Raw genomic sequence first — 56968 nt, 5'->3', positions numbered from 1 at the left:
CCGAACGGCTGATGCGCCGCGACCGCGATGCCGACGCCTCGCGCCGCTTCGATGCCGTCCTGCGGCTGGATGCCAAGGGCGAGCGGCTGCTGCTGGCGCCGGGCGCCGACCCCGATGTCGATGCGGTGGCGCGGCTGGTCAACGACGCCCGCGAGGCGCGAGTGCTGGCGGCGGGCAGGCTCGACGGGCGGCTGGCTCAGGCGCGCGAAGTACGGCGGCCGCTGACGGTGGAGGCGGCGCCGGCCGGCCTGGCGCACGGCGACCGCGATTCGCGGGCGGCGATCGGCCAGGCGGGCGCCGTCATCATCTTCATGCTGATCGGCCTGCTCGCGGGCGTGCTGCTGTCCAACATGGTCGAGGAGAAGGCGAACAAAGTCATCGAGGTGCTGGTGGCGAGCGTGCCGGTGCCGGCGATCTTCGCGGGCAAGCTCTTGGCGATGCTCGCGGTGTCGGCAATCGGCGTGCTGCTGTGGGGGTCGATCGCCGGGATGGGTGCGGCGTGGATCGTCACGCAGGTGCCGGCGGCGCTGGTGCCGACGCCGGCGGTCGGCTGGCCGATCTATCTGGCGCTGTGCGTGGCATACCTCGTTACCGCCTATCTGCTCTACGGCGCCATCTATCTCGGCATCGGTTCGCTCTGCTCGTCGATCCGCGAAGTGCAGTCGCTGTCGATGCCGGTGACGATCGTTCAGATGGTGGTGCTGATCGGCGTGATCTCGGGCGCCGACAATCTCGACGGCGGCTGGGCGAGCGTGATGGCGTGGTTCCCGCCGTCGTCGCCCTACATGATGGCGGTGCGCGCCGCGGCCGAGCCGGGGCTCGGCGTGCATGCGCTGGCGATCCTGTGGCAGTTGCTGGCGGCGGGGGTGGTGATCTGGTTCGCGGCGCGGCTGTTCCGCAGCGGCGTGCTCAACTCAGGGCCGGCGCCGACCCCGCTCGAACTCTGGCGGCGTCAGAAGTCCAGCTTGTCGTAGTGCGCCGGCGGCGCGAGGCCCTCCATCCGCTCGGCGAGCAGCGGGCGGAAGGTCGGCCGCGACTTGATCGCCGAATACCATTGCTTGGCCTCGGCATGGCCGGTCCAGTCGACGCCGTTCAGATAGTCCGCGACCGAGATATGCGCGGCGGCGCAGATGTCGGCGAGCCCGAAGGTCGGGCCACCGAGCCAGCGGCGATGATCGAGCAGATATTCGATATAGTCGAGATGGACCTCGACGTTGCGGCCAGCCTGCCGCAGCAGGGTAGCATCGGGCGAAGCGCGGTGGACCAGCCGCTTGTACATGCGCTCCTGCAGCAGCAGCACGCCGACCTCGGCATAGAATTTCTGGTCGAACCACGAGACGAGCCGCCGCGTCTCGGCGCGGTCGATCGGCCCGGCGCCCAACAGCGGCGTGCGCTCGACCGTCTCCTCGAAATATTCGCAGATCGCCGAGGAGTCGATCAGCACCGTGGTGTTGTTCGGCGCGGCCAGCACGGGCGTCTGCCCGGCCGGGTTCATGTCGGTGAACTCGTCGCGCCGGTCCCACGGCAGCTCGCGCAGCAGCTCGTGCGGGATCGCCTTCTCGGCGAGCGCGAAGCGCACTTTCCGCGAGAAGGGACAGAGCGTGTATTGATAAAGCTGCCACATGATCGAGCGCACCATAGCGCGCGCGAGTCACGGGGCAATGGTCGCTAACTGCTCGGAAGCGTTGCAACCAGTTTCTTTGGCGCCACCGTGCGGTAGCTCTCGTCGAGCCAGCCGAGAAGCAGGTCGGGATCGACCTCGGTCTTCGCGTCCAGTTTGCAGGTGATCCAGCCGCTCTTGCCGAGGCCGTAGCCGGTCGGCGCGGTGAAGTCCCAGATCAGCGCGAACTCGCGGCTGGCGGGCAGCTTCATCGAGAAACTGATGCCCTCGTCGTTCCTGAACAGGAACAGGAAGACCTTGCCGCGCACCTTGAACGCGCTCTCGCCCCACGGATGATCCTCATGGGTCTCCGGGTAGGCGAGCGCGGCGGCGCGCAGGCGGGTTTCGAGGGCGGCGAGCGACATGGGGAGAGAGGATACTCGCCTCACCCTCCATCGTCATCCCCGCGAAGGCGGGGATCCAGCCCAAGCAAAATGCGCCAGCGAAGCTGGCACGTTCTCGTTGTGGACTGGGTCCCCGCCTTCGCGGGGATGACGGGCGGTGGCTACTCCGCCGCCACCGCCACCGGATCGACTAGCGGCTCCTTCAGCCGGGTCAGCATTTCCTTCGGGCAGACCTGCCAGAAATGGTCACGGGTGCGATCCCAGTCGGACAGGATTTCGGCCGCCCATTTCGAATCGGTCTCGCCGACGTGGCGGGCGATGAGGCCGCGGAGCTTGTCCTCCCAATGCGCCGCGCCCAGCCGCTGCCAAGTGACGCTGTCGGGGTTCACCCGCCGCTCGAAGTCGCCGGCAGCATCGTAGATGAACGCCATGCCGCCGGTCATGCCCGCGCCGAAATTGTCGCCGACGCTGCCCAGGATGACCGCGGTGCCGTTGGTCATATATTCGCAGCCGTTGGCGCCGCAGCCCTCGATCACCGCCGTCGCGCCCGAGTTGCGCACCGCGAAGCGCTCGCCGGCCTGGCCCGCGGCGAACAGCTCGCCGGAGGTCGCGCCGTAGAGCACGGTGTTGCCGATGATGGTGTTCTCCTGGCTCGCCTCGCGCAGCGGCGACGAGACGAGCGGGCGAACGACGATGGTCGCGCCGGACAGACCCTTGCCGACATAGTCGTTCGAATCGCCGAACACCTGGAGCTTGAGCCCCTGCACCGCGAAGGCGCCGAGTGACTGGCCGGCCGAGCCGCGCAGCCGTACCTCGACATGGCCTGGGGCGAGCCCCTTCATCCCGTACTTGCGGGTGATTTCCGACGACAGGCGGGTGCCGACGGCGCGGTGGGTGTTCCGCACCGTGTAGGCGAGCTGCATCTTCTCGCCGCGCTCGAACACCGGCTGCGCGTCGCGCAGCATCTCGGCGTCGAGGCTGTCGGGCACCTCGTTGCGATGGGTATCGATCGCGAAGCGCCGCATGTGATCGGGCGCGTCGACCTTGGCGAGGATCGGGTTGAGGTCGAGGTCGTCGAGATGCTCGGCGCCGCGGCTGACCTGACGCAGCAGCTCGGTGCGGCCGATCACCTCGTCAAGGCTTTTCACGCCGAGCTTGGCGAGGATGTCGCGCACCTCCTCGGCGATGAAGCTCATCAGGTTAATGACCTTCTCGGGCGTGCCGGTGAACTTCTCGCGCAGCGCATCGTCCTGCGTGCAGACGCCGACCGGGCAGGTGTTCGAATGGCATTGCCGCACCATGATGCAGCCCATCGCGACGAGGCTCAGCGTGCCGATGCCGAACTCCTCGGCGCCGAGGATGGCGGCGACGACGATGTCACGGCCGGTCTTGAGGCCGCCATCAGTGCGCAGCTTCACCCGATGCCGAAGCCCGTTGAGCGTCAGCACCTGGTTGACCTCGGTCAGCCCCATCTCCCACGGCGTGCCGGCATATTTGATCGAGGTCTGCGGCGAGGCGCCGGTGCCGCCGACATGGCCGGCGACGAGGATGACGTCGGCGTGGGCCTTGGCGACGCCCGCCGCGACGGTGCCGATGCCCGCCGAGGAGACCAGCTTCACGCAGACGCGGGCGCGCGGGTTGATCTGCTTCAGATCGTAGATGAGCTGCGCCAGATCCTCGATCGAATAGATGTCGTGGTGCGGCGGCGGTGAGATCAGCGTCACGCCCGGCGTCGAATGCCGCAGCCGCGCGATCATCTCGGTGACCTTGAAGCCGGGCAATTGCCCGCCCTCGCCGGGCTTGGCGCCCTGCGCCACCTTGATCTCGACCTCCTCGCAGGCGTTCAGATATTCGGCGGTGACGCCGAAGCGCCCGCTCGCGATCTGCTTGATCGTCGAATTGGCGTTGTCGCCGTTGGCGTAGGGCGAGAAGCGCACCGAATCCTCGCCGCCCTCGCCCGACACCGCCTTCGCGCCGATGCGGTTCATCGCGATGGCGAGCGTCTCATGCGCCTCGGGGCTGAGCGCGCCCAAGGACATGCCCGGCGTGACGAAGCGCTTGCGGATTTCGGAGATCGATTCGACCTCCTCGGCCGGGATCGGCTTGTCGGGGTAGTTCAGCTCAAGCAGGTCGCGCAGATAGACCGGCGGCAGGTCGCGGGTGCCGCGGCTGAACTGCAGGTACTGCGAATAGCTGTCGTTGGCGACGGCGGTCTGGAGCAGGTGGATGAGGTTCGCCTGATAGGCGTGCGTCTCGCTGCCCGCGCGGTAGCGGTAGAGGCCGCCGATCGGCAGCGCCAGCGCGGCGGTGTCGAACGCCTTTTCGTGGCGCATCATCGCGTTCAGATGCAGCGACGCGAAGCCCTCGCCGGAAATCTTCGCGGGCATGCCGGGGAAGAAGTCGGCGACCAGCGCGCGGCTGAGGCCCACCGCCTCGAAATTATAGCCGCCGCGGTAGGAGGAGATCACCGCGATGCCCATCTTCGACATGATCTTGAGCAGGCCGTCGTCGACCGCCTTGCGGTAGCGCGCGACGCAGGCGTCGATCGAGAGATCGCCGAACAGGCCGCGCGCGTGGCGGTCGGCGATCGCCTCCTGCGTCAGATAGGCGTTCACCGTTGTCGCGCCGACGCCGATCAGCACCGCGAAATAATGGGTGTCGAGGCATTCGGATGAGCGGATGTTGATGCTGGCGAAGCTGCGCAGCCCCTTGCGCACCAGGTGGGTGTGCACGCCCGCGGCGGCGAGGATCATGGTGATGCCGGCGCGGTCGGCGCTGACCCGCTCGTCGGTCAGAAACAGCTGGCCCTGACCCGACCGCACCGCATGTTCCGCCTCGGTGCGGATGCGGGTGATGGCCTCGCGCAGCGCCTCGGGGCCGCCGGCGATGTCGAAGGTGCAGTCGATGACCGCCGCCTGCGGGCCGAACTGGTCGAGCAGCCGCTGCCAGTCGCGGTTGGTCAGCACCGGCGAATCGAGCACCATCACGCCCTGTTGCCGCGCGTCGCGGTCGAGGATGTTGGCGAAATTGCCGAAGCGGGTCTTGAGGCTCATCACCCGCGTTTCGCGCAAGCTGTCGATCGGCGGATTGGTGACCTGGCTGAAATTCTGCCGGAAGAAATGGCTGAGGCAGCGGGCGTTGTCGGAGATGACGGCCAGCGGCGCGTCGTCGCCCATCGATCCGATCGCCTCCTTGGCGTCCTCGACCATCGGCGCCAGCAGCAGCTCCATGTCCTCCATGGTCAGGCCGGCGGCGACCTGGCGGCGGCGCAGCTCGTCGCGCGTGTAGGCGCTCGCCGGCTCGGGCGCATCATGGCCGGGGATGTCGGCGAAGGTCCGGAAGCCTTCGACCCAGTCGGCATAGGGCTGCTCGGCGGCGATACGGTCCTTCACCGCGCGGTCGTCGTAGAAACGGCCGGCGTCGAGATCGACGGCGATCATCTGCCCCGGCCCGAGGCGGCCCTTCTTCGTCACCGTCCCCTCGGGCACCACCACCATGCCGGCTTCCGAGCCGACGATGAGCAGATTGTCGTTGGTCAGCGTGTAGCGCATCGGGCGCAGCGCGTTGCGGTCGAGCCCGGCGACCGCCCAGCGGCCGTCGGTCATCGCGAGCGCGGCGGGGCCGTCCCACGGCTCCATCACGCTGGCGAAGAAGGCGTACATCGCGCGGTGCGCGTCGGGCATGCTGGTGTCGTGGTTCCACGCCTCGGGGACGAGCATCAGCTTCGCCGTCGGCGCGTCGCGGCCCGAGCGCACGATCGCTTCGAATACTGCATCGAGCGCGGCGGTGTCCGACGCGCCGGCGGGGATCAGCGGCTTGATGTCTTCGCTGTGCTCGCCGAACGACAGCGCCGCCATCTTGATCTCGTGGCTCTTCATCCAGTTGGTGTTGCCGCGGATCGTGTTGATCTCGCCGTTGTGCGCGAGGCAGCGGAACGGCTGCGCCAGCCACCATTGCGGGAAGGTGTTTGTCGAATAGCGTTGATGGTAGATGGCGACGCGCGAGATGAAGCGCTCGTCGTTGAGGTCCGGGTAGAAGACCGCGAGGCTCTCGGCGAGGAACAGCCCCTTGTAGATGACCGAGCGGCTCGACAGCGAGCAGATGTAGAAGCCGTTGATTTGTGCGGCGATCACTGCCTTTTCGATGCGGCGGCGGATGAGGAACAGTTCCTTTTCGAACTTGTCCTGCGCCGCGCCGCCGTCGGGCAGCGGCCCGGCGATCATGATCTGCTCGATCTCGGGGCGCGTCAGCATCGCCTTCTCGCCGATCACCGAGGTGTCGACGGGGACCTGCCGCCAGCCGTAGATCGAATAGCCGAAGCCGATGATCTCGCTCTCGACGATGCTGCGGCAGGCCTCCTGCGCGGCGAGGTCGGTGCGCGGCAGGAACACCTGGCCGACGGCGAGCAGGTTGGGCTTCGGCTTGTGGCCGGCGCGGTCGATATGTTCGTGGAAGAAGCCGACAGGGATGTCGACGTGCAGGCCGGCGCCATCGCCGGTCTTGCCGTCGGCATCGACCGCGCCGCGGTGCCACACCGCCTTCAGCGCGTCGATCGCCGCCGACACGACCCGGCGCGACGCCTTGCCGTCGGTCGCGGCGACGAGGCCGACGCCGCAGGCATCGCCCTCATATTCCGGCCGGTACATGCCCTCGCGGGCCAGCCGCTCGCGCTCGAATTCGGTGTTGATCATCGGCAGGGACCTACTTCGCCAGCAGCGGCTTCAGCTCGCGCTCGATCTCGGGCGCGAGCGCTTCCATCATCGACTTCATCCGGCGCGGCATTTCGGTCTGCATGAGCGCCATCGAATCAGCCATCACCGCCGGCACCTTCTCCAGCACCAGCTTGCCGAGCGGCGAGCGGTGGAAGGCGATGAGCTGACGGAGCTCATCGACACTGAAATGCTTCGCATAGGTCTCGACCGATCGCTCCTCGATCAGCGGGACCAGCTCGGTCATGAGGATCTCGAGCTGCGTCGCCTGCTTGCCCCCCAACCGCGCCAGCGCGGCATCCCAGGCGGCGGGATTGCGCGACCGCTGCAACCGCATCTGCGGGTTCTGGTCGATATAGGCGCCGAGCGCCTTGCCCGACCGCATGTCGGCGAAGGTTTGCTGCATGCCTTGCTGCAACTGGCTGCGCGTGTCGCTGAGCGCGACCAGTTCGCGGGCCGCGGCGAGCGCCTCGGCACTGGGCGCCGCGATAGCCGGCGCCGCGACCAGCAGCAGCGTGGCAACAATGGCGCGGTGAAGGCCGGCGATCCGCATCAGGCCGCCTCCGCCCGCGGCTTCGCCGGGGCCTTTACCTTCAGATATTGGTGCATCGCCTCGGCGACGTCGCGACCGTCGCGGATCGCCCAGACGACGAGGCTGGCGCCGCGGACGACGTCGCCGGCGGCGAACACCCCGTCGACGCTGGTCTGCATCGTCTTGTGGTCGACGCGCAGCGTGCCCCAGCGGGTGACGCCGAGCTCGGGCGCGCCGAACATTGCCGGCAGCTCCTCGGGATCGAAACCGAGCGCCATGATCGCGAGGTCGGCCTCGATGCGGAAGCTCGAGCCCGGCTCCGCCTCCGGCGCGCGGCGGCCGCTCGCGTCGGGGCTGCCGAGGCGCATGCGGTGCGCGCGGACGGCGGTGACGCTAGCGTCGCCGTCGAAGGCCTCGGGTGCCGATAGCCATTCGAAGGTGACGCCTTCCTCCTCGGCGTGGCGGACCTCGGTGCGCGATCCCGGCATGTTGGCGCGGTCGCGGCGGTAGAGGCAGGTGACCTCGCGGGCGCCCTGGCGGACGGCGGTGCGGACGCAGTCCATCGCGGTGTCGCCGCCGCCGATTACTACCACGCGCTTGCCCTCGGCGTTGAGCGTGCCGTCGTCATAAGCGGGGACGGCGTCGCCGAAGCCCTTGCGGTTCGACGCGGTCAGATAGGCGAGCGCGGGGACGATGCCCTTGAGGCCGACGCCCGGCGCGCCGATGTCGCGCGCCTTGTAGACGCCGGTCGCGACCAGCAAAGCGTCGTGGCGCTGGCGAAGCTCGGCGAGCGTCGCGTCGCGGCCGACCTCGAAGTCGGCGTGTAAATGGATGCCGCCCTCTGCGAGCCGCTCGACGCGACGGCCGACGACTTCCTTTTCGAGCTTGAAGCCGGGGATGCCGTAGGTTAGCAGGCCGCCGGCGCGATCGTGCCGGTCGTAGATATGGACCTCATAGCCCTTTACGCGCAGCAGCTCGGCGGCGGTGAGGCCAGCGGGGCCGGCGCCGATGATGCCGACCGACTGGCCGCCGCGGTCGGCGAGCACCTCGATCGGCCGCACCCAGCCTTCGGCCCAGGCGGTATCGGTGATGAACTTTTCGACCGAGCCGATGGTGACGGCGCCGTGGCCCGACTGCTCGATGACGCAATTGCCTTCGCAGAGGCGATCCTGCGGGCAGATGCGGCCGCAGATCTCGGGCATCGTCGAGGTGCTGTTGGAGAGTTCGTACGCCTCCTGCAGTCGCCCCTCGGCGGTCAGGCGAAGCCAGTCCGGAATGTGGTTATGGAGCGGGCAGTGGACCTGGCAGAAGGGCACGCCGCATTGCGAGCAGCGCGAGGCCTGTTCTTCGGCTTTCGCCAGAATGTAGGGGCGCGCGATTTCGAGGAAGTCGCTGGCGCGCGCCTCCGCTTCCCGCTTGGGCGGGTAGGCCTGATCGACCTTCGTAAAGCGCAACATTGTGTCGTTTGCCATGGCACAATCCCGTAAAGATTGCGCAGGCATATAAGCGGCGGTGTCGGTGAGTCACGCGAAAACCGACATGAAATGACCGGCCTGGTACTATATCTCGACGGAAACGCTAGTTGCGAAACGTTCTCAGCGTTTGAGACCAGATATTATGTTCCGATTTGGTACTATGTGGGCGATGCGAAGTGTAACCGGCAGGGCAACAACCCCTCACCGCGGTCAGCAACTCACCGGCAGAGTCAGTAGAGCTGCGGGTCCTGCGTGGCGTTCTGGCCGGGATTGAAGCGGCCTTGCTTGCGGTAGCGCACCAGATAGGCCGGTGCGATCGCCTCGAGCGGCGCCGGACGGATGCCGAACGCCTCTAGCCCCGCCGCGCCCTCGGCGACGACATTGTCGTGCTGAAGCATCTTCCACTGGTCGCTGGTCAGCGGCGCGCCCGGCAGCCAGCCGGTGAACGCGGCGAGCTTTGCCGCTATGCCGTCGGGCACATCGACCAGCGGCTTCTCATAATAGGTTTGCGCGGAAATCCAGGTCAGCAGCTCGCGCATCGACCAGCTCTTGGGCCCACCGAGTTCGAAGATCTTGCCGCCGAAGCTTTCCGGCGCCTCGACCGAAGCGACGATGGCGCGCGCCACGTCGAGCACATGCACCGGCTGAAAGCGGGTGTTGGGCGCGACGACCGGCATCGCGAACGGCAGCCCGCGGATCAGCGCGGCGAAGCGGTTGATGAACTGGTCCTCGGGGCCGAACAGAATCGACGGGCGCAGGATGGTCGCCTGCGGGAAGGCGGCGCGCACCGCGGCCTCGCCCTCGCCCTTGCTGCGCGCGTAGTCGCTTTCCGATTCGGCGTTGGCGCCGATCGCCGAGACATGGACCAGCGCGCGGGCGCCGGCGGCCTTCGCGGCTTCCGCGACGTTGCGCGCGCCCATGACATGGATGTCGTCGAAGCTGGCGGCGCCCTCGGTCAGGATCCCGACGAGGTTGATGACGCCGTCGGCCTCGTGGCAGGCGGCGTGCATCATCGCCTTGTCGCGGATGTCGCCGGCGAACAGCGCCACCTGGCCGACGCCGCCGAGCGGCTTCAGATAGGACGCTTGGTGAACGTCGGACACGACGACGCGCAGCCGGATGCCGCGCTTCGCCAGCTCCTGCACCACATAGCGACCGATGAAGCCGGCGCCGCCGACGATGGTGATCAACTTGGCCATGCTATCTGCAACCCTTGGGGAAATCGTGCGGCTCTCATGGCGCTATTGCACGCCGTTGACAACCACGCGCGAGGGCCTTACGTCGCGGCCTCCCCTGCCCCATCCGGGCAGGCCGACCCCGTGCCCAGGTGGCGGAATTGGTAGACGCGCTAGCTTCAGGTGCTAGTGCCGGTAACGGCGTGAAGGTTCGAGTCCTTTCCTGGGCACCATTCCTGCTTCGCTATCGGTCGCGAAGCCGAATAGAGCGTGGTGGCATTTCCGGCGTCATTTATGGATGACGTCCTTCCGGCATTATCTGCTCGCTTTTGCGATGTAGTGTCGACGCCGGCCAGCGTTATGGGCGTGAAAGCGGTATTTGGGCCGCTCAGCTCTCACATGATTTGCTTTGGCGGGCGCGGCGAGCGCGGGAGTTCCGCTTACTATGCTGTCGCAAAAGGGGCGGCCAAGAAGGCGGCAGAAAAGCCCTATGCCATATTCATTGGCGGTGGTTCCGGCGTGCGCGGCGATCTGGGCGGGCGGGTACTGAACTTCGCTCGCGTTTCCGCGCTCTTTGGTGATACGGCCACCTTTGTTAGCGATGCCGAGGCCGCACGGCTTGCACAATGGCCAGTCGCAGTGGCGCTCCATGACGTCTGGTCCTTTGAGGGCGCGCCGCACCTGATTTCCGATTTGGGCTTCTCCGATCGCAAGATTCTCGCAGGCGCCCAAGACGGTATCATTCGGCCCGAAGGTAAGGTCGAAGCTCTTTGGGAGGCTCATGGGTGCCGACCGCGAGGATGATCCCCCTGGTGCTGGCCCGCTCGGCTTCCGAAGAAGCCGCGGCCAATATCACGTTGTTGAGGTCGACGGCCGCTACCGCTTTCCCTGCTGTCATTGCCCTACCCTGCAACGCCTGAACTCAGGCCCATCAGACCGGGCCGGCGCGACAATGACAAGTTGGACGTTACCAAGCGGTTGCGCCCGAGGGTTACGCGGCGTCGCCGGCGCGGCGCGCCTCCAGCGCGTCGCTCGCCAGCAAGGTGCGGTCGCGGCCGGCGCGTTTCGCCGCGTAGAGCGCGCGGTCGGCGCGGTCGAGCAGCGACGGGATGCTCTCGTCGGGCGCCCGCCATTCGGCGACGCCGGCGCTGGCGGTGATGGCGATGCGCCGGCCGTCGAGTTCGGTCGGCACGCCGATGGCGCGGCGCAGGGTGTCGGCGGCGCGCAGGGCGCCGTCGGCGTCGGTTTCGGGGAGCAGCACCACCAGCTCCTCGCCGCCGAAGCGCGCGACGAGGTCGCTCGACCGGCAGGCGCGCACCGCTTCCTCGGCAGCGCGGCGCAGCACGGTATCGCCGACGCCGTGACCGTAGGTGTCGTTGACCGATTTGAAATGATCGAGGTCGACGATGATCAGGCTGACCGGGTGGCCGAGGTGGCGCGCTCGCTCGAATTCGGCGGCGGCGGTTTCGAGGAAGCGGCGGCGGTTGGCGATGCCGGTCAGGGGATCGGTGCCGGCGAGCGCTTCCAGCCGATCGTTGGCGTCACGCAGCGCCTGCGTCCGCTCGCCGACCAGCGCCTCGAGCCGGGCGGCGCGGTGCTGGAGCATGCGGGTGCGCAGCAGCACGATCGCGGCGATGGCGGCCATGGCCAGCAGCAGCGCCGCGATGCGCGCCCAGGCGGTTTCGTACCAGCGCGGCTCGACCGCAATCGCGGCCGTCGTCTCGATCGCGCGCGGAAACAGCCCACCGACCTCGGCGCGCAGGCGGAGCGTGTAACGGCCGGCCGGCAGGTTGGTGTAGGCAGCGGCGGGCGGCGTGCCGAAGGGGACGCGCACCCAATCGTCGTCGAACCCGTCGAGGCGGTAGGAATAGCGGGTGGCCGCCGGCGCGCGATAATCGAGCAGCGCGAAATCGGCGCGGAAGCCCTTGCGCGTGGCCGCCAGCTCGAGATCGTCGCCGGGACGGGGCAGGCCGGCGAAGGGCTGCTCGACGCCGTCGACGACGAGGTTGGTGATGGCGATGACCGGCTTGTCGGTCGGCGGCTTCGCAGCGGCGGGATCGATGACGGTCAGCCCGCCGAGGCCGCCGAACATCAGCGCGCCGTCAGGGGCGCGGGCGGCGGAGCGGTGGATGTAGCTGTCGATGCGCAGGCCTTCGCGCGGGCCGAGGTTGCGGACCTGCAAGGTGTTGCCGTCGACCAGCGCCACGCCGTCCGAGGTGCTCGCCCACACCCGCTCGCCCTCGGTCAGGACGGCGTTGACCTTTTCGCTGGCGAGCCCCGCGACGACGCGGCGGAAGCGGTAGGGCGCCGACAGGCTGTCGAGCCGGCCGAGCCCGCCGAAGGTGCCGAACCACCAGCGGCCCTTGGCATCGCGCACAATCGACCCCGAATAATCCTGCGGCAGGCTGCGCGCGTCGGCGGGGTCGTTGCGCAGATTGGTGAAGCCCGCCTGCCCGGGGCGCGCGATGCTGATGCCGGTAATCGTCGAGAACCAAGTTTCGCCGCCGGGCATCGAGGTGATCAGGCGCACCTGATTGCCGGCGAGGCTGCGCTTGTCGGCGGGGTCGTTCACATATTGCTGCAGTTGGCGGCTGCCGGTCGAATAGCGGAACAGCCCGTCATAGGTGCCGATCAGCATGTCGGCGCCATCCGCGGCCATCGACAGGACCAGCTTTGAATCGAGCTCGGGGATCAGCGAGCCGGTGACGGCGAAGCTGTCCGGATCGATGCGCGCCACCCCCTGCGAGCCGGCCCACACCTTGCCGTCGGGGCCGATGGCGAAGGCCTGCACGTCGCGCTCCGCCTGCTCGCCGGTCAGTCGCACGCGGCGGATGGTGCCGGCCTTCTGGTCGAGGATGTCGACGCGGCCCATGCCGAGGCCGAGCCAGATGCGCCGGCGCGGGTCGATCCACACCGCGTGGACATTGGGATCGGACAAGGTCGCGGGGTTAAGCGGCGACGATAGCAAGGACATCACCACGCGCCCGCCGGGATTGTAGCGCGCCGCGCCGACCTCGGTGGCGATCCAGATATTGCCCGACCGGTCCTGCAGCAGCGCGCGGGTGATGTCGCCGGGCAGCGACGCCTGCATCGCCGGGTCATGGGTGATCCGCCCGGCCTCGCCGGTCGCCGGGTTCCAGGTGACGACGCCGCCGCCGTCGGTCGCCGCCCAGATCTCGCCGCTGGCGGTTTCGAGGAAGTCGCGCACGGTGCGTCGCCGCGCCAGCCCCTCGGTGCCCGACAACTGCGGCACGAGCTGCGGCCGCAACTGCGCGTCGAGATAGAGCAGCCCCGACTGGCCCGAGCCGACCCACAGGCGCCCGGTGCTGTCCTGGCGCAGCGCCCAGATCTTGTCGGCGAGGATCGCGCCGGCGGTGCCGGGGGCGGTGACCTTCTCGAAGCGGGCCGACCCGGCGCGGCGCAGCAGCAGCCCCGCGTTGGTGCCGAGCCAGAGGTGGCCGCGATTGTCCTCGAGCACCGAGAAGCTGCGCGGGTCGAAGCTTTTGTCGGCGCCTGGTGCGCCGGCGACCGGTGCGATACGGCGGGTCTTCAAGTCGATGCGGTCGAGCCCGCCTTCGGTGGCGATCCAATAGGCGGCGCCGCCCTTCGCGGGCGCGAGCGCGAAGATCTTGGCGTGGGCGCTGCCATGGTCGCCGACCGGCAGCCGGTCGAAGCGCATCGTCGCGGGGTCGAAGATCACCACGCCGCCGGCGTTGGTGCCGATCAGCAGCTTGCCGTCGGGCAGCGGCGCGATGGCGCGGACGTAGCTGTCGGGGAGCTGCTTCGGATCGAGCGCGGCCTGCCGGTACACCTGCATGCGGTAGCCGTCATAGCGGACCAAGCCGCCGAAGGTGCCCATCCAGACGACGCCGCGCCGGTCCTGAACGATCGAAGTGACGGTGCCGTGCGGCAGGCCGTCGCGCACCAGCACATGTTCGAATTGCGGAATGTCGAAGGCGCGCCACGGGTCGGTGGCAGCAAGCGCCGGCGCAGCGAACGCCAGCAGCGCCGCCTGCACCCCCATCACCAGCACTCTCAACCAATCACGCATGGACGGCCGGTCACCTGCTTCGATCCCGCCCCGCGCTCCGTATAGGAAGCGCCTCACCAAGGTGTAAACCCGCTGCGCCGTCGCAGTGTCAGCGCGGGCGGCCTCCGACCAGCGGCACCACCTTGTCGACCGGCAGCGCCTCGATGGTGCCGCGATGCCCCTCGGTGCGGGTGGCGGCGAACATCGAGTTGAGCACCGCTTCCTCCGCCGCCTCGGTCACCGCCTGGAAGAGCGGCGACATCAGGTCGTTGGGCAGTTCGGTCGCGGCGGCCGGCGCCGATCGCTTCGCCGGGGTGCGGCGCACGTCGGGGTGTGTCGAGAAAGCGACGGCATAGTCGCCCGACCCGTTGCTGATCGGCGAGCCGGTGCGGCCAATGCCGATGAACGAGCGGTCGGCGAGCCGGGCGAGGTTGCGGTCGGACAGCGGCGCGTCGGTGGCGATGACGAGGATCACCGAGCCGTCCGCCGAAGTGCGCGTCGTCTCGGAGAAGGATTCGCGGCCCAGCGCCTTGTCGACGGGCACGCCGGCAATGGTCAGCGATCCGCCATAGTTGCTCTGCACCAGCACGCCGACGGTGTAGCCGCCATATTGCGGGGTGAGCTTGCGCGAGGCGGTGCCGATGCCGCCCTTGAAGCCGAACGCCACCGTGCCGGTGCCGGCGCCGACCGCGCCTTCGGGTACCGCGCCGCCCTTGGCTGTGGCGATGGCGGCCTTGGCATGATCCTTGGCGACGCGGCGCGCGCGGATGTCGTTGAGGAACCCGTCGTTGGTCTCGCCGACCACCGCGTTGACCGATCGCACTTCCTCGTTGCCCGGCTGCGCCAGCGTCCACTCCACCGCGCCGGCCGCGGCCTCGGGCACCGACAGGGTGTTGGTCATCATCACCGGCGTCTCCAGCTCGCCGAGCTCGATGACCTGCGTGCTGCCCATGAACTTCCCGAACCCGTTCGCCACCGCGAACCCCGCCGGCACCTTGTCCTGAAACAAGTTTCCGCCGTGCGGCAGCACCGCGGTGATGCCGGTATTGAGCGCGCGGCCTCTCCTCAGCGTGACATGGCCGACGGTCACGCCCGCCACATCGGTGATCGCGTTCAGCGGACCCGGCTGGAATAGACCGACGACGATGCCCGTGTCGCGAGCGCGGGGAGCGGCGTGCGCGGTCGTCGCCGCGGCGAGGGCGAACAGCGCGAGGAGGGCGGGATGGTTCATGCGCGAAGGCTAGGCGGAGGGTCGCCGCGTCTCAACCTTAAAGCGAGCAGGGTCAGCCGCTGTTGCGAAGTCCCGCGGCGATGCCGTTGATGGTGAGGTGAATGCCATCGCGGACGCGGGCGTCGCTGTCGCCACCGCGGTGGCGGCGGATCAGCTCGATCTGCAGATGGTTGAGCGGCTCGATATAGGGCAGCCGCAGCTTGATCGAGCGGGCGAGCGCCGGCTGCTTTTCAAGGAGCGTCGACTGGCCGGTCAGCTCCAGCAGCTGGTCGCGCGTGGTCAGCCAGCCGTCGCGAATCTGCCCGAACACATGCGCGCGCAACTTCTCGTCAGGCACCAGCTCGGCGTAGCGCGCCGCGACTTCGATGTCCGACTTCGCCAGCACCATTTCGAGATTGGAGAGCGTCGCCTGCAGGAACGGCCAGCGCGCGACCATCTCGGCGAGCAGGCCACGGTCGGTGCAGCCCGCGAACGCCTGCCCCGCGCCATACCAGCCGGGCAGCATCACCCGCGCCTGCGCCCAGGAGAACACCCAGGGGATGGCGCGCAGATCCTCGATCCGGTCGGACTTGGTGCGCGACGCCGGGCGCGAGCCGATCTTCAAATCGGCGATCTCGGCGATCGGGGTTGCGGCGCGGAAGAAGTCCTTGAAGCCTGGCGTCTCGTAGACAAGGCCGCGATAGGCGGTGAACGCCGCGCCGCTGATGTCGGCGAAGGCGGCGCGAAAGCGCGCGAGGTCGGCGTCGGCGACCGGCGGCGGCCCCAGTGTCGCCAGCACCGTCGCTGCGGCCATCGTCTCGAGGCTGGCGGCGCCGACTGCCGGGTTGCCGAACTTCGAGGCGATGACCTCGCCCTGTTCGGTGATGCGGATGCGACCCTGCACGCTGCCCGGCGGCTGCGCGCGGATGGCGTCGAACGCCGAGCCGCCGCCGCGCCCGACCGCGCCGCCGCGGCCGTGGAACAGCTGCAGCCGCACGCCGGCCGTTGAGAACACCTCGACCAGCGCCAGCGCACCCTCGTGCAGCGACCAGTTGGACGTGAGGTAGCCGCCGTCCTTGTTGCTATCGGAATAGCCGATCATCACTTCCTGCAGCGCGCCCCGGGCGGCAACGAGCGGCCTGATCTCCGGCAGCGCCAGATAGGCTTCCATGACTTCCGGCGCGGCTTCGAGATCGCCGATCGTCTCGAAGAGCGGCACCGACATCACCGGCGATGGCTGCCCCGGCCGGTAGAGCCCGACCTCCTTCAGCAGCAGATAGACCTCCAGCATGTTGGAGACGCCGCTGGTCTTCGAGATGATGTAGGTGGTGATGCAGGCCGGGCCGAAGGCGGCATGCGCGTCGGCGGCCGCTTTCAGGATGGCGAGTTCGCCCTGCGTCTCCTCCGAATAGTCGGCGAAGGGATTGCCGAGCAACCGGCCATGGCCAAGCTCGCGGCGCAGCAGCGCGATGCGCGCGTCTTCGTCGAGCGCCGCATAGTCGGCCTCGACGGCGGCGACCTTCAGCAGCTCGGCGACAACGCGCAGATGCACGTCGGCGTTCTGGCGCAGGTCGAGCGTCGCGAGGTGGAAGCCGAAGGTGTCGACCGCGGCAATCAGGTCGTCAAGCCGGCGGTCAGCCATGCCGCCGTTCGCCGCCAGCGAGGCGCGCACCGTCTGAAGATCGGCGCGGAAGTCGTCGGCGACGGCGTAGGGCTGGGCGGCGACGGAGGCGGGGCGCGGCGGCAGGTCGCCGATCAGCTTCTCGTAGGTCGCGGCCAGCCGTGCATAGAGGCCGGTGATGGCGCGGCGATAGGGCTCGTCCGACCGCTGCGGTGAATCGTCGTGCGAGACGGCGGCCAGCCCTTCGAGCGCCGCCGAGACATGCGCGAGACCGGCGGAGATCGACAACTCGCCGCCCAGCTCGTGCAACTCGTCGAGATGATGGCCGATCGCCACCTTCGCCTGCTCGCGCATCGCATGGCGTAAAGTGTCGGCGGTGACGTTCGGGTTGCCGTCGCGGTCGCCGCCGATCCAGTTGCCGGGCTTGAGGAAGCGCGGCAGCCCGGCGACGCCGAGCGCGGATTCCCAGCGCGCATAGAGGCGCGGCAGCACGGGAAGGAAGGTGGTGCGGAAATAGGAGAGCGCCGTCTCGATCTCGTCGGGCACGCCGATCCGCACGCCGCGCAGCGCGCGCGTCTGCCACAGGATGGCGATGGCGCTGCGCAGCTCCGCCTCGATATCGGCGCGGTCGGCGGAATCCTCGGCCACGTCGAGCGCCGCTATCGCTTTCACGATCGCCGCCTCGCGGTCGATGATGCTCTTGCGCCTGACCTCGGTCGGGTGCGCGGTCAGCACCGGCGCGACCAGTGCCTCGCCGAGCAGCGCCGCCACCGCGCCGCGATCGACACCCTGCCCGGCCAGCTCGTCGATGGCGGCGGCGAGCGTGCGGCCGGAGGCGGCGGGGCGCAAATGCCGGTCCTCGGCGATGTTCGCCAGCAGTGAGAAGATCAGGAAGCCGCGCACGAAGCGCAGCGTATCGTCGAGGCTCAGCGCGGCGAGATGATGCTCGAGATGCGCTTCCTGCGCCTTGCCCTCGCGATGGACGGCGACCGAGGCCTTGCGGATCGCCTCGATACGTTCGTAGACCGGCTGACCGTCGAGGGCCCGGATCGCGTCGCCGAGCAAGCGTCCGAGATAGCGCACGTCTTCGCGCGCCGCGTCAGCCGAATCTGCCATTGAGAAACCTCAGGCTTCGAGTTCGGCATCCCAATAGAGGTAATCGCGCCAGGTTGCATGCAGATAGTGCGGCGGAAAGGCCCGGCCATGCTCCTGCAGCAGATGCGTCGACGGCTGTTCCGGCCGGGTGCGCAGCGCCATATGCGCCTCGGCCGGCGTGCGGCCGCCTTTTCTGAGGTTGCAGGGGGCGCAGGCGGTGGCGACATTCTCCCAGGTGGTGCGGCCGCCATAGGCGCGCGGCACGACATGATCGAAGGTCAGGTCGTCGCGAACGCCGCAATATTGGCAGCTGAAACGGTCGCGCAGGAACAGGTTGAAGCGGGTGAACGCAGGGTGGCTCGCCGGCCGCACATATTGGCGCAACGCAATGACCGAAGGCAGCCGCATCGCGAAGGACGGCGAGCGGATTTCCCGGTCATATTCGGCGACGATGTCGACGCGTTCGAGGAAGGCCGCCTTGACCGCGGTCTGCCACGACCAAAGCGAAAGTGGATAATAGGAAAGCGGCGTGTAATCGGCGTTCAGCACCAGCGCCGGGCATGCATCGGGCGGGGACAGAACATTCGGGTGATACATGCGCTTGCCGTCCCCTCGCTGATGGGACGGCCGGCAGAACCTCAGGCCCTGTCACACTCAAGGCGGCCCCGCGGCCGTCCAGATCCGATAATCGACGCGCTTTTTTACAACACATCGTGTTTCGCAGTCATGACACTACTTTATCTAGTTCTCGTCAAGCGATCCGCACGGTCAAAAAGGTAGTGTCGGAGAATCTGACAAAGTGTAGAATCACTTAGCGCCGATTCCTCGCCACCCATCTGATTCCCGGCGATAATGTTGAGTTGGCACATATGGTGCTTTAAGGGACGCCAGACCTTGTTGGGGAATTCGTTGTGAAGCTTGGGTTTCTGGTTCTGGCAGCGGGCGCGATGCTGAGCGCGGTGACGGCGAACGCCGCGCCGTTCACTTTTGCGCAGTTCGAGCAGAAGTCCACCGCCGACACGATCCGCGTCACCAACGGTACCGGCTCGACCGGCTCGTTTCAGACGATCGGTGCCCCGCTGGTCAACTTCTCCTTCCTGCTGCCCGGCCTTCAGGAGGCCGGTCTCGGCATGCAGGACGCGATCATGAACGTGTCGGGCAATATCACCACGCCCGCCAACATCATGAATATCCCGGGTCCGAAGCCGATCTTCCAGCTGATCGACAGCGGCACGATCTCCTTCACCCGCACCACGCCTGCGCCCAAGGGGCCGGGCAACGGTACCGGCACCAACCTGCTGACCATCAGCTTCACCAACGCGATGCTGACCGGCACGCAGAACGGCACCTCAGGATCGCTGCTCGCCTCGACGCCCGATTCGGTGATGACCTTCACCTCGGACTTCATGTCCTTCGATCACGCCATCGCGCTCGATTTCGCGATCGCGCTGACGTCGATCAGCGGTGGCGGCCTCAACCGGACCTCGACGCTGGACAGCCTGCGCGCGTTCACCGCGGATTCGACCGGCAGCTTCTCGTCGGATCCGGCGCCGATCTCGACGGTGCCCGAGCCGGCCGCGCTCGGCCTGATCGGCCTGGGCCTCGCCGCCGTCGGCCTGCGCCGTCGTCGCAAGGCCGCCTGAAGCCCTTTTCCTGACGCGTCGGCGGCGGCACAGTCGCCGCCGTGATCGTTACCCGCTTCGCACCGTCACCAACCGGGCGCCTGCACCTCGGCCATGCCTGGTCGGCGTGGCAGGCGTTTCGCTTTGCACGCGACTGCGGCGGACGCTTTCTGCTGCGCATTGAAGACATCGACCCCGGCCGGTGCCGCGACGAATTCGTTGACGGCATCGTCGAAGACCTGGTCTGGCTCGGCCTCGACTGGGACGGGCCGGTACGCCGCCAGTCCGAACATCTCGCCGACTATGCCGCCGCGCTCGACCGGTTGAAGGCGATGGGCCTCGCCTACCCCTGTTTCTGCACGCGCAAAGCGATCGAGGCGGAGATCGCCGCCAGCGGCAATGCCCCGCACGGGCCCGACGGGCCGATCTATCCGGGCACCTGCCGCCATCTGACGGCCGCTGAACGCGATGCGCGGATGGCGGCCGAGCCGCATGCGTGGCGGCTCGACATGGCGGCAGCGGTTGCCCGCGCCGGCCCGCTCACCTGGCACGACAATCGCGCCGGCACCATCGCCGCGACGCCGGAACTGTTCGGCGACGTGGTGCTGGCCCGCAAGGACGCGCCGACCAGCTATCATCTCGCGGTTGTCCACGACGACGCGCTGCAGGGCGTCACTGACATCGTCCGCGGCGAAGATCTGTTCGCCGCCACCCATGTCCACCGCTTGCTGCAGGCGCTGCTCGACCTGCCGACGCCACGCTATCATCACCACGCGCTGGTCCTTGACGCCGAGGGCAAGCGCCTCGCCAAGCGCGACCGCGGGGCGACGATCGCCGACCTCCGCGTCACCGGCGCCGACCCGCGCGGGATCATCGCGGGGCTGGAAGCACGGGTCGCAGACCCCATTTTGCAGATGACAGCGGGCGAGCCGCCCGACAGAGAGGGTGCATGAATACGTTCATCATCGTGCTGATCGTGCTCGCCGCGATCACGACCGCCGTCGTGCTGGTGCGCGGCATCATCAACATGGCGCAGGGCAAGGACATCGGCGGCAAGCAGTCGAACAAGCTGATGAGCTACCGCGTCGCCTTCCAGCTGCTCACCATTCTGCTCGTGCTGGCGCTGTTCCTGCTGGCGCGCGGCGGCGACTGACATGGTCAAGCTCAACAAGATCTACACGCGCACCGGCGACGACGGCACCACCGGCCTCGTCGACGGATCACGCCGCCCCAAGCATGATCTGCGCATCGAGGCTTACGGGGCGGTCGACGAAGCCAACGCCAGCCTCGGCCTCGTCCGCCTGCACAGCGGGCCCGAGGATGACCAGCTGCTCATGGTCATCCAGAACGATTTGTTCGACCTCGGCGCCGATCTCGCGACGCCGGGCGACGACTTCAGCACCGAGAAGGCGCTGCGCATCGTGCCGGCGCAGGTGGCGCGGCTGGAGGCGGAGATCGACGCGATGAACGCGACGCTCGAGCCGCTGAAGTCGTTCGTGCTGCCCGCCGGCACGCCGGCCGCCGCCGCGTTGCACCTGTCGCGCACCATCGTCCGCCGTGCCGAGCGGCTGGCCGTCGCCGCCGCCGAGCGCGAGCCGATCAACCCGCAGGCGATCGCCTATCTCAACCGCCTGTCCGACCATCTGTTCGTCATGGCGCGAGCGGTGAATGCGCGCGCCGGCGGCGACGTGCTGTGGGTGCCCGGGGCCAGCCGCTAGCGGCGAACCGCACCTCACCCCCTCATTTTGTGCAGCGCGGCGCGGTTGACTGCCCTTCCCCGCTGACGCAAACGAACCCGCGAATTCATTATCGGCCCGGAGGGAGCGCATGAAGGTTCTGGTGCCCGTCAAGCGGGTGGTCGACTATAACGTCAAGGTCCGGGTGAAGCCCGACCAGTCGGGCGTCGAGCTCGCCAACGTCAAGATGAGCATGAACCCGTTCGACGAGATCGCCGTCGAGGAAGCGGTGCGCCTGAAGGAAAAGGGCATCGCGACCGAGGTGGTGGTCGTATCGATCGGCGTCCAGCAGTCGCAGGAGACGATCCGCACCGCGCTCGCGATGGGCGCCGACCGCGGCATCCTCGTCACCACCGACGTTGCCGTCGAGCCGCTGGGCGTCGCCAAGCTGCTGGCCAAGATCGCCGCTGAGGAAGCGCCGCAGCTGGTCATCCTCGGCAAGCAGGCGATCGACGACGATTCGAACCAGACCGGCCAGATGCTCGCCGCGCTGCTCGGCTGGGCGCAGGGCACCTTCGCCTCGAAGGTCGAGCCGTCGGGCGACAAGGTCACCGTGACCCGCGAGGTCGATGGCGGTCTAGAGACGGTCAGCCTGAAGCTGCCGGCCGTCGTCACCACCGACCTTCGCCTCAACGAGCCGCGTTATGCGTCGCTCCCCAACATCATGAAGGCGAAGTCGAAGCCGATCGCCACCAAGACGCCCGATGATTATGGCATCGATGTCGCGCCGCGCCTCACCACGGTGAAGGTCGCCGAGCCGGCGAAGCGTTCGGCGGGCATCAAGGTGAAGACCGTCGACGAGCTGATCTCCAACCTCAAGAATGCCGGAGTCATCGCATGAGCGTTCTCGTCTTCGCTGATCATGACAACGCCAGCCTCGGCGACGCCACGCTCGCCGCGGTGACCGCCGCCGGCCAGCTCGGCGGCGATGTCCATGTCCTCATCGCCGGCAAGGGCGCGCAGGGCGCCGCCGACGCCGCCGCCAAGGTCGCGGGCGTGTCGAAGGTGCTGCTCGCCGACGATGTCGCCTACGAGCATGCGCTGGCGGAGAATGTCGCGCCGCTGATCGAGGGCCTGATGGCGAATTACGACGCCGTCGTGGCGCCCGCCACCAGCCGCGCCAAGAACATCCTGCCGCGCGTCGCCGCCAAGCTCGACGTCGCGCAGATTTCGGAAGCGGTCGGCATCGTCGACGCCTCGACCTTCGAGCGCCCGATCTACGCCGGCAACGCCATCGCGACGGTGAAGTCGTCCGACGCGAAGAAGGTGATCACCGTTCGCGGCACCGCCTTCGCCAAGGCCGCCACCAGCGGCGGTTCGGCGAGCATCGAAAACGTCTCGGGCACCGGCGACGCGGGCGTGTCGACCTTCGCGGGCGCCGAGCTCACCAAGAGCGAGCGCCCCGAGCTGACCTCGGCGAAGATCATCGTCTCGGGCGGCCGCGCGCTCGGGTCGGCCGATGCGTTCAAGACGGTCATCGAACCGCTCGCCGACAAGCTCGGCGCGGCGGTCGGCGCTTCGCGCGCCGCGGTCGACGCCGGCTACATGCCCAACGACTATCAGGTCGGCCAGACCGGCAAGATCGTCGCCCCGCAGCTGTACATCGCCGCCGGCATCTCGGGCGCGATCCAGCATCTCGCGGGCATGAAGGACTCGAAGGTCATCGTCGCGATCAACAAGGATGAGGAAGCCCCGATCTTCCAGGTCGCCGACTACGGCCTCGTCGGTGACCTGTTCACCCTCGTCCCGGAAATGACCTCGAAGCTCTAATCGGACTCAGCGGCGGCGCATCCGCGCCGCCGCTGCATCCACCACGTCGAGCGCGCCCGACAGATAGGCGTCGAACTCGGCATCGGTCACCGTCCGCCCGTCGAGGAAGCGCCGCAGCCGGAAAGGGTTCGCCCCCGGCGCATTGGTGCCCTGATCGGTCAGCGTCGCGGACAGCACCCCGGAAGCCGCCAGCACCGGCTCCGCCGCCGCCTCATATTCCCCGCTCGGGTAGCAGAAATGACGGAAATGGCCGGGCGGCAGCCCCGTCCATTCGGCCAGCCGCACGCGATTCTCCTCAAGCTCGCCCGCCAGCAGATCGGCTGCCGCGCGGTGTCGATGCGTGTGCAACTGCACGTCCATGCCGCGCCGAGCGCAGTCGCCGACCTCGGCGGGGGTCATCTCGTGGAACTGCCGCGTCTCCCACCAGTCGAGCGGCACGCCGAACTCGACCGACAGCGCCCGCATCGCATCGGCGCGCGCTTCGGGCGGCAGCGCGTCGATCGCGGCGATGCGATCCGGCACCCCGGCGGGATCGCGCCCGGTGCGCGCATGGAGATAGTCGATCGCCTTGTTGATCACCGGCAGGTCGCGCCCGACGTACCAGCTCGCCACATAGACGGTCGACGGCAGGCCCAATGCCTCGAGCGTCGGCAGCATGTGCGTGTGGGTCGAGGCCCAGCCGTCGTCGATGGTGATCACCACCGCATTGTCGGGCAGCGTGCCGGCGGCGAGTGCGGCGACCGCCATATCGAGCCCGAGCACCGGATAGCCCGATCGCCTCAGCCGCGTCATCCGCGCGTCGAACTGTTCGGGCGGCATGAACAGCCGGTTGCCGTACTGGAAGCCGGGCGTCGTCCACAGGCCGTGGTAGCAGAGGATGCGCAGCTTCGAGGCGCTGGCCTTTCGGGCGAGCGCGAACAGGCCCACCCCTCTCGCCGTCGACAATAGCGCCTGCTTCATACTCCGCTCCTTAACCGGCCCGGGCTCGACACGAAACCATCGATGGCTAAGACAGGAGCGATGGGCCAGGCCGCACCGACGATCGCACCCGCGCGCAAGCTGCTGACCGCCGCGCGCAAGGCGGCGACGGCCGCGGTGCCACCGGAGGGCGTGGCAGCGCTCGCGGCGCTCAAGAACGAGGTCGCGGCGCTGCGCCCGCCGAGCCACTATCAGTCCTTCGGACCCGCCATCGCCATCGCACAGGGCGTCCTGCTCGGCCTCGGTCCCGAGGCCTTCGCCGGCGCGCACGCGCTGGCGATGATCGACGCGATCGAGGCGTTCGCCGCACGCCAGCCCGCCGGCGGCTATCCGCCCTCGATCCTCGACCGCTTCGCGCTGTCCTATGATCGCATCCTCGCCAAGATCGCGGCGGCCGACTGGGACGGCTACGACCGGCCGGGTGATCTGTTGTGGAAAGATCTCGGCCTCGCCACCCAGCGGCTGATGCCGGGCGGCGCGCGGGTGATCGAGCCGGAGGCGCATCTGCCCCGCTCGCTGATCTGGCGCGGCGGCGCCGGGCAGGCGATCCGCGCCGCGCGGCTGCTGGCCGGCGGGACAGGGCCCTATCTCTGCCTTCATACCCACGCCTATGAGCTGGAGGAGTTCAACCCGGCGGGTTGGGAAGCCACCTTCCACCGGATCGCCGATCTGCTGCGGCAGCGACCGGCGCTGAAGGGCGTGTTCGTCGGTGGCTGGCTTTACGACCCCGGTCTGCCGGCGGTGACGCCGCGCCTCGGCTTTCACCGCGCACTGACCCTCCCTCGCGGCGCCGCCACCTATTTCTACCAGCGCGACGGCGCCGACAGTCTCGCCTTCGCCAAGTCGGAGACGCGACGGCAGGCCTTCGAGGAGGGCCGCTACACGCCCGAACAGCATATGCTGGTCTGGCCGCGAAAGCCGCTGCTCGCCTGGGACGCGGCGACGCGCACTTGAGCGATCGCCCGCCGCCGCCTAGTCAGGCGCGGCAACGACGGCAGGGGCGAAGGCGATGAAGACGATCGGCGTGATTGGCGCAGGGCTGATGGGCAACGGCATTGCGCATGTCGCGGCGCAGGCCGGCTATGATGTCATCCTGTCCGACGTGGCCATGGACCGCGCCGAAAAGGGCCGGGCCAACATCGAGAAGAACATGGCGCGGCAGGTGTCGAAGGGCACGCTTTCGGAAGCCGACATGAAGGCGGCGCTCGGACGCCTCACGCTCACCACGGACACCGGCCGCTTCGCCGACGCGGATTTCGTCATCGAAGCGGCGACCGAGAGCGAGGCGCTGAAGCTGAAGATCTTCGAGAGGCTGAAGCTGGCACCAGCGACGATCCTCGCCACCAACACCTCGTCGATTTCGATCACCCGCCTCGCTGCCGCCACCGACCGGCCCGACCGCTTCCTCGGCCTGCATTTCTTCAATCCGGTGCCGCTGATGGCGCTCGTCGAGATCATCCGCGGCCTCGCCACCGCCGACACGACCGTCGCGGCCGCGCGGGGCTTTGCCGCCAAGATCGGCAAGACCGTCGTCGAGGCGCAGGATTCGCCGTCGTTTATCGTCAACCGCGTGCTCTGCCCGATGCTCAACGAGGCGATCTTCGCGCTGGGCGAGGGCGTCGGCTCGGTCGAGGACATCGATAATGGCCTGAAGCTCGGCGCCAACCATCCGATGGGTCCGCTGACCCTCGCCGACTTCGTCGGGCTCGACACGCTGCTGGCGATCATGCGCGTGATGCACGAGGGTTTCGGCGACCCGAAGTATCGCCCGGCGCCGCTGCTGGTGAAATATGTCGAGGCCGGCTGGTACGGCCGCAAGTCGGGCCGCGGCTTCTACGATTATTCGGGCGAGACGCCGGTTCCGACGCGCTAGCGCAGCTCTTTGCGGATCATAGGCTTCAGCCCGCTCCACACCGCATCGACCGCGCAGACCTTCACGTCGACGAAGCCCATCGGCAGCGCCACCGTGCGGATCACGTCCTCGGTGATGTCGGTGTCGACCTTCGCCGCCTTCTTCAGCAACCGCGGCGTGGCATCGATCTCCGCGGCGACGCTGGCGGGCATGTCCAGCCGCCACGTCCGCTGCCCGTCCTTCGCGCCGAGCTTCTCGCCCAGCGGTGTTCCCGAACAGCCCGCGTTCATCGGCTTTCCCCAACCTGACTTTCCCGGGCCACATCACCCCGCTATAGGCGCGATCACGATGAACGATCACAGCCCCGCTCCCGCGATGCTCGCTAAGACCGAAACCTTGGTCGAGGCGCTGCCCTATCTGCAGAAATACGCCGGCCAGACCTTCGTGGTGAAATATGGCGGCCATGCGATGGGCGATCCCGAGCTGGCGAAGGACTTCGCCGAGGATGTGGTGCTGCTGAAGGCGGTCGGCATCAACCCGATCGTCGTCCACGGCGGCGGCCCACAGATCGGATCGATGCTGAAGCGGCTGAACATCCAGTCGGAGTTCGTCGACGGGCTGCGCGTCACCGATGCCGCCACCGCCGAGGTCGCCGAGATGGTGCTGGGCGCGATCAACAAGGAGATTGCCGCCTGGATCAACCGTGCCGGCGGCACCGCGGTCGGCATTTCGGGCAAGGACGCGCACCTCGTCACCGCGAGGAAGGTGACGCGCACCACTCGCGACCCCGGTTCGGCGATCGAGCGCGAGATCGACCTCGGCTTCGTTGGCGAGCCGGAGACGATCGACCGCCGCATCCTCGACGTGATGACCGGCCAGAACGTCATCCCGGTGATCGCGCCGATCGGCGTCGGCAGCGACGGCCAGACCTACAATATCAATGCCGACACCATGGCGGGCGGCATCGCCGCCGCCGTAGGCGCGGCGCGCCTGTTTCTGCTGACTGATGTCGCGGGCGTGCTCGACAAGCAGAAGAATCTGCTCACCGACCTGCGCCCGTCCGATATCGCCGGCCTGACCGAGGACGGCACCATCTCGGGCGGCATGATCCCCAAGCTCGAAACCTGCGTCACCGCGGTGACCGCCGGGGTCGACGCCGCGGTCATCCTCGACGGCCGCGTCCCGCACGCGCTGCTGCTCGAAATCTTCACCCGCCAGGGCGCGGGTACGCTGGTAAGGGCCTAGCCCTACTTGTCCCTCTCCCGCCTGCGGGAGAGGTTAGGTGAGGGTGTGCGAGCGACAGCGAGCTTACCGGCGACGGGTGCGAGGCGACGAGGGCGGTACACCCTCACCCTCCCACCGCTTCGCGGCGGGCCCCTCCCTCTCCCGCAAGCGGGCGAGGGGGTTCAGCTATCGATCGCCTTCGCCAAATCGATGTCGCGCATCGACAGCCCATTGGCGTCATGCGTCGTCAGCAGGATGTCGACGCGGTTGTAGACGTTGAACCATTCGGGATGATGGTCCGCTTTCTCGGCGAGCAGCGCCACGCGCGCCATGAAGCCGAAGGCCTGCGTGAAATCGGCGAAGCGATAGCTTTTGCGGATGCCGTCGCGCTCGGCGTCCGCCTCCCAGCCGTCGAGCGTCGGCAGCAGGCGGTCGCGTTCGGCGGCGGTGAGCTTCTCGACCATGGGCCATCTCCTGAGCTTGGCAGCGATTGATCCGCTGCCTATGTCGCGGACCATGGCATCCGGTCAAACCTTCCCGCCGTCGATCGAGGCGATCGAGGCACTCGCGCAGGCCGCCGTCGAGCGCCTGCCCGACACCTTCCGCCAGTTCCTTGGCAACGTCCGCCTCGTCGTCGAGGACTTCCCCGACGAGGAGGTGATCCGCGACATGGGCCTCGAAAGCCCGTTCGACATCCTCGGCCTCTACCAGGGGCATTCGGTGGCGGTGTCGGTCGACGTGTCGGGCGCGCTGCCCGACACGGTGTTCCTCTACCGCCGCCCGATCCTCGACGAATGGGCCGACGGCGGCGACAGCCTCGAAGCGCTGGTGACGCACGTCCTCGTCCACGAGGTCGGCCACCATTTCGGCCTGTCGGACGACGACATGGACCGCATCGAGGCCGCCGCCGACTAGCTGAGGACGGCGCGCGCCTGGCTGCCGAGGTGCGCGAGCATCGGCACCGTCACGCCGGCGCCGCTGCGCGCGCGCGCTACCGTTGAGGCGATGCGATCAGCCCGGTCGCGGTTGGTCTCCAGCCAGCTCTCGGTCGCCTTGACCGGGTCGCCCGAAGCAGCGACGCGGCGGACGAGGTCGAGGCGGAGCTGCTCGAAGTCGCGCACCAGGCCCGCCACCAGCAGCCGCTCCCACGGGTCCGACGGGGTAAGCTGCGCCGCGACGCCCTTCGCCCAGTCGAGGCCCAGCCGTTCGCCGAGCAGCGTATAGGCGCGCACCACATCATTCTCGCCCGCGCCGATGTCGGCGGCGAGCTGCGCGACGCCGACCGCACCGTCGAGGCCCTGCACATGCAGCAGCTGCGCGGCGATGTCGTCGGGCGCGCCCGCGCGCTGCAGTTCCTGCGCGAGACGGTCGAGCTGCGCCTTCGGCTCCGGCCGCAGCAGCCCATCGAGCTGACCGGCAATGCGCGCGATGCCCGGCCGCAGCCGCTCGATGATCGCCGACGGCGTCGACTTGGTGTCGGTCGAGCGTAACAGGTCGGCCATCTGGACGCGCAGGCCGTCAGTCGCACGCAGATGAAGCTCCATCTGCGTCGCCGCCGGCAGGTCGGTGGCATCGATCGCGCGCCACAGCTTGCGCAACTCGAAGAGTTCGCGCGCGGCGACGAAGGCGGTGGCGACGTCGGCGAGGCTCGCCCCCATCTCCTCGGCGAGCTCAAACGGCAGGGTGATGCCGCCGCGGTTGATGATCTGGTTGGCGAGCTTGGTGGCGATCAGTTCGCGGCGAAGCCGGTGGTTGTCGATCGCGTCGCGGAAGCGCTCGACGAGGACCGGCGGGAAGGCGGCGTGAAGGTCGCCTTCCATCACCGGATCGTCGACGACGATCGAGGCGACCAGCGCCTCCTTCAGCGCCATCTTGGCATAGGCCAGCAGCACCGCGAGCTCGGGACGCTCCAGGCCCTGACCCGCCTGCGCGCGCTGCGCCAGCAAATCATCGGCGGGAAGCCCCTCGACCGCGCGATTGAGCCGGCCCGACGCCTCCAGCGCCTGGATGACGCGGATGTAGGCCGGCAGCGCAGAAGCGCCGCCGCGCTCGGCGACCGAGATCGCCTGCGTCTGCATGATGTTGTCGCGCAGCACGAGCGCGGCCACATCGTCGGTCATCGCCTCGAGCAACTGATTGCGCGGCTCCAGCCCGAAGCGGCCGGCGGCCACTTCCGGATTGAGCGCGATCTTGATGTTGACCTCGTTGTCCGAACAGTCGACGCCCGCCGAATTGTCGATGAAGTCGGTGTTGATCCGCCCACCGCGCCGCGCGAACGCGATACGCGCCGCCTGCGTGAGGCCGAGGTTGGCGCCCTCGCCGATCACCTTCACCCGCATTGCCTCGGCATCGACGCGCTGCGCATCGTTGGCGCGGTCGCCGACGTCGGCGTGGCTCTCGGCCGACGCCTTCACATAGGTGCCGATGCCGCCGAACCAGCAGAGGTCGGCCTGGCTCTTCAGGATCGCCTGCATCAGTTCGGCCGGCGCCAGCTCGTCGGCCTCCAGCCCCAACATCGCCCTCACTTCTGGCGTGAGCGGGATCGACTTCTGGTCGCGCGGAATCACGCCACCGCCCTTCGAGATCAGCGCCGGATTATATTCCGCCCACGACGAGCGCGGCAGCGCGAACATGCGCTCGCGCTCGACATAGCTGGTCTCCGGATCGGGATCGGGGTCGAGGAAGATGTGACGGTGGTCAAACGCCGCCACCAGCTTTATCGACCGCGACAGCAGCAGGCCGTTGCCGAACACGTCGCCCGACATGTCGCCCACGCCGATGGCGCGCACCACGTCCTTCTGGACGTCGATGCCCATCTCGCGGAAGTGGCGCTGGACCGAGATCCACGCGCCCTTGGCGGTGATGCCCATCGCCTTGTGATCGTAACCGACACGGCCGCCGGAGGCGAAGGCGTCGCCGAGCCAGAAGCCCTGATCCTCCGAGATGGCGTTCGCCACGTCGGAGAAGGTCGCGGTGCCCTTGTCGGCGGCGACGACCAGATAGGGATCGTCGGCGTCGTGGCGCACCACGAACTCGGGCGGCACCACCGTCGCCCCGTCGAGATTATCGGTAATCGACAGCAGCGCGCGGATGAACACGCGGTAGCTCTCGGTCCCTTCCGCCAGCCAGGCGTCGCGGTCGGATGGGCTCGGCAGCTGCTTCGGGTAAAAGCCGCCCTTCGCGCCGGTCGGCACGATGACGGCGTTCTTCACCATCTGCGCCTTCACCAGCCCCAGCACCTCGGTGCGGAAATCGTCGCGCCGGTCGGACCAGCGCAGGCCGCCGCGGGCGATCGGCCCGCCGCGCAGGTGGATGCCCTCGATGCGCGGGCTGTACACCCAGATTTCGCGATAGGGGACGGGCGGCGGCAGGTTCGGCACCTTCGCCGATTCAAGCTTGAAGGCCAGCGCCTCCGGCCCGCCGGGGAAGAAGGCGTTGGTGCGCAGCGTCGCCTCGATGGTGCGGCGATAGAGGCGCAGGATGCGGTCGTCGTCGATCGCCTTCACATTGGCCAAGGCGGCCTGCAGGCGGACGTTGACCTTGCGCTCGGCGGCGGCGCGGTCGCCCGTCGTTGCCGGATCGAAGCGCGCCTCGAACATCGCGACGAGGTCGCGCGCGATGTCCGGATAGCGGCGTAGCGCATCGACGACGGTGGCGAGACCGTAAGCGACGCCGGTCTGGCGGAGGTAGCGGAAATAGGCGCGCAGCCAGCCCACCGCGCGGGCATCGAGCCCGACGCCGAGCACCAGCGCGTTGAACACGTCGTTTTCCTGCTCGGCGACCAGCACGGCGCGCAGCGCCGGCTCGACGCGCAGGCGCGCATCCTCGAGGTCGATCGGGCTGTGGTCGGGCGTCTCGACGAGGAAATCGTGAATCCACCCCAAGCGGCCGCCGGCGAGATCGAAAGCGAACTCGTCGATGACGCGCAGGCCGAAATTCTCCAGCACCGGCACCGCGTCCGACAGCGGGATGATCTGGCCGAGGCGGTAGATCTTCACGCGCACCTGATGCGCGCCGTCGTCGCTACGGCGGTAGAAATAGACCTCGCGGCCGGCCTCGTTCTCGAGCGTGGTCAGGCGCAGCACGTCAGTCGCCGCATCGTCGGCGCCGAACTGCGCCTGATAGACAGCGGTGAAGGCGGTGCCGTGGCTGAGCGCGAGGCGCGCGGCGCGGGTGGCGCCGGCCTGCCCGGCGAGCGCCGCTTCGAGGCTGTCGCCCCAGCCGCGCACCAGCGACGTCAACCGCGCGTCGAGCACCGCCTCGTCGATCGCCGGCACGCTGCCGGGCGTCGTCGCGAGGATATAGTGGACGCGGGCGAGGCCTTCGGCGCGCAGTTCGACGTCATAGCGGCTGAGCTTGCCGTTGAAGGCTTTGGCCAGCATGTCGCCGACCGCTTCGCGAACGCCGCTGGTGTAGGCATCGCGCGGCACGAACACGAGCGCCGAGACGAAGCGCTGGAACGGGTCCTGCCGCACGAACAGCTTCGGCCGCGGCCGGTCGAGCAGCGACAGCAGCCCCTGCGCGATATCGGCGAGCCGCTCGGCATCGAGCTGGAACAGCTCGTCCTTGGGCAGCGATTCGAGGACATGGGTCAGCGCCTTGCCGGCATGGCTGCGCGCATCGAAGCGCAGGCGGGCGTTCACCGCCTCCACCTTGCGGCGGATCATCGGCACGGTGTGCGGCGGCGCGTTCAGGGCCTGGCTGGTGAACAGACCGACGAAGCGCTTCTCGCCGACGACCTTGCCGGCCGCATCGAACTGCTTGACGCCGACATAGTCGAAATAGGCGCGGCGGTGGACGGTCGACAGGATCGACGCCTTGGTAATCAGCACCGGCTCGTCGCCGGCAAAGAAGCGGCGCATGCCGTCGGGGATGCTCTCGAACCCCTGCGCGCCCTTCCAGATCGCGACGTCGCCACGCAGCAGGCCGAGGCCGCGCTCGCTGACCGGGTCGAAGCTGGCGTCGGTCGCCGCCTGGTCGAAGCGATACTCGTGAAAGCCGAGCAGGGTGAAATTGTCCTGGCTCAGCCATTCGAGGAAGGCGGCGGCCTCGCCATCGCCCGCCGCAGTGGCGGCCAGCGCGGTGGCGGCGCGGCGCAGCTCGCCCAGCATCTCGGGCCAGTCGTCGACGGCAGCGCGCACGTCGGCGAGAACGCTTTGCAGCGTCTCGATCAGCTCGGCGCGACCGCGGGCGCCGATGCGCTCCAGCTCCATGTAGATCAGCGATTCACGCGGCCCTTCGCTGCCCGCCGCAATACCGGTCAGCTTTCCGCCGGTATCGCGCTGCGCCTCGATGATCGGGTGCAGCAGCCGGTCGATCGCCAGATTCTCGGCGCCGATCGCCGCCGACACCGAATCGACGAGGAAGGGCATGTCGTCGTTGACGATGGCGAGCGCCATGCGGCGCCGGCCGGGCTGGCCTTCCAGCGACTCCAGCCGGACGACGGGCTCGCCGGCGGGCCGTTCGGCGGCGGCGGCGGCCACGAAGTCGACGACGCGCGCGGCTTCTTCGGGACTGAGGCCGGCGACCTCGTCGGGCAAGGCGCCGCCGAACAGCGCGTCGGCAAGGCGGTGGCGGATGGGATCGGCGGAAAACTGGCTGACGAGCGGCTCAATGGCCGCCGGGTGCGCGGACATGCGCGTCTACTCCCCAAATATTTGCCCGATTACCGGGCGTCATGGCCCGCTTATGCGATTTTGGCAGACTCGCGGCAAGGCCGGCAGCCCCGCAGCAGCCATGCGGCCGCTGCATGACAAGCCGGGCTCAGGCGAAGGGATCGACCGCCGGCGTACCCGCGCGGCGTACCTCCACCGCATCGCCCAGCTCGGCGGCGAGGCGGCGAGCCAGTTCGGGCGACAGCACTTCTTTCCAGCTGACGACGCCGTGGATGAGGTCGATGGTCTCGCCGTCGCTCGCCAAGGGCATCAGCACGCCGCGGCACAGCAGCTCGCTGCCCGGCGACGCCGCGAACTCGTCGGCGAACCCCACCGGCGCGCGGGCGGCGATCACCTCCGGTACCCGGGCGACGAGCCGGGCGACCAGCGAGCCGGGCGGCACGTCGGCGAGCGCCGCATCGGCGGCCAACCGGTCCTGCGCCCGAAGCCGCGGCCCGACGAATCGCAGGGTCGGCGCGCCATCGCGGATCGAAATGGCCAGCAGCACGCTGTTCGGCGCGAAGCCACCCAAGGTCGCCAGATCGAGATCGGCCGGTCGCGGCAGGCTGCGCCCACGCTGTAACGTTGCCCAATGGTTGAAGGCGCGCGCATGCAGCCGGCGCTCGTCGGCGTCGCTCAGCCGCGGCGGCGCGTCATAGGCGGGTTCGGTCCCCTCGAACGTCTCGTCGTCCATCGCCAGAATCATGACCCACGCCCTTCGCCGCGCCAAGCGACCAATGTCGTCGATCAGGGTTGCCGAGAGGTTAAAACGCCCGCGGCGCGCGCGTTGCTTGTGTTACCCCCCGCACACTGTTATGAGCCGCGCCCGTGCCGCTTTAGCTCAGCCGGTAGAGCACATCATTCGTAATGATGGGGTCGCGTGTTCGAGTCACGCAAGCGGCACCACCCCTTCCAATAGGCAAACTCGAAACGTCTTAGGCAGAGTGCCTTTGGCGTGGGTTTCGCGTGGGTACTGGGTAAGGAGCCTGCAGCTCCAGCGAGCGAGTGACCAGCCGCTCAGGCAGGACTTACCACAGTCATCCAGAAGCTGAGACAGCGTGATAGTTCGGCGCGCACTTGCGTGTCGGATAATCAGACATTATATATGTCGGATGTAGTCAAATCCCGCGAGGCGTTAATGGCGACTATTGCTCCCCCGCTTCCGGCCACAGCCGGCTTTCCCAAAGCTGATGTGGTTGAAGCGCTGCTCGACGAACTGCTGGAAGTCGCGCGCGTCGAAGCCCAATTGCGCGGCATCGCTCTTCCGAAGGACAAGGCGAGCGTCTTGAACGCGCCAGTGCCTCTCGACTCGCTGTCGATCGTTGATACGCTTTGCGCTGTCGAGCCGATCGTTGGCGTTGAATTGCGCGATAACATCGTTCGCACAGGGGGTTACGATTCGATCCAGCAAGCCCTCGATCATCTCATCCCGAGGATTGAAAAGGTTTGGTTGAAGAAGAAAGGAGCCAAGCCATGAGTCAATCGGCGATGCACCAAAGCGTCGATGACGAGGCGGAGCGCCGGCAACTGGGAGACCGCCTGCGGGAGGCTCGCAAGTATCTTGGGCTCAAGCAGGACGAGGTTGCAGCCTATCTTAAAATTCCGCGCACAGGCCTCACCGACATTGAGAACGGCCAGCGTCGCGTTGAAGCGATTGAGCTCACACGGCTCGCCAAACTCTATCGGCAGTCGGTTGGTTATTTTACGGGCGAAGACGAAGTATCGGCTGGCCTGCCGGCCGACGTGGCGCATCTTGCCCGGCGCGTAGCTGATCTTTCGACAGAGGATCGCGCAGAACTCAGCCGTTTCGCCGACTATCTACGTACCCGATCGATCGGGACACACGGCTAAACTATGGCCGTGGACTATGAGAGCGCTGTTCGTGCAGGGGCGATGGCAGCTGGCCGCCTTCATCGTCAACTCGGTACGCAGGCGCTGATTGAGCAACATGGCGGCAATATTGATGTATTCGCCGCCATCAATGCGCTCGATCTCCCTTTGTTGCTGCGTCCACTAAAAGGGTTGCTCGGAGCTTACCTTAGCTCGCCGGTTCCCGGTGTTTTGGTCACCACGGAGCGGCCAATGAGCATCCAGCGCTTCACGGCTGCTCACGAGCTCGGGCACTTCGCTATGCGCCACGAACCGAGCCTTGATGACGAAAGCATTCTTCGCCGGATGCCGATGAGCCCCGAGCCTGGCTCGAAATTTGAGGAAACTGAGGCCGACGCGTTCGCGATCGCTTTCATGATGCCGAAATGGCTCATTGCTTTGCATTGCGCCCGGCAAGGTTGGACCGTCACGGAGCTGCGGCGTCCCAATGTCGCTTATCAGCTCTCGCTGCGCATCGGCGCGAGCTATGAAGCGACATGCCGTACGTTAGCTCGTTACAAGCTCATCTCAGACGCGAGCATGCGGGAACTGCTCGACACGAAACCACGCGCCCTCAAGATCAATCTGCTTAAGGACTATGAGCCCGAAAATTATCGGGGCGATGTCTGGCTGCTGACCCAGCAGGATGAGGGGACACGGATCGACGGCAGCTCCAACGACCTCTTTGTCCTGCGCCTCAAGGAGCACAGCGGCGGAGGCTATCTCTGGGACCTCGATAAGTTGATCGCGAGCGGCTTTGCGATCGTTCGCGACGAACGGGAAGCCGTCGATACCGAGGCAATTGGCGGGCCGGTCGTGCGGCGCGTCACGGCAGCACCTGAAGTGGCGCAACGGGGACGCGTCTCGTTGGCTGAGCGTCGGCCTTGGCAGCCTGCCACAGCAAATGCCAGCCTCACCATCGACTATGACCTCACCGGACCCGAGCAGGAAGGTCTTTCCCGCGCCGAGCGACGTCTCCTGCTCGAGGCCGCGTAAGCCTAGTTATGATCGAGATCGACACCGACCTACGGCCGATGCTTGGCCCCGTGCGCGATCAAGGAGCGCGGCCCACGTGCCTCGCTTTTGCGGCAAGCGACGCACATGCGGCTTTGCGCGACGGCTGGTCGCCACTTTCGTGCGAATATGCTTACTTCCATGCGCAGAGGCGGTGTCGACGAACGCACGACCAAGGTGCGACGCTGTCGGGTATGCTTGAGACGCTGAAACTTGACGGTCAGCCTGAAGAAGCTGGCTGGCCATATCTCAACGCTGTGCCCAGTGATCTTGCACTTTGGGTCCCGCCGTTAAGCATTGGGCCGTGCTTCGGGCGTGTTGGTGGCATGGGCGCGGTTGATCTCGCGCCGATCATTACTTCAATAGCCGCACGAAATCCGGTCATCCTGCTCGCCTATCTCTCGCAAGCTTTCTTTCGTCCTGCGGCGGACGGCATCGTCGAGCCGGGGGTCGGAGAGATACCCGACCTTAGCCTACGTCATGCTGTCGTCGCCGTTGGCCACGGACGCGTCGATGGCCAACAAGCAATCCTTGTTCGCAACAGCTGGGGCGCTGGTTGGGGGCTCGAAGGACATGCCTGGCTTACCAAAGGCTTCCTGGAGCCTCGCCTTTTCGCGACCGCGATTTTGAGGGAGAACGTCGATGTATCTACCCGTTCCACCGCAGCCTGATTGTGTGTCGGCATGGCGCGAGGCGGTGGCCCTAGTCGATGCGCGGCCTGGGCATCATGATTTCAACGTCGTGATCGATATCGCTGATCCTCTTGCGCGTGCATCGCTTGCGGACCCGGTCGTTGCGACCGTCGATGCCTTCCACGACAAGCACGGCGCCAAGCGCATTGAGACTGTCGCCAACACCATCTTTCCGGCAGGGTTGTACCGGCGACATGGATCGCCACTATTTTTCGACCGATTCCGCGACAATGTCCTGCCCAAGGTCCGTGCCAAGGGCGATAGGTGGTCTGGATATTATTTCGAGCGGATGATGCAGCTCCCCCAGCTCAAGGGCGATCCGATCAACCAGCTCACCGATATTATCAGGCGTCTTAAAGACCCCGCCGTTGGCGCGCTCAACAAGTTCGAACTCAGCGTGTTCGATCCAGCTCGAGACGTCGACGACTCGCCGTATGGTGGTCAGTGCCTAAGCTTCGCCAGCTTCAAGCCAATCGGCAGTGGGGGCGAGCGAAAGCTCGCTCTGACCGCTATGTATCGAAACCACTATTACATCGAGAAGCTGCTCGGCAATCTGATCGGGCTCGGGCGGCTCCTGCAGTTCGTGGCCGAAGAATCTGGCCTAACCGTCGGATCGCTTACGATACTCTCGACCCACGCCAAGGTAGATACTGATAAGTGGAATCGGGCGGACATAATGCCAATGCTTGCCGCATGCGATCAAGCCATCGCGCAAATGCCAACGTCGTGACGCGGTTCAAGCGGTAGCTTTGGCGCCGCCTCGCAATCGTCGGTAATGCCATAAAGATCGTACATGCCGCCGATGAACTCTCGCTGGCCGCCATAGCTTGGGTGGCGGATCGCCGTAATCGGGATATCGAGTCCATCAAGCGCGAGATGAGCGTCTCGCCCTATAGCGACAATGCGCTTAGGCTGCACCATTGCAACCAGCGCCTGAAGCAGCGGCCAAGTGGCCTCGCGTTCGGCTCGGGTGTGGCAGCGATTTGACATCGGATCGCCCGCTTCGTGCGGATGAAACGGAAACACGTTCCAGAGCATCACGGGTTGCCCAATTCGAGAGAGCACTTGCCAGATGACCGCAGCGGTGCGCTCGGCGATCGCTGGCCCCTGCGTCGCGCGCTCCAGCGCTATCCCACCCATCAGTGCCGCAGCATGAACGAGATGCACCTCATCGGTCAGCGGGACGCCTGTACGCCGACCGCCACGATAGCCGAGGTCCCGTGCGATCCATATTGTCTCGACCCGTGCATCAAGCGCAGCCGCCAGAATTTCTTCGAGATTGGCTCGCCGCCGTGCAGCCGCATCGCGCCGATCATGGATGGCGCAGTGATCGCGCCACGGGTTGAATACAGAAGGAAGGTCTGCGGCCGCCAACGCCGACACGAAACTCTTGGGGGTCATTGAGGCAGCTCCCTGATACGCAGGCGCCGGCGCGCGAAATCGATCCCAATTTGCGCCCGACGGTTTTTCTGAAGGAAACGAAATGCTGTGTAGCCTTGGAGAATTGCCTCTTCCCAAAGCCACAGCGGGCAGCGATCGGCCTCGTAGCCGGCGACGAATTGTCGAACATGCTTCAGCATGTCCAGCGGAAGTCCACCGGGCTTGATGGCTTCGAAAAAGTCGAGCTGCTTAGCTTGGCCGAAAAGCCAGGACGTGACGCCTTCCTCGATTAATATCGCGCGCGCGCCATCCTCGGCGTCGTCGAGCTTGGGATCACTTTTCCGCTTTAAGCGAAGTAGCGCCCGGATGACCGGAGACCAGCCCAACACGGCCACATATGCATAGTGGAAGACATCGTGGAACCGATAGTCGTCCGGCTCCACCGCGTTATCGGTGAGGCGGTCGCCGACATAAACGCCGCGGGAGCGCTGGAACACATAGACTTGGCCGCGAACCGTCCGCTCGTACACATCGATTTGCATTGCCCGCGGTAGCTGTTCTTCGGCGTCCTTATCCGCGTCGAACGCCTCAGGGTAACTCCGCTCGCGCGGCCAGCGATCGAAGATCTTTTGCAGATTCTTGATAGCGGCACCCTCCATTGCGATGCCGGAATCAGTAGATGCCTGGATCAGCCGCCGCATGATGCTTACTAGTCGAGGAGCCACGCGTGCGCGCTCGCCGACGCCGTTGCTGCTCGCCACTTCACTGGCGAGGAGGCCGACCTCACCCGCGAGGCCGAGAAGGCTGTGTTCGAATTCCGGCGTCGGCTCCTTGGCAAGCGGCATGTGCACAGGCTGGAGACTGTGAAGAGTCAGTGCGCTGTTGTTGCCGGCTTGATAAATGCCACCCGCTTCAATGGCTGCGGCAGCTAGATCGCTGAGCGAAATCCGAAGCCGTCGCGCGATGGCGGCAAGATACCAGAGCACGTCACCAATCTCTTCGGCGACGGCGTCCGCATAACCGAGATAGGAGGCTGCGTCACGCTGCCTCTTTTTTGCTTCGGCAAGCAGACTGCCCGTCTCACCGAACAGGCCCAGCATCGTGAACCCAACAGTACGCGTACCTTTTCGCTGGTCGGTGCGCGCCGCTTCACGAGCATATTCGTCGACAGTCAGCGCCACGAAGTCGTCGGTCATCAGCTGCGCTTCCGGCGATCAATGATGGTGCCGTCTGGCACAACCACGCCGTACGCAGAAAGCGCTCTTAGCACGACCATGCGGATTGGTTCCCGCGTGTCGAGCGAACGCTGCCCAAGATCACGCTTTGTAGCGATCGGAACCTGTATCTGAAGATTTTCATCGCCAGCCTCGTCGCCTCCTGCCTCGCTTTTCATTAAACTAACAAATCATATTTTCATGAAAATATGAAGCTGTTTCGCGCTTGTAGGCCGTTGACAGGCAGTAGCTGGGCGCGCGCGGGCTATTGCGAAGCATGCATCGAGCCACCAAGATCGCCATACCTCCCGTGAAAGCCGGGGGGTGGGGCGTGGAAACCTCTCTTAGCAACTCGGTCAACAGCTCACGCTGAAGGCCGGGTGGCATGCGCGCATGTCCAGCCGGCTCGCCGGTAAAGGCGCATGCGCCTATGCTAAGTAGGTTTCCAACATCCGGCTTCGGCCGCTGCTCCAAGAGGTACATAGGGGCGGCACAAGGGTCTAAGCCGAGGTCGTCCCGGACGGGGGCGACATGCGCATTGCAATTTTGATCATCGGGCTGAGCCTGTTCTTCATCGTCGGTTTGCAGTCCTGCGTGGTTTCGGCCGGCGGGGCGCTCGGAGAAGACACCGGCCTTTCCGCGGCCGGCAGCGCGGGCGTCCTGATGGCGCTCTTGTCGATGATCGGCGCCGCCTTCGTTATGCAGAAGCCCAAGGTATCTGGCGTCTGCTTCGGCTTGGCGGCGTTCACGGCGGCATTGGGAGCGGCGCAGGGTAGCTTCAACGACCTCTATCTCTGGGGTGTAGGCGCTGGCGTGCTGAGCGTTATTTCATTCTTCGCAGCGCGAGACGGCACGGTTGCGGCCGGCCATAGCGCCTCCGGCGACAGCTCCGGGATCTCGCTTTCACTAGCGGCGTGTGCTCTGGCGGGGGTCGCGTCAGTCGGCATCATCTTCGTCGGCGCCAAGCTGACCGACAGAGAACACGAACCAGTTAGCAGGTCGCAGCCCGTGGCGCCTGCGCAGATCGCCGGGACAAGCACGGTTCTCAACAGCGCGCCTTCTCCGAGCGACGTTACCGTTTCAAACTTCGAATGGGCGAAGACCGACACGTTCGGCGACGACACAGTGATCACCTGGACCGCGGACGTGACCAACAGCGGCGCGACACCCGTGCTGTCAGCTGATGTCGAGATCACCTTCTTTGCAGAGAACGGGCTGCCGCTCGCGTCAGACACGATGGTCGTGAAGGCAATCGCTCCGGGTGAGACACAGTCTGCCACCGAGATTCACGTCGATGACGGTCGGGCGAGCACCGCTCGCGCCGAACTCATCGGCGTCGACTACGCCAACTAACACCAAGCCGAAGGCCATCCTGATCTCCAACCGCCCGTAATGTTGCTTTCTTAGTCACTCGGCCGCCCGGCGCGTCCGGGCATCCCTTCCAACACAGCGCTCGTGGGCAACCGCGGGCGCTTTTTCTTTGTCCGAAAGGAATGACCCGTGATCTCACTTCCCGACCGCGCGTCCATCGAGGGCGCGCGCGACCTCGCGCTCGAGCCCCGCCTCGGCGCGCTCCTCAACGCTCGCATCGCGGACCTCGCGACGCCCTACGGCGATCTCACCGACCTCACGCACTTCCTTGTCGTCGAGCCCGGCGACACCGAGGCGCAGATCGTCGAGGCAGTCGGCTTCTCGCCGCTCGTCGACCCGGTCGACGGCGTCCGCTCCGGCGACGCCCGCTTCCTACCGTGGTGGGACCTTCTCCGCCGGCACGACGGCTGGTTCGAGCTGGTCGTCTGCGTGGGCGACAGCGGCTTCGCCTTCGTCCTGTTCATCGCCGACGCGGACGGGGTCGATCGCCGGCTCAGCGACCTCTGCCGGACCTTCGCGCGGTGAGCGCGGGAAAAGCGGCATCTTATTTGAAACGGCCCTCGGAGGCCCAACCCAAGGGGAACAACATGAAGACAAAGGACATCGCCATCGGCGCCGCCGTGGTGGCCGCAGCGTCGTTCACGGCCGGCAGGGTCACCGCGCCGCCGCCCGACATCGACCGCGTCGTCCGTCAGGGCGGCCTGTTCAGCGTGGACGCCAGCGAGGTGATCACCGTCACGCTGGCGAGCCTGCGGGATCAGAACCGGCTGCAGGTGTACGAGTACGCCGCCGAGCCCAGCGTGCGCGTCACCCGCTCGCGGCTGGCGGGCCTCATCAGCGGCAGCCAGGAGCTGATCGTGCCGGCGAGCGTCGCCTACCACGTCGACCTCGCGAATGTCGGCGCGGACGACGTGGCCTACAACCGGGACACCAAGGTCGTCGTCATCGAGCTGCCGCGGCTCGTGCTCGGCAACGTCGCGTTCCTGCCCGAGAAGGCCCGCGCCACCAACGGCGGGCTGCTCACCTTCGACGAGGACCACGTCGAGGAACTGCGCAAGCTCAACTACGCCGCGGCGCGCAAGGCCGTGGTACGCTCGGCGCAGAACCCGACGATCGTGGCGCTCGCCGAGCGGCAGGCTCTGAAGGCGGTGCAGGACTACTTCGAGATCCCGCTGCGCGTCGCCGGCCACGCCGACATCAGGGTCCAGGCGCGCTTCGGCAAGCACGCCACCTGACCGACACCAGCTAGCCCGGCCGCAACTCGCGGCCCTCCAGGCGCTCAAGGGATGACACCCTTGAGCGCCTTTTCTTTTGTCCGAAGGAGAAGGCTCATGCTTTCACTGCGCAACGGCGCCGCGGTCTCGCGCGCGCTCTCATCCGACATCGACCCCGAGCTGCGGGCGCTGATCGCGCGCCGCGTTGACCAGCTGCAAGGCTACGGCGCCGAGGATATCGGCGAGCTGGTACACTTCCTCGTCGTCGAGCCCGGCGACACCGTCGAGGCGGTGAGGGCTGAGCTCGGCTTCTCGCCGTTGGTCAACTTCGTCGATGGCAGCCGGTACGGCGAACCGGGATGGACGCCGTCGTGGGAGGTCGCCGAGCAGCACGGCGATTGGTTCGAAATCGTCTTCGTCCTGAGCGACGATGGCTTTGGCTGGGTGATGTGGTTTCCCGCCACTTTCGCCCACTTTTTCTCGTAAACTGCCTTGCGACCAACCTATTGATAAGTCGTCATTTTCTGAACCCGTTGGATTAACCCTTTAAGGGTTAAAGAAAGGCGACTGACATGAATATACTTAACGGGTTCGTCCGCATGACGATCGGGGGCGCAAGTGTCGCTGCCGTCTGACGCGAACAACCCAACCCGCCAGCCGGCGTGCAACGATGCTGACCGCGTGCGGGAGAGGTGGGAAAAGATTGATCCCGCTCGTTTCCCGCACAAGCCGGAAGTGGGCTCGCGTCAAGTCCCGGCGACGATCGAGAACCTTCAGTACCTGCTACGCCAGTACGGCATCAGCGTCCGGTACAACGTTATCTCGAAAGAACTGGCAATTTCGATTCCGGGCCATGTCGGCACGGTCGACAACTTCGAGAACTCCACACTTAGCCGCGTGATCAGCTTGTGCCGGCTGAACGGCATGCGGACGAGTGACGTACCCGACTACCTCTATGCCATCGGGGACCTCAACCTCCTCAACCCCGTCGAGGACTATATCACGTCGAAGCCGTGGGACGGCGTCAGTCGCCTGCCCGACCTCTATGCGACCGTTAAGCTGAAGGAGGACTTTCCGCCTGCCTTCAGGGATGCGCTGCTGTTCAGGTGGCTGCTCAGCACCGTCGCTGCGGCGACGATGCGCAGCGGGTTCCGGTCGCGCGGCGTTCTGACTTTTCAGGGCCCGCAGGGCATCGGCAAGACCAGATGGCTGCGAGCGTTGATCGACAACGAGGTGCTGGGGAACAGCGTCATCAAGGTCGACCATCATCTCGACGGCGGCGACAAAGACAGCATCTTGTCGGCGATCGGACATTGGCTGGTCGAGCTCGGTGAGCTCGAAAGCTCGCTTCGCAAGGATGTCGCGCGGCTCAAAGGGTTCATCACTGCCGACTTCGACAAGGTCCGCCGTCCCTATGACAGGAAGGAGTCGAAATACCCGCGCCGCACCGTCTTCATGGCGACCGTCAACGACCTGGAATTCCTTGTCGATCCTACCGGCAATAGCCGGTTCTGGGTCATCCCCGTCATTGGCCTGGACTACAATCACGGCATCGACATGCAGCAGGTGTTCGCTGAGCTCTACGTCCTGCTTCAGGCCGGCGAGCAGTGGTGGCTTACCGACGAGGAGGAAGCGATGCTCGCCAAACACAACCGCGACCATCGCAGCACCAGTGCGGTAAAGGACAAGGTGATGGGGTTGCTCGATCTCAGCCTCCTCGGTCGCCCAGAGAACAAGCAGATGTCCGCGACCGAGGTACTTGAAGCCGCGGACTTCAGGAATCCAACCAACGCGATGGCGCGGGAGTGTGGCAGTCTGCTCCGGGAACTGGGCATCACGGCCACCACTGTCCACGGCATTGCGAAATATCGTGTTCCGCTGATCCGCGGAGGCAAGCGGTCAAGCTAGCCTTCTGCGGATGCACAATGCTCGTTCGGGCGTGACGGTGGCGATCATCACCGTCCGCTAGAAAGGGCGCCCAACTCACGAAGGGGGTGGGGTGGGGACCTTTTGAAATCCGAGAGGGGGTGTCGACGCCCCCGGTTCGGCAGTTTCGGCGGCGTCTCCACCCACCCCCCGCCTCGGCTTCGGCGCCGTCGGGCACCTGAGGCTCGAAGGACGCTAACTCGAAGAAGGGCAAGGGCGACGCAGTTTTTTGGCGTCGCCCCACCCTATGCCTTCCTTAGGACCGCGCACCCGGCATCGCGCCATACCTTCGCACACCTAACCTACTCGACCTGACGATAGCGCCCGCAGTGAAGCCGGACGCGCTCGCCACCTGACCGCCGGCTCTGCCCGGCGCCTTCCCCAACTTTCGCTGCGTCACCCGCTTTCCGGCGGCGTGGGCGCTTGCGCCATCTGGAGAACCACCATGCCTAGAGTGAAGCTCGACCACGCGTTTGCGGCGGTCGCCGAGTGCCTCCCCGGCCGCGGCAAAACGGACTACTTCGACACGGGCGAAAGCTGCTCCGGCCTCGTCCTCGAAGTCCGCCAGTCGGGCGGCAAGACTTGGTATTTGCGTTATCAGGATCGCTACGGCCGGCAGCGCCAGTACAAGATCGGCCGCCACGGCGACCTGAAGTTCGAGCAAGTGCGCAAGACCGCGCAACGCCTTCGCTCCGAGGTCGTACTCGGCGGCGACCCCTGCGCCGAGAAGGCGGTGACCAAGTCGGTCCCGACCTATGGCGAACTCGCGCAGATGCACCTCGACCACGCGAAGACCTACCAGCGCAGCTACAGCACGACGGAGATGATCATGCGCCGGCACATCCGGCCGCGCTGGGACAAAGCCATCATCAGCGAAATCCATCAGACCGACGTGGCGAAGTGGCTGGCGGCGAAGCGCGAGGAAGGGTTGGCGCCGGCCACGGTGGAGAAGATCAGGGTCCTCTTCCACCGCTCTTTCGAGCTGGCGCTGCAGTGGCAGGTGCCGGGCGCCGAGCGCAATCCGGTGCGCGGTGTCCCGCGGCCGCGCATCAACAATGCCCGCACCCGCTTTCTGTCGGCCGAGGAAGCCAAGCGGCTGCACGCGGCGGCGGCGAAGTCGGTCAATCCGCAGCTCAAGTATATCGTCGGCCTCCTTCTGCTGACCGGCGCACGCGTATCCGAGCTGCTCGGCGCCAGATGGGCCGATGTCGACCTGGAACGGCGGCTTTGGTTCATCCCGATGTCGAAGACGGGCAAGTCGCGCTACGTGCCGCTGTCGAGGGCGGCGCTGGACCTTCTCGATCGAGTGCCGCGGGCAAACGGCAATGTGTACCTGTTCGAGAACCCGGCGACGGGAAAGCCGGTCACCACCATCAAGCATGCGTGGCAGACTGCGCGTGCCGAGGCGAGGCTGGATGACGTTCACATCCACGACCTGCGCCACTCGGCGGCGTCCTTCATGATCAACGCCGGCATCGACCTCTACGCCGTCGGCAAGATCCTTGGCCACGCCAGCCACACCTCGACGGCGAGGTACAGTCATGTCGCCGATCACCGGCTGATGGCCGCGGTCGAGGCGGGCGCCGCGCAGCAGGCGGTCGACTGGCTGTAGCAACAAAGCTCCCCGCCCGTATGCCGACGCGGGCGGGGCAGGCGCGCATCACCGACTTTGCGTATGTTTTCTGTGGGTCTGGTGGAGGTCGCGTTTCGCCGACTTCCCACGCTAACGCGCTTTGCGTAGGATACGCACCTGACAGCGTTTCCGATGCGTTTGGGAAGTTGTTGGGCAGGCTCCGAAAAGGGCCAGAAATAGACGCTAAGTCGTTGAACGTGCTGGTTCTCAGGTCGGGTTAGAGCTGCCTTCGTAATGATGGGGTCGCGTGTTCGAGTCACGCAAGCGGCACCACCCCTTCCAGCAGGCAAACTCAAAACGTCCTAGGCAATGTGCCTTTGGCGTGGGTTGTAATTGGGTCAGACGTTGACGGTTGCCGCCTTTGATCGCCTAAGGTTCATATACCATTTTTTGCTAAATTAGGCGTGAAGCGACGATAGCTCATCGCTTTCACTACCGTAACGAGCGTCATTGGAGCCCTCGCCTGATCATGTTAGGCGGAATTAGCAGTTGGGATGCTTGCAAACTTCCAACAAACTGACGATTGCTAACTGAGCTGTGGCAAGATGGGGGCAAGGGTGCCGACGGCAACGGATGGTCAACCGGATAAAGCGTTGGCCGTAACACGCTTTGCTTTTCCTCGAGTCAGGCGCGTTACGCTCTCAAACTTCACACTTTATCGCTTGCAGCCAAATATCTCACTGGACCTGCAACCTGGTGTTCATTGCCTCGCTGGGGCGAACGGCATCGGAAAGTCGACATTTCTCTCCACAGTCAACTATGGCCTTACGGGATATGTGCCGGATCCAGCTCGTAAGTTCTTGTCTGCGGATCGCTACGTCGGCGATGCGCATCGCTTCACGCAACATTACTTCGACGGTCGGATCGGCGAGAAGGATCGTGATCTAGCGTCAGTCACGCTTGAGTTCGATGTCAACGATCAGCGATTTTCAATAACCCGCGGCCTCTTTTCTAACCAAAACGTAACTCGGCTTCACGTTACGAAAGGCAACGAAGTTGTATTCGATGGAAGCGATTTAGCTTCCTACCAGCGCGCCGACGAATACAAGCGTCTGCTTTCCGCCGCAGTTGGTTTAAATAATTTTGATCAGTTTATATTTCTACAGCATTTTGTTTTTACATTTGATGAAAGCCGGCATCTTCTTTTTTGGGATGATCGGGCTTCGTCACAGGTGCTTTTCCTTACTTTCGGCGGTGATCCGGACGAGGCAGCGCGGGCGGACGGGCTAAAGCGCGAAGCAGATCAGGAAGACAGCCGAGCTCGCAACGCGCAGTATCAAGCTAACAATACGCGTAAGCGCATCCAGGTTCTCCGCGATGAGCTAGGCGGCACGCCACCAGACGCAGACTTTGAAGCGCTCGCGCGCGACCATGGTCGGCTGCAGGATGCTCTGAACGAAGCTGTGGCAGCAGCAGAAAGGGCAGAAGCGCGGCTAAACGAGGCAGAGCTGAAGTTTGCTCGGTCGACAGCCACGTTTGCCATTCATCGAGCAGCCTATTCTGACATTTTTAATCGCATGCTGTCGGGTCCTTCGAATGCTGCCAGCCATCCGGTTGTCATCAACTCGCTGTCGGCGGAGGAGTGCGTTGTCTGTCATGCTTCGGGCCATGTGGTAGTGGCGAATATTGAAGCGAAGCTGAAGCGGCAAATCTGCCCGCTTTGTGACAGCGACCTCGCCCCTCCGAGCGATGCAACCGCTCTCGAAGCTGAGCTCAAGCAACTCGACGATAAGCTAACAAATGCCAAGAGCGACCTCGACGAAGCCGAGGGGGCCCGCACGCGGCTTGAACTGGAGCACCAAGCGCAACGTAACTCGGTTATTGATGCGCGCGCTGCACTCGCTGCTTTTGAAGAGGCAAACTCGTCAGTTGCAGATTCGCTAAGAGAACATCGCAACGCCGGCAATGCAAAGATTGAGAAAACGATCGAGAGCTTGAAAGACACGTATGCAGAATTCATCGGAGTTCGTGACGGCCATTATAGGCACCGCGATGAACTACGCAGTCGATACAAGGAATTGCAAAATCGCTTGGAAAGCCGCTACGCTCTGACAGAGCGCGAATTTGTGCCGCGTTTTCGTCAGCTTGCTGAGCTCTTCTTAGGCATCGATTTGAGCGTTACACTGCGGGAAACTGCACCCACAGAATTACGCTTAGAAATAGAACTTGACGGCGATGCTCGACAGGACCCGCAAGAATTATCAGAAAGCCAGCGCTTCTTTATCGATATCGCACTCCGCATGTCACTTGCGCAACAGATGTCACTCGAAACAGACCGAGCGCCCCTTTTCATCGACACGCCCGAAGGTTCGCTTGATATTGCTTATGAAGAACGTGCTGGCGACATGTTTGCTCGCTTTGTCGAGAGCGGACATGATTTGTTGATGACAGCCAATATTAACACGTCGCTCTTGTTGAAGACCTTGGCAAGCAAATGCGGCGCCAGCCGAATGGCTCTGTCTCAAATGACGGGATGGACCGAACTTTCGGACGTCCAGCAGAACGCTAGCCAGCTCTTCGAGAACGCATACGGCGAGATCTCAGCAGCACTGCAGAATCAGGGGGGCGCTCGTGAAAACCGGCCCTGAGGCTTTCTTCGACGCGGTGACCATTATCCGCCGTGTAGGGCCCGAGCTTGGCGGCGCGAGCCGCTTCGAGATTCAGCGAATTGCTTATCTCGCATGCCTCCTCGGCCTCTACGATGGCAAGCCGCTAGCAATCTGGGGCTACCAATTTATTCGCTCAGAGTTCGGCGCACCATTCAGCGCAGACCTAAACGGGGCGCTTGAGCGGCTCTATACGAGCGGGCTGGCAACCCTTTCGTCCGGTGGACGATTTGTAGTTGGCGATGACGCCTTTCTCCGATCGAAGCCCCTACTTTCCGATCGGCTAAAGCCACGCGAACGCTGGCTGATGCCGGCTTGCGATAGCGCGCTTTTTCTACCAGCGTCGACCTTGGCCGCCGGCATTGATGGTGAACCAACATCGGCGAGCGCCGCTCTTCAAGATGGCAACCCGCCACTGCTCTCTAACAGTGCGCAGAGTCTACTTTACGATCAAATCCATGCCCTGCGCAAAGTCGCCGGCGTCGTTCCGGACGACCTTTTGACACCCTCGATGGTCTGGATGACCTATTCTGCAAAGCTGCCCAGCTTACAGGCGATTGAGGCATCTGAAAAATAATGCAGATCGACATCGACGCTATGCGTGAGATCGCCGAAAGCATGTATGTGCCTCACGCACGAAGGCATTTCGGTTCATCAGGAACTGAAGCTCTGCGCCAACTGGTGACCGCCCTTCGCCGCATATACCGTGATCTGGACCCCTCTCTTTATACCGGCACATTGATGGTCGTCGCACGTCCTGACGGAGCAGATACGACTTCCTCGCTAGGTACTCCGATCCACAATATTGGGGCGGGCCAACCAATCCAGCATCAAATCGCCGGAAATTGTGCTGTAAATGCGCTCCCGAACGGTCGCCTTGAGATTTATAACCTGCTGCCTGATGCGATACAGTTATCTCATGAGGCAGTGGTTTATGCTTATAGCAATCGTGTCGAGCGGATGTTTATTGGCGGTGAAATATTCACAATCCCGAACCCATCGCCAGCCGCAATGGCTAGTATTTTTGCGAGACCGACCTTTTCTAGCTTGGATGCCGCACTAGCTCGATATGCCACCCACGTTGTCAACAAGACGATTTGCTTCATCCTTGCGCATCACGCGGATGGCATTTGGGCAGAACAAAATCGTCTGTTCCTGCGGGCGAAGCCTGAAGAAGTGATGCGGCGCTCGTTGCACCAGTTCCTGCGAGATGCTTTTCCAGATGCCGAGGTTAGGCCGGAGCAAATAGTCGATGAGAGTCACCCTGTAGATATTAAGGTGACTTGGGCTGACACCACACATCGGGCTATCATTGAGATTAAATGGCTTGGTGATTCTGTTGATGCCGCCGGGAAAATCACTACGATATATCGTGATGCTCGCGCGAATGAGGGCGCAAAGCAGTTAAGTGACTATCTTGACGCCGACTCAGCAACGGCACCTCGCCTTCGCACGCGTGGATATCTCGTCGTGTTCGATGCTAGACGCCGTGGTCTCACGGAGAGTCAGTCTACAATAGATCACGAAAAGGGGCATTATTATCGTGATCGTGATATTAATTATGATCCCGACTACCACGCCAAAAGGTTAGATTTCGCTAATCCAGTTAGAATGTTTGCAGAGCCTCAAATATCCTAATGCATTACAACCTAATGGATTGTGCTTATATTTTATAAATTACTTCGAGAATACAAGAAGAGTTTCTTTTAGCTCTTTCTTGCCACCCTGCTGAGGCGATGCACGCATTGATCGAAAAGGTTCTTCAGATATCTTTGAAAATCCCATGACAATTGCCAACTCTGTCAAGATTTTTGCAACCGGTACATAAACCCCGTTGTATCGACTATCGCCCACAACAGCATATACGCGGCCGTTCTTTACCAAAGTTTTGAATAGACACGTCATTATCTTGTGCATGTCATCAAAATAGGCAACAACCATGTCTGGAATCGACTGATTCCAGAGTTCAGATCTAACGATGTCCAAGTCGTTATACACAGATTTTAATGTATTCGATTTCAGGTCTGACGCGTCAAACGGGCGCTTAATCTGCACATGGCTACGCAACGTCTTCAGACGCAGCGCTCTATTATCCGAAGCGCCGGCGAGATAACCCACCGCCCATAGCTCAACATTATATACGTCAGTATAGTCGAATGAATTCGGGTAAGGTGGGGAAAATATGGCAACATCAAACTGCCGATCTTCTGGAATGTTTTCGCGCGCGTCGCCACGTATCAAATCATAATCTAAGCAAAGTCTATTTCGATAACGCAACACATCATCGACTGCCTGTTCGCCAGCACTATAGAACATGCTCGTGACGTCAGATTCTTTAATTTTTCGGCTTGACCAATTGCGGCGATAGCGGCGCCCCTTACCACTTACCACGACGTTACTGACAGGCACGCAGATTGATGCCAGAACAACGCGCAGCAAACGTCGATTTTCGACATTTGTTATCGCCAAAATCGCTTCTCGGAGGCCGGCGATAGTGTTCGCGACCTCTCGATTAAAAATGTAACGCTTGTTTATGCCGGGCTCGACAAACGTCGACGGTGCACCGGGGAACGGGGTGTCCCCCCTGAATGGCTTGTAGGCCTCTATGACCGCTTCCAAGTCAGCCAACAGAGCGCTCGCGTCGTAGCTTGCAAGCTTCGCCTCGATCAGATCGGCTAGATAGGGGTTAACCTCGACGGTGCAGGGTCGCGCCGCGAGAAACTGGCTCGACAAAGCTGTTGTGCCTGACCCTCCAAATGGATCGATGGTAGCGAGGACGGGCCTCCCAAGCGCAGCTTCCGTTTCTTCGAAAGCCTGCGCGATGAGCTCGGGCGCAAAGGCCTCTTTGAATTTCCGCCATGACTGGAAGGCTACAAGTTCAGAGCCGGTGTTCGTTGACAAATGTGACGGCCGACGGTTGCCAAGCCAGTCTTGCAACGTCACCTTTGGGGGCGCTTCAATAGCGAAATTGACGAGTGTCATTGCAGCCCCAGCCTACAGATCAACGGCGAAGGGCATCATGTGCCACAAACGTCAAGAAGTATCCTCCCTTTTCGGTGACAAAGTAGGCCCGTCACTCACGTAGGCTGCGCCCTCAAATTTGTAGCTAGAATCTGCCCACTGACCGAGCAAGTTCCGCATTTGTGTGCAGTCGAGCGTGCGATCTGGTTAGGTATCGGTATCACCGACGCTGAGGCCTAAATCGCCGGACGGCGGCTGCCCCCTATTGCGATCTACGTCGGCCGCCACCAAGATCGCTTTGCCTTCCGTGAAAGCCGGGAGGTGGGGCGTGGAAACCCCTCTTAGCAACTCGGTCAACAGCTTCGCGCTGACGGCCGGGTGGCATGCGCGCATGTCCAGCCGGCTCGCCGGTAAAGGCGCATGCGCCTATGCTAAGTAGGTTTCCAACATCCGGCTTCGGCCGCTGCCCCAAGAGGTACATAGGGGCGGCATAGAGGTCTAAGCCGACGTCGCTCCGAGAGGGGGCGACATTTCGAGAAACGACATCGCCAGCAATGTCAGCGCGTCAACGCACTGGCGCGATGTCGCATGTCTTCAGCACATCGCCGGCGCGGCCGGCCTTTCCCATCACAGAAAGGAACGAGGTCATGATTGACCAAGAGTCTCTAAAGCGGATCGAGGATCTTCATCGCTTGTGCGGCGAAGGGATCATCACCGAAGCGGAATTCGAACAGGCGAAGCAGAAGCTGCTGTTCGGATCGAAGCCTAAACGGTCGGGTACAGGACCGGCTGCTGAACTCTCCCAAAGCGACGTTCTCGCCTACCTGAAGATGCCCCTACAGCGCTATGCCGACTTCCGAGGCAGGTCGGGACGTAAGGAGTTCTGGCTGTTTCAGCTCGTACCCGTAGCAATCGGCGTCGTCCTCTTGATAGCGGCAGTCACAGGGAATGACCTCTATGGAGATCTAAGCGGTACTGCTGTCGCTTTCATCACCCTTGCCATTCTCGCACTACTAGTGATCGCTGTGCCGCAAATCGCGCTCCAGGTCCGACGCATGCACGACCAAGACATTCCCGGCTGGTACGTGCTGCTTAACCTTATACCCTACGTCGGGCCGATCGTCGTACTCGTCTTCATGGCACTGCCGGGCTCTGCCGGCGAAAACCGCTACGGCCCTAACCCCGATGCCTAGGGACGCAATCCCTTAGTAACGGCCACCACCTGCATAACCCAACGCCCTCGGCTTCCCGCCGGGGGCTTTTTCTTTGTCCAGAGGAGATGACCGATGCTCTCGATACGATCCTCGGCAGACTTGGCAAACGCCTTGGACCTGCCGCTTGCAACCGAGTTGAAGTGCCTGTTGCGCCGTCGCGGAAGCCAGATTGGCGAGCATGAGGGTTATGACCTCGGCGAGCTGGCCCACTTCCTCATCGTCCAGGCCGGCGATGATCTGGCATACGCAGAAGCTACCCTAGGCTTCTCACCCCTTGCGAACCTCGTTGACGGTGCTCGTTACCGCGAGTCGGATTTCACGCCGTCATGGGAGTGCATCGAGGAGTATGGCGGCTGGTTCGAGCTGACGTTCGTGCTGTCGGACGATGGCTACGGAGCTGTGCTCTTCGTCGAAGAAGCAGAGGACGTCGATCCGGAGCTGCTGTCGCTATGCCGCGAATACAGTGATGAACAGCGGCGCCGACCCATGATCGATCGATGCTGCGAGGTGCAAGCCGCACATTCACGCTAACGCCTGATCGCAGTTCGCCAACTTAATCGAAAAGCCAAAAGCTCACATCGAGCTATCCGGCCGAGCACGGCCATCGCAGCGTCTGTGGATCTCCACGGGCGCTTTTTTATTGCCCGAAAGGATTCCGATGATCTCACTAAGCGATGCTGCGTCCCTTCAGGGCGCTCTTAACCTATGCCTCGAACCCGCTCTTCTCGACCTCTTAAGGCGGCGGATCGAAAGGCTACAACGTCAGTACGACGGGCAACTCCTGGATCAGACCCACATCCTCATCGTCGAGCCCGGAGACACAGAGGAAGACATACAGCGCGAGGTGGGCTTCTCACCCCTGGAGAGCCCTTACGACCGAGCACGATACGGCGCGCCGGACTTTCACCCGTTCTGGGACTGGCTGCAGCTTCACGGCGGCTGGTTCGAATTGATCCAGACGGTCGGCAACAGCGGGTTTGCCTACGTCCTCTTTATCAAAGACGTGGTTGGCGTACCGGAAGACCTACTGCGTCTGTGCCGAGAGTACGCAACGTAACGCGCTGTCTCCGCCATCTTATATGAAGCTTGGCCAATCGGCTCAGCTCCCTTCCAGACTGAAGGGACCGAGAATGCGTTTGATCCTCTATCTGGTTGCCGCTTCCATGCTTCTCAGCATCCTGCGGGCGGTGATCCTCTTCCTCTGCGCTGCCTTTGCGCTGATGCTGCTCTGGGGAGTGCTTACCAAACCTCGGGAAACACTCGGCAGTATGGCAATCTGCTCCACGCTCGCGCTGATACAGATGCACCCGCTCGCCGCGTTAGCGATCGTCGTCACGGTCCTGCTCGCCCATGTGGTCACTGCGCGATGCGAGGCTTGCGATTCGAACCAGCGCACGGGCTTCAAGCTGCTTCGACATGACAACCCATAGGTGCGGCGATTCGGACCCGGCTGCAATCGTGAAAGCTCTTCCAGCAGGGAATTTTCGCGGGATAAGAGTTATGGCATTCAAATAGTTCAGGTGCAGAACATACGTATTTATGAACATTCACAAGTAAGAGATGGTCTAATTTTCGAAAATCGGAAAAGGATAATCGGTAAAATCGACATAATGCGATTTTTTCGATTGACCATCGGTGGCAGGCCATCATATCCCGCCGTCAGGAGCTCGTGACTAAGCTCTCCGGTTTTCGGCCAAGTGGCCACATGTTCTTCCGCAAGTGCGGGTGTCACATCGACATCAATCCTGGGCTCCGACCCAGACGCACCTGAGGATATATGACCGACTTACCACCTTTCGCCGAAGAACCCTTAGGGCGCTCGGGAACCAATGAGGCCTCTACATCCGAGTCACCTGTCGCCCGCGCGCCGATGCGGCGGCTCGATCCAGCGAGCTTCCCGCATCCCCCTCGCCCCGGCTCTGGTCTTATTCCGACCACTATCGAGAACGTACGCCACCTAATCGATAGCGCGGGCTTCCGACCCTACTTCGACGTCATCAAAAAGAAGATGGGGATTGAGCACGCGGATGGCAGCCGCGCGAGCATGACCGAAATCCTGAGCGTAGGCGCCTTGCACAATCTCGACCGCGGTCTGACACAAACCTTCGCAGAAGAAATCGCGCACCAGCGACCTTACAATCCGGTTCTCGAATGGATCGACAGTCGTTCTTGGGATGGGGTTGATCGCCTTCCCAGCTTGTACGCTACGGTCAAGGCACAGACCGATTACCCACTCTCTCTTAAGGACATTATCCTTCGACGATGGTTTCTGAGTGTTGTTGCCGCCGTGAAGCACCCTGACAACTTCCAGACCCGTGGAGTGCTAACGCTGCAAGGCAGCCAAGGGGTAGGCAAGACACGCTGGATTGGCTCGCTGGTTCCGGCCGGCCGGCAACGCGATCAGTGGGTAAAGCGCGACCACAATATGGACGGTCTCAGCGAGGACTCGATCATTGGAGCGATCAGTCATTGGATCGTCGAAATCGGCGAGCTTGATGGCGCCTTCAAACGCGATGTTTCTCGCCTGAAGGGGTTTCTGACGAACGACTGTGACAAGCTGCGGCGGCCCTATGGCCACGATGAGGTAGAATACCCTCGTTGCACGGTGTTCGCGGCAACGGTCAACGACACCAAGTTCCTCGTCGATCCGACTGGCAACAACCGCTGGCTGACGATCGCCGTCGAAGCGCTCGACCACAACCATACGATCGACATGCAGCAGGTCTATGCCCAACTCGCCATCGACGTTCGTGCCGGAGAGCAGTGGTGGCTCACCGACGCCGAGAACATCATGCTGGAAAGCTACAATAGCAAGCATCGTGTGGTCAGCGCCATCCATGAGCGCGTAATCGAGAACGTGGACGTGCAGGCGAGCCGTCGAGGCGAAGGCCAGTACATGACAGCGATGCAGTTCCTCACGGACATCGGGGTCAGGTACCCCACCAATGCTCAATGCAAGGAATGCGGAGCGGCCTTCCGTGAACTCCTTGGGCAACCGAAGCGCGTCCACGGTCGTGATCAGTGGCGCATCCAGATGTCGAGCAATGAGCGGGTCTATACCTCAATTCGATAGCAGCTCTGCGGTGGGGGCAGGGGGCGGCAGCTAACGCAAACTTCGGCAATGGCCTGCAGACAGCGATGCTGGCGGCCTCGGTGAAGTTTCAAGGTGTTGCTACCCCCTCCCCCCACCAGCCATTTCCGCGTCCATAGGGGCGCTGAGGACGAGGCTTCCTCTGTGTGCCGAGCATCGATTTTCGGCCTCTGGGAAACCCTTCCAGCGCCATTCCAGACCTTTCCGCACCCACCCCTTCCGCAGGTGAGCGCGCTGCTCTGCGCCTCCCTTCCAAACCTCTTTCACAAGGATAATTTTTCATGCCCAAGATTAAGCTCGATCAGACGTCAGCGATGCTGGCGCAATGCGAAGCCGGGAAGAAGAAGACCGACTTTTGGGACAACGGCGAGAACTGCCACGGCCTTGTCCTCGAGGTTCGCTCCAGCGGCGGCAAGACATGGTATCTCCGCTATCAGGACCGCTACGGTCGTCAGCGACAGCACAAGATCGGCCGCTATCACCTCGTCTCGTTCGAACAGGTGAAGAAGGTCGCCCGGCGGCTGCGTGCCGAGGTGGAGCTTGGCGGCGATCCTGGGGCTGAAAAGAAAGCCATGCGTGCGGTGCCGACCTACGCCGAACTCGCGCAGCAGCATCTCGAACATGCACAAACCTATCAGAAGAGCTTCGCAACCACCGAGATGATCATGCGCCGGCATATCAAGCCGCGTTGGGGCAACGTCATCCTCAGCGAAATCCGTCAGCCCGATGTCGCAAAGTGGTTGGCCTCCAAAGCCAACGATGGCCTCGCTCCCGCCACCGTCGAGAAGATCAAGGTGATGTTCAGCCGGTCGTTCGAACTGGCGATGCAGTGGGAGATGCCCGGCGTCGATAAGAACCCGGTAAGGGGCATCCGGCGCCCGCCGCTTAACAACGCACGTGATCGCTTTCTCAACACCGAGGAGGTAAGGCGGCTGCAAAGGGCGGTGGCTGAATCCCGCAACCCTTCGCTGAAGTATATCGTCGGCCTACTTCTGCTAACCGGCGCGCGCGTTTCGGAACTGTTGAACGCGGAATGGCGGCATGTCGATATCGAACGCGAGGCGTGGTTCATCCCGACATCAAAGACCGGCAAGTCTCGCTACGTACCGCTTGCCCCGGAGGCGCTGAACCTCATCGCCAGCATCCCTCGCACCGTCGGCAGCAAGTATCTTCTCCCCAACCCTGACACGGGTCGGCCGTTCACGACGATCAAACATGCATGGCAGACAGCACGGAAACAGGCGAAAATCCCGGACGTTCGTATCCACGATCTAAGGCACACCGCCGCATCCTTCATGGTGAACGACGGCATCGACCTGTACGCTGTCGGCAAGGTGCTCGGCCACGCCAGCCAAGTTTCCACCGAGCGCTATAGCCACGTCGCCAACGAGCGGCTCATGGCGGCGGTGAGGGCCGGCGCGAAACAGCAGCCGAGCGACTGGTAATGCACACCGGACCCACCCGTGGAAGCTTCGCGGGTGGGGTTTCCGCAAGAGCGCCAAGTAGGTCGGCGGGAGGTGTGATTCCGGCGAACTATCCGACGAAAGGACGTTCGCTAGGAAACGCTCAGCTTGCACTTTTCGATCAGTTTTGGGATCGTCTGGGAAAGCGGAATGCTGGGTACCAGATATTGCGGTTAGAGCTTGGAATTTAACGATAAAAGGTTCTGCGTCAGGAGCCTTCGTAATGATGGGGTCAGGTGTTCGAGTCACCTAAGCGGCACCACTTTTCCAAGCACTTGGCAGACATTGGCGCACCGACCTCCGGGCGTTAGCGCTGCGGTGTCAGCACCGTGTCAGTTCGTGCATCGGCCGCTCAGTGTTTGCGGCTCAGCCGCCACGCATCGCGCACGGTCCTGCGTCGGGTGGGGCTGTGAAAGTCGGGCGGCTTGTCAGCGACCCAGGCGATGAAGCGGGTGAGCGCGGGGTGAGCGCGCAGCGCCTCCGGCGTAGCGGGCTCGCGCTCGATCTCATGGTTGGTCAGCGTTGCGTGGACGGTGCGGTGGCGGATCAGGTCCTTCGGTTGGCGGCGCGGCACCTAGAGCGGGATGACGCTACACGGAAGCATACCCTGAGTTGGCGAGATAGTTGGCGCAC

At 64.6% G+C, this 56968-nt stretch carries 51 protein-coding genes and 2 tRNA genes (1 of these 53 cut by a window edge); 34 read left to right on the top strand and 19 right to left on the bottom strand.

Translation table 11 applies throughout. The features are described 5' to 3' along the window. A protein-coding gene (locus tag ACFOMD_RS17480) for an ABC transporter permease (RefSeq protein WP_380863819.1) crosses the window boundary here: on the top strand, positions 1-974 show its 3' portion. 478 nt of this gene lie to the left of the window's left edge; 974 of the gene's 1452 nt are visible here — the last part of the coding sequence; its start codon lies beyond the left edge, outside the window; the stop codon is at positions 972-974. Here the strand turns inward: ACFOMD_RS17480 and ACFOMD_RS17475 are convergent. The 6 genes from ACFOMD_RS17475 to ACFOMD_RS17450 form a co-directional block, all read right to left on the bottom strand. Next, on the bottom strand, positions 953-1624 hold the full coding sequence (locus ACFOMD_RS17475) for a glutathione S-transferase family protein (protein WP_380863817.1): 672 nt from the start codon (positions 1622-1624) through the stop codon (positions 953-955). The genes ACFOMD_RS17480 and ACFOMD_RS17475 overlap by 22 nt on opposite strands. 44 nt (positions 1625-1668) lie before the next feature. Then, positions 1669-2025: an MmcQ/YjbR family DNA-binding protein gene (locus ACFOMD_RS17470; RefSeq protein WP_380863814.1), complete on the bottom strand. Its 357-nt coding sequence runs from the start codon at positions 2023-2025 to the stop codon at positions 1669-1671. Positions 2026-2165: 140 nt separating this feature from the next. Beyond that, complete coding sequence (gene gltB, locus ACFOMD_RS17465) at positions 2166-6695, bottom strand: glutamate synthase large subunit (RefSeq protein WP_380863811.1); 4530 nt, start codon at positions 6693-6695, stop codon at positions 2166-2168. 10 nt (positions 6696-6705) lie between these two features. Then, positions 6706-7266, bottom strand: coding sequence for a DUF2059 domain-containing protein (locus ACFOMD_RS17460; RefSeq protein ID WP_380863808.1), 561 nt, complete (start codon positions 7264-7266; stop codon positions 6706-6708). Beyond that, positions 7266-8717: an NAD(P)-dependent oxidoreductase gene (locus ACFOMD_RS17455; RefSeq protein ID WP_380863805.1), complete on the bottom strand. Its 1452-nt coding sequence runs from the start codon at positions 8715-8717 to the stop codon at positions 7266-7268. Before ACFOMD_RS17455 ends, ACFOMD_RS17460 begins: the two co-directional genes overlap by 1 nt. A 233-nt stretch (positions 8718-8950) precedes the next feature. Beyond that, the gene (locus tag ACFOMD_RS17450; protein WP_380863802.1) at positions 8951-9919 is read right to left on the bottom strand and encodes a complex I NDUFA9 subunit family protein; all 969 of its coding nucleotides are present in this window, start codon (positions 9917-9919) and stop codon (positions 8951-8953) included. A gap of 122 nt (positions 9920-10041) precedes the next feature. Between ACFOMD_RS17450 and ACFOMD_RS17445 the strand changes: the two genes are divergently transcribed. Together ACFOMD_RS17445 and ACFOMD_RS17440 are read left to right on the top strand one after the other, a co-directional pair. Further along, positions 10042-10128 (top strand) — tRNA-Leu (locus ACFOMD_RS17445). 61 nt (positions 10129-10189) lie between these two features. Continuing rightward, positions 10190-10699 carry a hypothetical protein gene (locus ACFOMD_RS17440; protein WP_380863799.1) on the top strand — a complete coding sequence of 170 codons (510 nt, stop codon included), beginning with the start codon at positions 10190-10192 and terminating at the stop codon, positions 10697-10699. Positions 10700-10886: 187 nt separating this feature from the next. Here ACFOMD_RS17440 and ACFOMD_RS17435 read toward each other — a convergent pair whose 3' ends face one another. From ACFOMD_RS17435 to ACFOMD_RS17420, 4 genes are all read right to left on the bottom strand, one after another. Beyond that, positions 10887-13946 (bottom strand): ligand-binding sensor domain-containing diguanylate cyclase, encoded by a 3060-nt coding sequence (locus ACFOMD_RS17435; protein WP_380863797.1) that lies wholly within the window; start codon positions 13944-13946, stop codon positions 10887-10889. Positions 13947-14034: 88 nt separating this feature from the next. Next, positions 14035-15156, bottom strand: a complete 1122-nt coding sequence (locus ACFOMD_RS17430) for a DmpA family aminopeptidase (protein WP_380863794.1) — start codon at positions 15154-15156, stop codon at positions 14035-14037. Positions 15157-15208: 52 nt separating this feature from the next. Then, positions 15209-17872 (bottom strand): phosphoenolpyruvate carboxylase, encoded by a 2664-nt coding sequence (ppc, locus tag ACFOMD_RS17425; RefSeq protein WP_380863792.1) that lies wholly within the window; start codon positions 17870-17872, stop codon positions 15209-15211. A 9-nt stretch (positions 17873-17881) separates the two neighbouring features. Further along, the gene (locus tag ACFOMD_RS17420) at positions 17882-18448 is read right to left on the bottom strand and encodes an HNH endonuclease (protein WP_380863789.1); all 567 of its coding nucleotides are present in this window, start codon (positions 18446-18448) and stop codon (positions 17882-17884) included. 314 nt (positions 18449-18762) lie between these two features. Between ACFOMD_RS17420 and ACFOMD_RS17415 the strand changes: the two genes are divergently transcribed. The 6 genes from ACFOMD_RS17415 to ACFOMD_RS17390 all read left to right on the top strand — a co-directional run bounded on the left by ACFOMD_RS17415 (position 18763) and on the right by ACFOMD_RS17390 (position 22979). Beyond that, positions 18763-19494 (top strand): PEP-CTERM sorting domain-containing protein, encoded by a 732-nt coding sequence (locus ACFOMD_RS17415; RefSeq protein ID WP_380863786.1) that lies wholly within the window; start codon positions 18763-18765, stop codon positions 19492-19494. Positions 19495-19538: 44 nt separating this feature from the next. Beyond that, the gene (gluQRS, locus tag ACFOMD_RS17410) at positions 19539-20426 is read left to right on the top strand and encodes a tRNA glutamyl-Q(34) synthetase GluQRS (RefSeq protein WP_380863958.1); all 888 of its coding nucleotides are present in this window, start codon (positions 19539-19541) and stop codon (positions 20424-20426) included. Continuing rightward, a complete protein-coding gene (locus ACFOMD_RS17405) occupies positions 20423-20626 on the top strand; it encodes a twin transmembrane helix small protein (RefSeq protein WP_380863783.1) in 204 nt (67 codons plus the stop codon). Before gluQRS ends, ACFOMD_RS17405 begins: the two co-directional genes overlap by 4 nt. Position 20627: 1 nt before the next feature. Beyond that, positions 20628-21191, top strand: a complete 564-nt coding sequence (locus ACFOMD_RS17400; protein ID WP_380863780.1) for a cob(I)yrinic acid a,c-diamide adenosyltransferase — start codon at positions 20628-20630, stop codon at positions 21189-21191. A gap of 109 nt (positions 21192-21300) precedes the next feature. Continuing rightward, complete coding sequence (locus ACFOMD_RS17395; RefSeq protein ID WP_380863778.1) at positions 21301-22050, top strand: electron transfer flavoprotein subunit beta/FixA family protein; 750 nt, start codon at positions 21301-21303, stop codon at positions 22048-22050. After that, a complete protein-coding gene (locus ACFOMD_RS17390) occupies positions 22047-22979 on the top strand; it encodes an electron transfer flavoprotein subunit alpha/FixB family protein (protein ID WP_380863776.1) in 933 nt (310 codons plus the stop codon). The genes ACFOMD_RS17395 and ACFOMD_RS17390 overlap by 4 nt, the downstream gene beginning before the upstream one ends. Positions 22980-22985: 6 nt before the next feature. Here ACFOMD_RS17390 and ACFOMD_RS17385 read toward each other — a convergent pair whose 3' ends face one another. Then, positions 22986-23939, bottom strand: coding sequence for a polysaccharide deacetylase family protein (locus ACFOMD_RS17385; protein WP_380863773.1), 954 nt, complete (start codon positions 23937-23939; stop codon positions 22986-22988). Positions 23940-23981: 42 nt separating this feature from the next. Between ACFOMD_RS17385 and ACFOMD_RS17380 the strand changes: the two genes are divergently transcribed. Together ACFOMD_RS17380 and ACFOMD_RS17375 are read left to right on the top strand one after the other, a co-directional pair. Beyond that, the gene (locus tag ACFOMD_RS17380; RefSeq protein ID WP_380863770.1) at positions 23982-24911 is read left to right on the top strand and encodes a hypothetical protein; all 930 of its coding nucleotides are present in this window, start codon (positions 23982-23984) and stop codon (positions 24909-24911) included. 55 nt (positions 24912-24966) lie between these two features. Continuing rightward, positions 24967-25830 carry a 3-hydroxybutyryl-CoA dehydrogenase gene (locus ACFOMD_RS17375; protein WP_380863768.1) on the top strand — a complete coding sequence of 288 codons (864 nt, stop codon included), beginning with the start codon at positions 24967-24969 and terminating at the stop codon, positions 25828-25830. Here the strand turns inward: ACFOMD_RS17375 and ACFOMD_RS17370 are convergent. Next, positions 25827-26099, bottom strand: a complete 273-nt coding sequence (locus tag ACFOMD_RS17370) for a hypothetical protein (RefSeq protein ID WP_380863765.1) — start codon at positions 26097-26099, stop codon at positions 25827-25829. The two genes, ACFOMD_RS17375 and ACFOMD_RS17370, sit on opposite strands and share 4 nt — an antisense overlap. 58 nt (positions 26100-26157) lie before the next feature. Here ACFOMD_RS17370 and argB point away from each other — a divergent pair, with 58 nt between their 5' ends. After that, a complete protein-coding gene (gene argB / locus ACFOMD_RS17365) occupies positions 26158-27054 on the top strand; it encodes an acetylglutamate kinase (protein ID WP_380863763.1) in 897 nt (298 codons plus the stop codon). 161 nt (positions 27055-27215) lie between these two features. Here argB and ACFOMD_RS17360 read toward each other — a convergent pair whose 3' ends face one another. Then, positions 27216-27497, bottom strand: coding sequence for a 4a-hydroxytetrahydrobiopterin dehydratase (locus tag ACFOMD_RS17360; RefSeq protein ID WP_380863760.1), 282 nt, complete (start codon positions 27495-27497; stop codon positions 27216-27218). A gap of 52 nt (positions 27498-27549) precedes the next feature. Here ACFOMD_RS17360 and ACFOMD_RS17355 point away from each other — a divergent pair, with 52 nt between their 5' ends. After that, positions 27550-27948: a metallopeptidase family protein gene (locus tag ACFOMD_RS17355; protein ID WP_380863758.1), complete on the top strand. Its 399-nt coding sequence runs from the start codon at positions 27550-27552 to the stop codon at positions 27946-27948. Here the strand turns inward: ACFOMD_RS17355 and ACFOMD_RS17350 are convergent. Then, positions 27945-32669 (bottom strand): NAD-glutamate dehydrogenase, encoded by a 4725-nt coding sequence (locus ACFOMD_RS17350; RefSeq protein ID WP_380863756.1) that lies wholly within the window; start codon positions 32667-32669, stop codon positions 27945-27947. The two genes, ACFOMD_RS17355 and ACFOMD_RS17350, sit on opposite strands and share 4 nt — an antisense overlap. Positions 32670-32796: 127 nt before the next feature. After that, the gene (locus ACFOMD_RS17345) at positions 32797-33393 is read right to left on the bottom strand and encodes a hypothetical protein (RefSeq protein ID WP_380863754.1); all 597 of its coding nucleotides are present in this window, start codon (positions 33391-33393) and stop codon (positions 32797-32799) included. Positions 33394-33517: 124 nt separating this feature from the next. On the opposite strand from ACFOMD_RS17345, the gene ACFOMD_RS17340 reads away from it, so the two are divergent. From ACFOMD_RS17340 to ACFOMD_RS17315, 6 genes are all read left to right on the top strand, one after another. Beyond that, a tRNA-Thr gene (locus ACFOMD_RS17340) sits at positions 33518-33593 on the top strand. 199 nt (positions 33594-33792) lie between these two features. Next, a complete protein-coding gene (locus ACFOMD_RS17335) occupies positions 33793-34164 on the top strand; it encodes a hypothetical protein (protein WP_380863751.1) in 372 nt (123 codons plus the stop codon). Next, positions 34161-34538 (top strand): helix-turn-helix domain-containing protein, encoded by a 378-nt coding sequence (locus tag ACFOMD_RS17330; protein ID WP_380863748.1) that lies wholly within the window; start codon positions 34161-34163, stop codon positions 34536-34538. Before ACFOMD_RS17335 ends, ACFOMD_RS17330 begins: the two co-directional genes overlap by 4 nt. 3 nt (positions 34539-34541) lie before the next feature. After that, the gene (locus ACFOMD_RS17325; protein WP_380863745.1) at positions 34542-35552 is read left to right on the top strand and encodes an ImmA/IrrE family metallo-endopeptidase; all 1011 of its coding nucleotides are present in this window, start codon (positions 34542-34544) and stop codon (positions 35550-35552) included. 8 nt (positions 35553-35560) lie between these two features. Next, positions 35561-36241: a C1 family peptidase gene (locus ACFOMD_RS17320; RefSeq protein ID WP_380863742.1), complete on the top strand. Its 681-nt coding sequence runs from the start codon at positions 35561-35563 to the stop codon at positions 36239-36241. After that, positions 36213-36992 carry a hypothetical protein gene (locus ACFOMD_RS17315; protein ID WP_380863740.1) on the top strand — a complete coding sequence of 260 codons (780 nt, stop codon included), beginning with the start codon at positions 36213-36215 and terminating at the stop codon, positions 36990-36992. The genes ACFOMD_RS17320 and ACFOMD_RS17315 overlap by 29 nt, the downstream gene beginning before the upstream one ends. Here ACFOMD_RS17315 and ACFOMD_RS17310 read toward each other — a convergent pair. Next, positions 36962-37663 (bottom strand): uracil-DNA glycosylase, encoded by a 702-nt coding sequence (locus ACFOMD_RS17310; RefSeq protein WP_380863737.1) that lies wholly within the window; start codon positions 37661-37663, stop codon positions 36962-36964. The genes ACFOMD_RS17315 and ACFOMD_RS17310 overlap by 31 nt on opposite strands. After that, on the bottom strand, positions 37660-38838 hold the full coding sequence (locus ACFOMD_RS17305) for a pyrophosphatase (protein WP_380863734.1): 1179 nt from the start codon (positions 38836-38838) through the stop codon (positions 37660-37662). Before ACFOMD_RS17305 ends, ACFOMD_RS17310 begins: the two co-directional genes overlap by 4 nt. A gap of 549 nt (positions 38839-39387) precedes the next feature. On the opposite strand from ACFOMD_RS17305, the gene ACFOMD_RS17300 reads away from it, so the two are divergent. The 9 genes from ACFOMD_RS17300 to ACFOMD_RS17260 all read left to right on the top strand — a co-directional run bounded on the left by ACFOMD_RS17300 (position 39388) and on the right by ACFOMD_RS17260 (position 49244). After that, a complete protein-coding gene (locus ACFOMD_RS17300; protein ID WP_380863731.1) occupies positions 39388-40209 on the top strand; it encodes a hypothetical protein in 822 nt (273 codons plus the stop codon). A gap of 147 nt (positions 40210-40356) precedes the next feature. Further along, the gene (locus tag ACFOMD_RS17295; protein WP_380863728.1) at positions 40357-40752 is read left to right on the top strand and encodes a hypothetical protein; all 396 of its coding nucleotides are present in this window, start codon (positions 40357-40359) and stop codon (positions 40750-40752) included. A 62-nt stretch (positions 40753-40814) separates the two neighbouring features. Then, complete coding sequence (locus ACFOMD_RS17290) at positions 40815-41462, top strand: DUF4230 domain-containing protein (protein ID WP_380863725.1); 648 nt, start codon at positions 40815-40817, stop codon at positions 41460-41462. A gap of 96 nt (positions 41463-41558) precedes the next feature. After that, entirely contained in the window at positions 41559-41927 is a 369-nt protein-coding gene (locus ACFOMD_RS17285; protein ID WP_380863722.1) for a hypothetical protein, read from the top strand. A gap of 132 nt (positions 41928-42059) precedes the next feature. Then, the gene (locus ACFOMD_RS17280; RefSeq protein WP_380863719.1) at positions 42060-43349 is read left to right on the top strand and encodes a VapE domain-containing protein; all 1290 of its coding nucleotides are present in this window, start codon (positions 42060-42062) and stop codon (positions 43347-43349) included. A 463-nt stretch (positions 43350-43812) separates the two neighbouring features. After that, entirely contained in the window at positions 43813-44979 is a 1167-nt protein-coding gene (locus ACFOMD_RS17275) for a tyrosine-type recombinase/integrase (RefSeq protein WP_380863716.1), read from the top strand. 578 nt (positions 44980-45557) lie between these two features. Next, positions 45558-47588: an AAA family ATPase gene (locus ACFOMD_RS17270; RefSeq protein WP_380863714.1), complete on the top strand. Its 2031-nt coding sequence runs from the start codon at positions 45558-45560 to the stop codon at positions 47586-47588. Beyond that, on the top strand, positions 47572-48183 hold the full coding sequence (locus ACFOMD_RS17265; RefSeq protein ID WP_380863711.1) for a hypothetical protein: 612 nt from the start codon (positions 47572-47574) through the stop codon (positions 48181-48183). Before ACFOMD_RS17270 ends, ACFOMD_RS17265 begins: the two co-directional genes overlap by 17 nt. Continuing rightward, positions 48183-49244, top strand: coding sequence for a hypothetical protein (locus ACFOMD_RS17260; protein WP_380863709.1), 1062 nt, complete (start codon positions 48183-48185; stop codon positions 49242-49244). The genes ACFOMD_RS17265 and ACFOMD_RS17260 overlap by 1 nt, the downstream gene beginning before the upstream one ends. Positions 49245-49283: 39 nt before the next feature. Here ACFOMD_RS17260 and ACFOMD_RS17255 read toward each other — a convergent pair whose 3' ends face one another. Then, entirely contained in the window at positions 49284-50588 is a 1305-nt protein-coding gene (locus ACFOMD_RS17255) for a hypothetical protein (protein ID WP_380863707.1), read from the bottom strand. 626 nt (positions 50589-51214) lie between these two features. Between ACFOMD_RS17255 and ACFOMD_RS17250 the strand changes: the two genes are divergently transcribed. The 6 genes from ACFOMD_RS17250 (at position 51215) to ACFOMD_RS17225 (ending at position 56317) form a co-directional block, all read left to right on the top strand. Then, on the top strand, positions 51215-51760 hold the full coding sequence (locus ACFOMD_RS17250; protein ID WP_380863705.1) for a DUF805 domain-containing protein: 546 nt from the start codon (positions 51215-51217) through the stop codon (positions 51758-51760). 132 nt (positions 51761-51892) lie between these two features. Next, complete coding sequence (locus ACFOMD_RS17245; RefSeq protein WP_380863702.1) at positions 51893-52312, top strand: hypothetical protein; 420 nt, start codon at positions 51893-51895, stop codon at positions 52310-52312. Between the two features lie 127 nt (positions 52313-52439). Next, entirely contained in the window at positions 52440-52838 is a 399-nt protein-coding gene (locus ACFOMD_RS17240; protein WP_380863699.1) for a hypothetical protein, read from the top strand. Positions 52839-52911: 73 nt separating this feature from the next. Next, on the top strand, positions 52912-53211 hold the full coding sequence (locus ACFOMD_RS17235) for a hypothetical protein (RefSeq protein ID WP_380863697.1): 300 nt from the start codon (positions 52912-52914) through the stop codon (positions 53209-53211). 347 nt (positions 53212-53558) lie between these two features. Then, the gene (locus ACFOMD_RS17230) at positions 53559-54854 is read left to right on the top strand and encodes a VapE domain-containing protein (RefSeq protein WP_380863694.1); all 1296 of its coding nucleotides are present in this window, start codon (positions 53559-53561) and stop codon (positions 54852-54854) included. Between the two features lie 299 nt (positions 54855-55153). Then, positions 55154-56317 carry a tyrosine-type recombinase/integrase gene (locus ACFOMD_RS17225; RefSeq protein WP_380863691.1) on the top strand — a complete coding sequence of 388 codons (1164 nt, stop codon included), beginning with the start codon at positions 55154-55156 and terminating at the stop codon, positions 56315-56317. Positions 56318-56687: 370 nt separating this feature from the next. Here the strand turns inward: ACFOMD_RS17225 and ACFOMD_RS17220 are convergent, their stop codons facing one another. After that, positions 56688-56909, bottom strand: coding sequence for a hypothetical protein (locus ACFOMD_RS17220; RefSeq protein WP_380863688.1), 222 nt, complete (start codon positions 56907-56909; stop codon positions 56688-56690). Positions 56910-56968 lie beyond the last annotated feature (59 nt).

Source organism: Sphingoaurantiacus capsulatus (assembly GCF_042648405.1).
In the GTDB taxonomy this organism is placed as follows: Bacteria; Pseudomonadota; Alphaproteobacteria; order Sphingomonadales; family Sphingomonadaceae; genus Sphingoaurantiacus; species Sphingoaurantiacus capsulatus.
The sequence above is the reverse complement of the archived record's forward strand: the minus strand, read 5'-3'. Positions and strand labels throughout refer to the sequence as shown.

Bases quoted from the DNA above. Each gene is read 5' to 3' on its own strand.
- ACFOMD_RS17355 (WP_380863758.1), top strand. From the start codon at position 27,550: ATGGCATCCGGTCAAACCTTCCCGCCGTCGATCGAGGCGATCGAGGCA.
- ACFOMD_RS17375 (WP_380863768.1), top strand. From the start codon at position 24,967: ATGAAGACGATCGGCGTGATTGGCGCAGGGCTGATGGGCAACGGCATT.
- ACFOMD_RS17240 (WP_380863699.1), top strand. From the start codon at position 52,440: ATGATCTCACTAAGCGATGCTGCGTCCCTTCAGGGCGCTCTTAACCTA.
- ACFOMD_RS17400 (WP_380863780.1), top strand. From the start codon at position 20,628: ATGGTCAAGCTCAACAAGATCTACACGCGCACCGGCGACGACGGCACC.
- ACFOMD_RS17380 (WP_380863770.1), top strand. From the start codon at position 23,982: ATGGCTAAGACAGGAGCGATGGGCCAGGCCGCACCGACGATCGCACCC.
- ACFOMD_RS17430 (WP_380863794.1), bottom strand. From the start codon at position 15,156: ATGAACCATCCCGCCCTCCTCGCGCTGTTCGCCCTCGCCGCGGCGACG.
- ACFOMD_RS17335 (WP_380863751.1), top strand. From the start codon at position 33,793: ATGTCGGATGTAGTCAAATCCCGCGAGGCGTTAATGGCGACTATTGCT.
- ACFOMD_RS17255 (WP_380863707.1), bottom strand. From the start codon at position 50,588: ATGACACTCGTCAATTTCGCTATTGAAGCGCCCCCAAAGGTGACGTTG.
- ACFOMD_RS17370 (WP_380863765.1), bottom strand. From the start codon at position 26,099: ATGAACGCGGGCTGTTCGGGAACACCGCTGGGCGAGAAGCTCGGCGCG.
- ACFOMD_RS17475 (WP_380863817.1), bottom strand. From the start codon at position 1,624: ATGTGGCAGCTTTATCAATACACGCTCTGTCCCTTCTCGCGGAAAGTG.
- ACFOMD_RS17360 (WP_380863760.1), bottom strand. From the start codon at position 27,497: ATGGTCGAGAAGCTCACCGCCGCCGAACGCGACCGCCTGCTGCCGACG.
- ACFOMD_RS17345 (WP_380863754.1), bottom strand. From the start codon at position 33,393: ATGATTCTGGCGATGGACGACGAGACGTTCGAGGGGACCGAACCCGCC.
- ACFOMD_RS17275 (WP_380863716.1), top strand. From the start codon at position 43,813: ATGCCTAGAGTGAAGCTCGACCACGCGTTTGCGGCGGTCGCCGAGTGC.
- ACFOMD_RS17405 (WP_380863783.1), top strand. From the start codon at position 20,423: ATGAATACGTTCATCATCGTGCTGATCGTGCTCGCCGCGATCACGACC.
- ACFOMD_RS17235 (WP_380863697.1), top strand. From the start codon at position 52,912: ATGCGTTTGATCCTCTATCTGGTTGCCGCTTCCATGCTTCTCAGCATC.
- ACFOMD_RS17315 (WP_380863740.1), top strand. From the start codon at position 36,213: ATGTATCTACCCGTTCCACCGCAGCCTGATTGTGTGTCGGCATGGCGC.
- ACFOMD_RS17285 (WP_380863722.1), top strand. From the start codon at position 41,559: ATGCTTTCACTGCGCAACGGCGCCGCGGTCTCGCGCGCGCTCTCATCC.
- ACFOMD_RS17305 (WP_380863734.1), bottom strand. From the start codon at position 38,838: ATGACCGACGACTTCGTGGCGCTGACTGTCGACGAATATGCTCGTGAA.
- ACFOMD_RS17455 (WP_380863805.1), bottom strand. From the start codon at position 8,717: ATGGCAAACGACACAATGTTGCGCTTTACGAAGGTCGATCAGGCCTAC.
- gltB (WP_380863811.1), bottom strand. From the start codon at position 6,695: ATGATCAACACCGAATTCGAGCGCGAGCGGCTGGCCCGCGAGGGCATG.
- ppc (WP_380863792.1), bottom strand. From the start codon at position 17,872: ATGGCAGATTCGGCTGACGCGGCGCGCGAAGACGTGCGCTATCTCGGA.
- ACFOMD_RS17440 (WP_380863799.1), top strand. From the start codon at position 10,190: ATGGATGACGTCCTTCCGGCATTATCTGCTCGCTTTTGCGATGTAGTG.
- ACFOMD_RS17300 (WP_380863731.1), top strand. From the start codon at position 39,388: ATGCGCATTGCAATTTTGATCATCGGGCTGAGCCTGTTCTTCATCGTC.
- ACFOMD_RS17385 (WP_380863773.1), bottom strand. From the start codon at position 23,939: ATGAAGCAGGCGCTATTGTCGACGGCGAGAGGGGTGGGCCTGTTCGCG.
- ACFOMD_RS17260 (WP_380863709.1), top strand. From the start codon at position 48,183: ATGCAGATCGACATCGACGCTATGCGTGAGATCGCCGAAAGCATGTAT.
- ACFOMD_RS17230 (WP_380863694.1), top strand. From the start codon at position 53,559: ATGACCGACTTACCACCTTTCGCCGAAGAACCCTTAGGGCGCTCGGGA.
- ACFOMD_RS17420 (WP_380863789.1), bottom strand. From the start codon at position 18,448: ATGTATCACCCGAATGTTCTGTCCCCGCCCGATGCATGCCCGGCGCTG.
- ACFOMD_RS17390 (WP_380863776.1), top strand. From the start codon at position 22,047: ATGAGCGTTCTCGTCTTCGCTGATCATGACAACGCCAGCCTCGGCGAC.
- ACFOMD_RS17450 (WP_380863802.1), bottom strand. From the start codon at position 9,919: ATGGCCAAGTTGATCACCATCGTCGGCGGCGCCGGCTTCATCGGTCGC.
- ACFOMD_RS17470 (WP_380863814.1), bottom strand. From the start codon at position 2,025: ATGTCGCTCGCCGCCCTCGAAACCCGCCTGCGCGCCGCCGCGCTCGCC.
- ACFOMD_RS17395 (WP_380863778.1), top strand. From the start codon at position 21,301: ATGAAGGTTCTGGTGCCCGTCAAGCGGGTGGTCGACTATAACGTCAAG.
- ACFOMD_RS17330 (WP_380863748.1), top strand. From the start codon at position 34,161: ATGAGTCAATCGGCGATGCACCAAAGCGTCGATGACGAGGCGGAGCGC.
- ACFOMD_RS17250 (WP_380863705.1), top strand. From the start codon at position 51,215: ATGATTGACCAAGAGTCTCTAAAGCGGATCGAGGATCTTCATCGCTTG.
- argB (WP_380863763.1), top strand. From the start codon at position 26,158: ATGAACGATCACAGCCCCGCTCCCGCGATGCTCGCTAAGACCGAAACC.
- ACFOMD_RS17225 (WP_380863691.1), top strand. From the start codon at position 55,154: ATGCCCAAGATTAAGCTCGATCAGACGTCAGCGATGCTGGCGCAATGC.
- ACFOMD_RS17310 (WP_380863737.1), bottom strand. From the start codon at position 37,663: ATGACCCCCAAGAGTTTCGTGTCGGCGTTGGCGGCCGCAGACCTTCCT.
- ACFOMD_RS17460 (WP_380863808.1), bottom strand. From the start codon at position 7,266: ATGCGGATCGCCGGCCTTCACCGCGCCATTGTTGCCACGCTGCTGCTG.
- ACFOMD_RS17325 (WP_380863745.1), top strand. From the start codon at position 34,542: ATGGCCGTGGACTATGAGAGCGCTGTTCGTGCAGGGGCGATGGCAGCT.
- ACFOMD_RS17350 (WP_380863756.1), bottom strand. From the start codon at position 32,669: ATGTCCGCGCACCCGGCGGCCATTGAGCCGCTCGTCAGCCAGTTTTCC.
- ACFOMD_RS17290 (WP_380863725.1), top strand. From the start codon at position 40,815: ATGAAGACAAAGGACATCGCCATCGGCGCCGCCGTGGTGGCCGCAGCG.
- ACFOMD_RS17435 (WP_380863797.1), bottom strand. From the start codon at position 13,946: ATGCGTGATTGGTTGAGAGTGCTGGTGATGGGGGTGCAGGCGGCGCTG.
- ACFOMD_RS17320 (WP_380863742.1), top strand. From the start codon at position 35,561: ATGATCGAGATCGACACCGACCTACGGCCGATGCTTGGCCCCGTGCGC.